Source organism: Microbacterium sp. (assembly GCF_044508325.1).
In the GTDB taxonomy this organism is placed as follows: Bacteria; Actinomycetota; Actinomycetes; order Actinomycetales; family Microbacteriaceae; genus Microbacterium.
Genome location: NZ_JBIQHX010000002.1, coordinates 75827 through 133208 on the forward strand (window position 1 = coordinate 75827; position 57382 = coordinate 133208).

The window sequence follows — 57382 nt, forward strand, 5'->3', positions numbered from 1 at the left end:
CTCCGGAGTCGGTCAGCGTGTCGTTCGGCACGCGTGCAATTTCATGTTAGTAACATATACATGAAAACACGCAGCTACACCAGCCCCCTGCGTGCCCGGGCCGCCGAGCGCACTCGGCAGCGCATCCTCCAGGCGGCGTACGAGCGGATCTCACGCGAGTACTACGAGGACGTGACGCTCGACGCGATCGCGGAGGACGCCGAGGTCACGGTGCAGACGGTGCTGCGGCGCTTCGGCACCAAGACGGGGCTCGTGAGCGCCATCGTCGAAGACCGGACCCCGGGGGTCACCGCCCAGCGCGACGAGGCGCCCGTCGGCGACATTCCGGGCGCGATCGCGAACCTCTTCGACCACTACGAAGACATCGGCGACCTCGTGATGCTCCTGCTGCGGCAGGAGGAGCGGGTCGCGCCCTTCGCCGAGGTCACGGCGTTCGGCAGGGCGTATCACAATGCGTGGATCGATCGCGTGTTCGCGCCCTGGCTCGCGCAGCGCACCGGCACCGGCCGACGGATCCTGCACGACCAGCTCGTGGCGCTGTGCGACACCTACTTCTGGTACCTGCTGCGCCGGCAGCAGCGACTGCCGCGACCCCAGGCCGAGCGCGCGGTCGTGGAACTGGTGCAGCGCCTGCTCGCCTGACGCTAGTCGGCGTCGACGTCGCGCGGCTTCACGTAAGGGTCGGCGTCGCCGGCGTGGGTCGCCGTCGCGGCGAGTCCCGCCACGGCCTGGTCGCGCTCGCGCGCCTCGCGCAGCAGCTCCTCGATGTGGCCCGCGTTCTCGGGGATCGCGTCCGCGATGAACTCCAGCGTCGGGGTCAGCCGGACCCCGAGCCTGCGCCCCACTTCGGAGCGGAGCATCCCGGTCGCGGCCTTCAGAGCCGCGGCCGTGTCGGCGCGCTCCTTCTCGTCGCCGAGCACCGTGTAGAACACCGAGGCGTGCTGGAGGTCGCCGGTGACGCGGACGTCCGTGATGGTCACGAACCCCAGCCGCGGGTCGCGCAGCCCCTTCTCGAGGCGCTCGGCGATGAGCACGCGGATGCGGTCGGCCAGCCTGGCCTGTCGTTCACTGGACATTGGCTCTCCCTCTGGACAGGGACCGGGGCGCCCGGCGGGGCGCCCCGGCACCCGGATTCAGCCGCGAGGCTTCTCGACGAGCTCCGTGGTCTCGATCTCGTCACCGACCTGGATGTCGTTGTGCCTGCCCAGACCGATACCGCACTCGAAGCCCTCCCGGACCTCGGTGACATCGTCCTTGAAACGGCGCAGCGACTCGATCGCGAGACCGTCGGCGACCACCACGCCATCCCGGATGACCCGGGCCTTGGCGTTGCGGGTGATCGTCCCGGTGCGCACGATGACGCCCGCGATGTTGCCGAACTTCGAAGAGCGGAACACCTCGCGGATCTCGGCCACGCCGGACTGGACCTCTTCGTACTCCGGCTTGAGCATGCCCTTGAGGGACTGCTCGACATCCTCCAGAGCCGAGTAGATGACCGAGTAGAAGCGGATGTCGACGCCCTCGCGCGCAGCGCGCTCGCGCGCCTTCGCGTCCGGCCGGACATTGAACCCGATCACGATCGCATCGTCGATGGTGGCGAGGTTCACATCCGACTCGGTGATCGCGCCGACGCCGCGGTGGATGATGCGCAGCTGCACCGACTCGTCCACCTCGATCTTCATGAGGGACTCCTCCAGCGCCTCGACGGCACCGGACACGTCGCCCTTGATGATGAGGTTGAGCGATTCGACCTTGCCCTCCTCCAGCGCACGCGTGAAGTCCTCGAGCGAGATGCGCTTCCGGGCCTTGGCCAGCTGCGCGTTGCGCTCCGCCGCCTCGCGCTTCTCGGCGATCTGGCGGGCCGTGCGGTCCTCGTCGGTCACGATGAACGTGTCGCCGGCGCGCGGGACGGAGTTCAGACCCTGCACCTGGACCGGACGGGACGGAGCGGCCTCCTCGACGGCGTCGCCGTTCTCGTCGACCATCGCGCGGACGCGGCCGTAGGCCGTGCCCGCCACGATCGCGTCGCCGACGCGCAGCGTTCCCGACTGGATGAGGACGGTGGCCACCGAACCGCGGCCCTTGTCGAGCTTGGCCTCGATGGCGACGCCGCGCGCGGGCTTGTTCGGATTGGCCGTGAGGTCGAGCCCCGCGTCCGCGGTCAGCAGGACCGCGTCCAGGAGCTCCTGGATGCCGGTGCCGTTGCGGGCCGAGACATCCACGAACATCACGTCACCGCCATACTCCTCGGCGACCAGGCCGTACTCGGTCAGCTGCTGACGCACCTTCGCGGGATTGGCCTCGGGCTTGTCGATCTTGTTCACGGCGACCACGATCGGCACGTTCGCCGCCTGCGCGTGGTTCAGCGCCTCCACCGTCTGCGGCATGATGCCGTCATCGGCTGCGACCACGAGGATCGCGATGTCGGTCACCTGCGCGCCACGGGCTCGCATGGCCGTGAAGGCCTCGTGACCCGGCGTGTCGATGAAGGTGAGCGCACGCTCGATGCCCTCGTGCTCGGTCCACACCTGGTACGCGCCGATGTGCTGCGTGATGCCGCCGGCCTCGCCCTCGGTGACGTTCGTCTCGCGGATCGCATCGAGCAGGCGCGTCTTGCCGTGGTCGACGTGACCCATCACGGTCACCACCGGAGGACGGATCTCGAGGTCTGCCTCGTCCTCTTCCTCCAGCTCCTTCTCGAGGTCGAGCCCGAAGCCCTCCAGGAGCTCCTTGTCCTCGTCCTCGGGCGAGACCATCTGGATCTTGTAGCCGAGCTCGGCACCGAGCACCTCGAAGGTCGCCTCGTCGAGCGACTCGGTCGCCGTGGCCATCTCACCGAGGTTGAACAGGATCGTCACCAGGGTGCCCGGCTGCACGGTGTAGCCGCGCAGCGCCTCGATCTTGTCGGCGAGGTCGGAGATCGATGCGCCGCGACGGAGGCGGATGATCTCGCCGCTGCCCTTCTGGACGTTGACGCCGCCGACGACCGGGGCATCCCGCATCTCGAATTCCTGGCGCTTGGCGCGACGCGACTTGCGCTGCTTCGACTTGCCGCCGCCCTTGCCGAAGGCACCCGCCGTGCCCCCACCGGGGCCGCGACCGCGTCCCCCGCCGCCGGGACGGCCGGCGAAGCCGCCGGGACCGCCGGGGCGACCCGCGAAGCCGCCGCCGGCGCCCGGACGACCGGGACCACCGGAGCGCTGCTGGAACGGCGCCCCCGGGCGACCCGTGCGGGCGCCTCCGGGGCGCGGCGCACCGGGACGCGGCGCACCGGGGCGCGGCGCCTGCGGACGCGGGATGTTGCCGGGGTTCGGCCGCTGGCCCATCCCCTGCTGCGAGGAGAACGGGTTGTTGCCCGGACGCGGGCCGGCGGGACGCTGGCCCATCCCCTGCTGCGAGGAGAACGGGTTGTTGCCGGGACGGGGCGCACCGGGACGCGGGGCCGGCGCGGCCGGCTTCGCGGGGCCGGGGGTCGGCGCCGCGGGAGCGGCATCCGCCTGTGCAGCCGCCGGGGCGGCCGACGCCGGAGCCTCGTCGAGGGCGGGCGCAGGCTCGGCGGCCGGCTTCGCGGCAGCGGCCGGCGCGGCGGTCTCGGCCGCGGGCGCGCTGGGCTTGGCGGCGCGCTTGGCACCCGTGGCGGCCGGCTTGGCCTCAGTCTCGGTCTTCTTGCCGGCGCCGGCCGCCTCCAGGGCGGCGCGGAGCCGTCGAGCCACCGGGGGCTCGATGGTCGATGAGGGGCTCTTGACGTACTCGCCGAGCTCCTTCAGCTTCTCGAGGGCGACTTTGCTGTCGACGCCGAGCTCGGAAGCGATCTCGTGCACGCGTGGTTTTGCCACAGTTCTCCTGTCTGGGGTCCGTCCCGGGACAGGAGCGGACCATCAATTGCGGACGGGTCTCATTTCGAGCCGTTCACTTTGTGTCCATAGCCGTTTCAGCCTTTTCGCTGCAGATGCTCTTCGATGGCCTGCGTGTCCAGAGGTCCTGACGCACGCAGTGCACGGGTGAAAGCGCGGCGCCGCAGAGCGGCCTCCATGCATTCCGGCGTGTCGTGCAGCCACGCGCCCCTGCCCGGGAGTCGAGCATGCTCGTCGATGACGACTGCCGAATCCACGGCGACCACCCTCAGGAGAGCGGATCGGGGGGCACGCACGCGGCATCCGACGCACGTCCGTACGGGAACCATCCTACACCCCGCGGCGATCAGGCCTCTTCGAGGACGCTGTCAGGCTGGATGTCGATCTTCGCCCCGGTCAGCTTCGCGGCCAGGCGTGCGTTCTGGCCCTCCTTGCCGATCGCGAGCGAGAGCTGGTAGTCGGGCACGAGCGCCCGGACGGCCTTCGTGTTCGCGTCGAGGACGAACGCCGAGGTGACCTTCGCCGGCGACAGCGCATTGGCGACGAACGTCGCCAGGTCCTCGTCGTAGTCGACGATGTCGATCTTCTCCCCGCCGAGCTCCTCGGTGACCGCGCGCACGCGACGGCCGAGCTCGCCGATGCAGGCGCCCTTCGCGTTGATCGAGGGGTCGTTCGCGCGCACTGCGATCTTGCTGCGATGCCCGGCCTCCCGCGCCAGCGAGACGATCTCGACGAGGCCGCCGGCGATCTCGGGGACCTCCAGCGCGAAGAGCTTGCGGACCAGTCCCGGATGCGTGCGCGACACCGTGATCGACGGGCCCTTGGCGCCCTTGGCGACGGCGGTCACGTAGACCCGCAGCCGGGAGCCGTGCGGGTACTCCTCCCCCGGCACCTGCTCCTCGGGCGGCAGGATCGCCTCCACCGAACCCAGGTCCACGTGCACCATGCGGGGATTCGGGCCCTGCTGCACGACACCGGCGACGATGTCGCCCTCCTTGCCGCGGAACTCGCCGAGCACGGCGTCGTCGGCGATGTCGCGCAGGCGCTGGCTGATCACCTGCTTGGCCGCGAACGCGCCGATGCGCCCGAAGTCCTCGGGCAGCGCCTCCTCCTCGCCGATGACCGCGCCCTCCTCGTCCAGGAGCGGCACGAAGATCGAGACGTGCCCGGTCTTGCGGTCCAGTTCGACGCGCGCGCCCTCGGGCAGCGTGCCGGTCGGGGAGCTGTGCTTGGCGTAGGCGGTGAGGATGGCCTGCTCGATGATCCGCACCAGCTCATCGAACGGGATCTCCTTCTCGCGCTCGATGGAGCGCAGCAGCGTCAGATCGATATCCACAGCGGCCTCCGTTTTCAGCTTTCATCCGGAGCGCAGCGCGCACCGGCATCCCTACAACGCTACCCGATGCCCGTATGCTCACCGCTGTGGGATCCGATGGGGACGGCAGGGCAGAAGGCGTGAAGGATGCGGCCCGCGCCGCAGAGTCGAACACACTGCTGCGCGTGCTCGCCCGCTGCGGGTTCGCGGCCAACGGCATCGTGCACATCGCGGTCGGCGCGATCGCGCTGGCGATCGCATTCGGCGGGGACGGCGACGCCGATCAGACCGGGGCGCTCAAGGCGCTCGCCGCGGCGCCGCTCGGCTTCGCCCTGCTCTGGGTGCTCGCGGTCGCGCTGTGGGCGCTGGCCGCGTGGCATCTGGTCGAGGGGATCCTCGCCCGAGCGTCCGGCACGGTGCAGCACTGGCGCGTGCGCCTGTCGGAGTGGGGACAGACGGTGGTGTTCGCCGCGCTCGGCGTGCTCGCGGCATCCGTCGCCCTGGGCGCCCGCCCCGACGCCGAGGAAGCCGCGGAGGAAGCGAGCCGCGGCGTGCTGTCGATCCCCGGAGGGCCGTTCGTGCTCGCCGCGGTGGGCGTCGCGATCGGGATCACGGGTGTCGTGTTCGTGGTGATGGGCATCCGTCGCAGCTTCGAGCAGAAGATCCGCGTCCCCCGGGGCGCCTGGGGCGCGGCGGTGAAGACGCTGGGGGTGGTGGGTTTCATCGCCAAGGGCGTGGCGCTGGCGATCGTCGCGGTGCTGCTGCTGATCGCGGCGGTGCGCGTCGACCCCGAAACGGCGGGCGGACTCGACGGCGCCATGACCGCGCTGCTCGCGCTGGCGTACGGACCGTGGATCGTCGGCGCTGTCGGCGTCGGCCTGATCGCCTACGGGCTCTTCTGCCTCACTCGTGCCCGGTACGAGCGACTGTGATCAGCGCGGCGCCGAGTCGAGGTCGCTGAGGGCGCGGATGAGGCGGAACAGCTCGCCCACCCGCGTCTGATCCATCCGCAGCGCGAGCCGCGGCATCCCCAGCCGGTCCTCGTCGTCGCGCTCGACGCGCATCGGATCGGTGCGTTCGATGCGCCCCGCCGCCAGCAGGTCGCCGAACCGCTCGTTGAGCACCTCGATCTCGGCATCCGTCGGGGCGGCGTTCAGGCGCAGCACCAGCATCCCGCCCACCCAACGCATCGAATCGAAATTGCGCCAGAAGCCGACGATGTCCTCCAGCGCGGCATCCACCGAGTCGGTGATCAGCACACGGTCGAGATCATGCGGCGAGATGACGCCGGACGGGATCAGCTGCTCGTCGACGAAGCGCTGCAGGCCGTGCCAGAAGGTCCCGCCGGGCTCATCGAGCAGCACGATCGGCACCGGCTCCGCCTTGCCGGTCTGCTGCAGGGTGAGCAGCTCGAACATCTCGTCCAGCGTGCCGAACCCACCGGGCACGCACACGAAGCCGCGGGACTCCTTGACCAGCATCAGCTTGCGGGTGAAGAAGTACTTCATCGCGACGTTGCGGGCGTTGCCCTCGACGATCGCGTTCGGCTTCTCCTCGAACGGGAGCCGGATCGACACGCCGAGCGAGTGGTCGGGACCGGCGCCCTCCGCGGCGGCCTGCATGATGCCCGGTCCTGCGCCGGTGACCACCATCCACCCCGCCCGCGCCAGCGCCGCGGCGATCTCGGACGCCTGCCGGTACAGCTTGTCGTGGGCGAGCGTGCGGGCGGAACCGAAGATCGTGACCTTCGGGACGTCCTCATAGGGCGCGAACAGCTGGAACGCCGAGCGCATCTCGCTCAGCGCCGCGGTGGTGATCTTGAGATTCAGCCGATCGGTGCCATCCATCCCGAGCCCGATGCCGGTGGCGAGGATCCGCGCGATGAGCTCGGCGTTCTCGGTGATCCCGGCCGTCGCGATGGCGGCGCGCAGTGCTTCGGTGACGGTGTGCGGGATCGGGTTGTCGGGCACGGTGCGCATGATGCCAGGATGCCACGGCCCGGGGACCGCACCGCTCGGCGACCGCTCAGCCGCGTGCCGCCCACACCGCGTCGGGAGTGCGCAGGGCGCTCGCCGTGAGCACGCAGAGACCGGCGACCTCGAGAGCCCCGCCGGCGACCGCGAACCACTCCCCGCCCCCGAGGATGTTGACGACGTGGCCGATCGTCCAGCACATGATGAGCACGCCGCTCCACCAGGGCAGTGTGGGCGACATCACGACCGCGAGCCCCAGCAGCAGCGTGCCCAGCAGATTCCCGATCACGAACAGGAGGAAGAACGGCAGTGCGGCGGGGTTCGCGGTCACGGCGTCGACGGCGGCACCGGCGTCCGGCGCCAGCTCCGCCAGTGCCAGCGAGTAGAAGTTCGTCATGTTGATGCCGAAGTACGCGACGTATCCCGCGATCATGAGCACCGCCGCAGACAGCGCCAGCGCCGGCCGGCCGACGCGCAGCACCCGCAGCGCTGCAAGCACCCCGGGAACGGCCAGCAGGCAGCCCACGAGCGCGAAGAGCGTCGCTGCGAGCATCGTGTCTGCGTGGGCGGCGAAGAATCGGAGCGACTCCTCCCCCGTCCCTTCGTCTCCGCCGGTTCTGGTCGCAGCGACGGCGTACAGGGTGTTGCACGCCAGCTGGAAGGCGAACGCCAGCGGCAGCGCGACAGCGCCCGAGATCCGTCGGAAGGCGACGGTGCGATCGGCGGTCCACAGTGCCGGTTCAGCGGTCAGTGTGTCGGTCATCTCTCCTCCTGTGCGCCGGCCCTTCCGGCTCTTCTCGACACTCGCGCGAGCAATGGGGTGGGCGCCATCGGGGCAGCACGGGATTCGGCTGCGTGCTGACACGGATGCCCGGTCCGGCGCCGCGCTCTATGGTGAAGTCGTGCGAGCCACGCGACGCTGGGGTCCATGGGCGATCGCCGCCGCCTGGACGGTCACGGCAGTGGCGGTGACCGCGGCGGCGACAATCGCCCCTGCACGCACCTTCGGCGATCCTGCCGTCATCACGGCGGTGCTCGTCGGCGTCGTGCCCCTCGCCCTGTCGGTCGTGCTCGCCCGGCGAGCAGCCGGCCACCCCGCCGGTCCCCTGCTGGCGGCAGCAGGTTCGGTGCTGATCGTCATGTCCCTTCCCCTCGGGGCCGATGCCGGCCCCTTCGCCGGCACCTGGACGCTGCTCTATCTGCCCTTCGCCGTGCTGCTCGTGCTGCTTCCGGACGGCCGGGCAGCCTCGCCGAGGTGGCGAGCGGTCGCCTGGGCGGTCACCGGGGTCGCCGTGGCGTTCGCCCTGGCCGCCGCGGCGGAGACGCTCTCCGTCCCGCGCACCCTCCTCGAGGTCGTGGCGATGGCCTTGCTGGTCGCATTCCTCGCGCTGCTGGTCGCCTGCGCGGCGGCGCCGATCGCCCGCTACGGGCGTTCGGACGAACGCGCGCGCATGCGGCTGCGGTGGATCTACGTCGTGGGCATGACGCTGCCCTTCACGCTGCTGCTGTGCTGGGCCAGCTACCTCGTCCTGGGCACTCCCGATCTGGTCGCACTGGGAATCGGCCTCATGTACCTGCTGCTGCCGGCCGGGGTCGCGGTGGCGATCGTGCGCCCGAACCTCTTCGACATCGACCGGGCCGCCGTGGCGGCAGTCACGGCGGCGTCTCTGGTCGTCGCGGCGCTCGTCGTCCTGTCGGCGGTCGCGGCGGTCGCGGGCGTGACGATGCTCGACTGGCCGGCGGCCACGGCGATCGGCGTCACCGCGATGCTCACGATGGCCGCCGCGATCGCCTACCCCTGGCTGCGCCGGGCGGTCGAGCGGATGCTGTACCCCGAGCGCGGACGCGCGCTGGCTGCGCTGGAGCAGCTCGCAGCGGGCGTGGATACCGGTGATGCGCAGCCTGAGGAGGTCGAGGCCGTGCTGCGTGCGACCCTGCGCGATCCCGGCCTGGTCGTAGGGATCCGTCCGCTCGGCGGGGGCCCGCTCGTCGGACTCGACGGTGAGCCGGTACCGGTCGCCGAGACCACGACGGATGTCACGGTACGCGGCGAGAGCATCGGCGCCATCGTGCCGTCGTCGGCGCGAGCCAAGCGCCCGGCGGTCGCGGTCGCCCGCGCCACCGCGCCGCTGGTCGACGCGGTGCGGCTGCAGGCCGCGCTGCGCCGTGCCACCGCCGAGGTCGAAGCGTCTCGCGCCCGCCTTCTCAGCGCGGGCCACGAAGAGCGCCGCCGCCTGGAGCGCGACCTGCACGACGGCGCGCAGCAGCGGCTCGTGGCCCTGGGGATGCGCCTGCGCGTCCTCCAGCGCACCTCCGCACCCGATGCGCAGACGGCGGCCGCCCTCGACGGCGCGGTGGCCGAGCTGGGCACCGCGGTCGCCGAGCTGCGCCGGCTCGCCCACGGCGTGCGACCGAGCCTGCTCGACGACGGTCTCGATGCGGCGCTGGCCGACATGACGCGTCGCGCTCCGTCCGCGATCGAGCTCGATGTCCGTGCCGCGGAGCTGCCCGACATCGTGGCGACCACCGCCTACTTCGTCGTGAGCGAGGCCGTCGCCAATGCGCTGCGGCACGCCGCGGCATCCCGCATCCGCGTGAGCGTGCGCGATGACGCCGGCGTCCTGCGTGTGCGGGTGGAGGACGACGGACGCGGCGGGGCCGCCCTCCGGCCGGAGGGCGGCCTCACCGGGCTCGCCGACCGTGTCGGCGCGCTCGGCGGGGAGTTCAGCGTGTCGTCGCGAAGGGGCGAGGGGACCACGGTGGAGGCGAGGATCCCATGCGCGTGGTCATAGGCGAGGATTCCGTCCTCTTCCGTGAGGGTCTGGCGGCCCTGCTGGCGACCGCCGGGCACGAGATCGTCGGTCGCGCGGATTCGGCCGCCACTGCGGTCGCCCAGGTGCGCGCACACGGCCCCGACATCGTCGTCCTCGACATCCGGATGCCGTCGCGCGATGAGGGCATCGCCGCGGCGCTCGAGATCCGGGCGTGGGATCGGCCCACCCCCGTGATGCTGCTGTCGCAGCACATCGAGACGCGACGCACGGTCGAGCTCGTCGCCGGCGGCGCGATCGGCTACCTGCTGAAGGACCGTGTGCTCGACGTCGACGATTTCCTCGCCGCGCTCGATCGCGTGGCCACCGGCGGCACGGCGCTGGACCCCGAGGTCGTGACCCGGCTGCTGGGAACCGCGCGGGCGTCTTCCGTGCTCGACGCACTCACGCCCCGTGAACTCGATGTGCTCGCGCTGATGGCCGAGGGCTGGTCGAACGCCGCCGTCGCGCAGCGACTCTTCCTGTCCGAGCGCACGATCGAGACGCACACCGGCAGCATCTTCGCCAAGCTGGCACTGCCCGAGTCCCCCGAGGAGAACCGCCGCGTGCGCGCGATCCTCACGTACCTGGACGCGCGGATCGACGGAGCGCGCGCTACCGGGTCGAGCTGAGGCGGGCGACGGCCGCGGCCGCCGGCACCACCTCGCGCTCGCCGGAGCGACGATCCCACAGCTCCACCTCACCGGCGGCGGCACCGCGCCCCACGATGACGATGCGCGGCACGCCGATGAGCTCGGCATCCGCGAACTTCACCCCGGGCGAGACCTTGGCGCGGTCGTCGTAGAGGACGTCGAGCCCGGCCGCCTCGAGGTCGTCGGACAGCTGCGCAGCCAGCTCGAACGCCACGGCGTCCTTGCCCGTGGCCACCACGTGCACGTCGAACGGCGCGACGGGCTCGGGCCAGATGAGCCCGCGGTCGTCGTTGTTGAGCTCGGCGATGATCGCGAGGATCCGGGTGACCCCGATGCCGTACGAGCCCATGGTCACGGTCACGAGCTTGCCGTTCGGGTCGAGCACCTGAAGGCCCAGCGTCTCGGCGAAGAAGCGGCCGAGCTGGAAGACATGCCCGATCTCCATGCCGCGGGCCAGGCTCACGGGGCCCGAGCCGTCCGGGGCGGGGTCCCCCTCGCGCACGTTCGCCACCTCGACGAACCCGTCGGCGGTGAAGTCGCGTCCGGCGACGAGCGAGTGCACATGCTTCTCGTCGATGTTCGCGCCGGTGATCCAGGAGGTGCCGTCGACCACGCGGGGGTCGAGGAGGTAGCGGATGCCGGTGGCCGACTCCTCGCCGAGGATCGGCCCGGTCTCGGACCACGGTCCGATGTACCCCCGCACCAGCAGCGGGTGCCGCTCGAAGTCCTCATCGGTGGCCGCCTCCACCTCAGCGGGCGCGAAGGCGACCTCGGCCCGCTTGTCGTCGATCTCGCGGTCGCCGGGGATGCCGACGACGACCAGCTCGCGCGTGCCGTCCAGGTGCGTGAGAGCCAGCACGACGTTCTTGAGCATGTCGGCGGCGGTGTACGAGCCGTCCAGCACCGCGTTCGAATGCGCCACGAGGGTCTCGATCGTGGGTGTGTCCGGCGAGTCGAAGATCACCGGCTCCGGGAGGCCGTCGAACGGGATCGGCTCGGGCGCGACCGTCGTGAACGCCTCGACGTTCGCGGCATAGCCTCCTGCCGACCGCACGAACGTGTCCTCCCCCACGGGCGTCGGGTGCAGGAACTCCTCGCTGCGGGCGCCGCCCATGAGGCCGTTGTCGGCCGCGACGATCACGTACTCCAGTCCCAGACGCCGGAAGATGCGCTCGTACGCGTCGCGCTGCGCCATGTACGAGGCATCCTGCCCCTCGTCGGTGTAGTCGAACGAGTAGGCGTCCTTCATCGTGAACTCGCGACCGCGCAGCAGGCCCGCACGCGGACGCGCCTCGTCACGGTACTTGTCCTGGATCTGGTAGATCATCAGCGGCAGGTCCTTGTACGACGAGTACAGGTCCTTCACCAGCAGCGTGAACATCTCCTCGTGGGTCGGCGCGAGCAGATAGTCGGCGCCGCGACGGTCCTTGAGGCGGAAGATGCCGTCGCCGTACGACGTCCATCGGCCGGACTGCTCGTACGGTTCGCGCGGCAGCAGCGCCGGGAAGTGCACCTCGTAGGCGCCCGCGTTCGCCATCTCCTCGCGGATGACCGCCTCGATCCTGGCCTTGACCTTCAGGCCCAGTGGCAGCCAGGTGAAGATGCCGGGTGCGGTGCGGCGGATGTAGCCGGCGCGCACCAGCAGCCGGTGACTGGCGACCTCGGCATCGGCCGGGTCTTCGCGGAGGGTACGGAGGAAGAAGTGCGAGAGACGGGTGACCACGAGGGTCAAGTCTAGGGAATGGGATGCGCCGACCCGGTGCCGTCCCGCCGTCGGCGGCCCCGCGTAGGGTACCCGCATGGCCATCCGACAGCACGTGCTCGACTGGCTGCTCGACTCCGACCCGGCGATCCGCTGGCAGGTCGAGCGCGACCTGGCGGGAGCCCCGCCGGACACGTGGGAGGCGACGCGCGCGCGGGTCGCGACGGAGGGATTCGGCGCCGCCCTGCTCGCCGAGCAGGACGAGGACGGCCAGTGGGCGGGCGGCTCCTTCTTCCCCGCGGGCTTCTTCGGCAGCCCGGAGAGCGAGGCGCCGGGCCAGCCCTGGGTGGCGACGACGTGGGCGCTCAAAGACCTGCGGGAGTGGGGCGTGGATGCCGCGGTGCTCGGCGACACCGCAGCGAAGCTCGACGCGAACAGCCGCTGGGACTATGAGGACCTGCCGTACTGGGGTGGCGAGGTCGACGTGTGCATCAACTCCTACACGCTCGCCAGCGGCGCATGGCTCGGCGCGGACGTGTCGCAGCTGGTCGCGTGGTTCCCGGCACACCGCCTCTCCGACGGCGGCTGGAACTGCGAGGCCGAGGAGGGCGACTCCGTGCGCTCCTCCTTCCACTCCACGCTGAACGCGGTGCGCGGCATCCTGCAGTATGAGCAGCTCACCGGCGATGCCTCGATGCGCGACGCCCGCCACGGCGGAGAGGAGTATCTGCTCAGCCGCCGCCTCATGTTCCGCGCATCGACGGGCGAGCAGGTGGGCGAGTTCGTCACCCGGTTCGTGTACCCGAACCGCCACCGGTACAGCGCCCTCGTCGCGCTCGACCACTTCCGCGACGTCTCGCTGTTCGTAGGAACGCCGCCGGACCCGCGCCTGGCGGATGCGGTCGAGGCCGTGCGCGCCGCCCGTCAGCCCGACGGCACCTGGCTGCAGACCACTCCCCTGCCGGGCCGCACCTGGTTCGATGTGGACGTGCCCGAAGGAGAGCCCTCCCGCTGGCTCACGCTGATGGGCACCCGCGTGCTCGAATGGTGGGACGCCGCGCACTGACCCGCGGAGCCGTCCGCCCACCGGGCGTGTCTACACTGACGGGGTGCCCGCCCGTCGACCTCGCATCACCTCGGTCGCTACCGACGTGCTCACCGCGACATTCGCCGAGCTCGCTCGCGAGCTCGACCTGCCGACCGGCTTTCCGACTCAGGTCCGCGCCGAGGCGGAGGCTGCCGCCCGCAGCGTGCCCGTCGATCCGGATGCGGCCGACCTGCACGACCTGCGCGGCATCCCGTTCGTCACGATCGATCCGCCGGGGTCGACCGACCTCGATCAGGCCCTGCACATCGAGCGCACGTCGGACGGCGCGGTGCTGCACTATGCGATCGCGGACATCGCGGCCTTCGTGACGCCCGGCGGCGCAGTGGATGCCGAGGCCCGTCGCCGCGGGCAGACGCTCTATGCGCCCGACCGGCGCTTCCCGCTGCACCCCGAGGTGCTCAGCGAGCAGGCGGCGTCCCTCCTCCCCGACGAAGATCGCCGTGCCTTCGTGTGGCGATTCGAGCTCGACGACGGCGCGCGGCCCGTCCGGACCACGCTGACACGCGCGGTCGTGCGCTCGCGCGCGCAGTGGAGCTACGCCGATGCCCAGCGGGCGATCGACAGCGGCCATCCCCCGGCGGCCCTGGCCGCCCTCCCGTGGTTCGGCGCGGAGCGCGCCGCCCGAGAGAGCGAGCGGGGCGGGGCGAGCCTGAACGTGCCCGAGGTGGAGATCGAGGCCGATGACGGCCGCTACCGGCTGCAGCTGCGGGCCGCGCGGCCGGTCGAGGAGTGGAACGCGCAGGTGTCGCTGCTGACCGGCATGGCAGCCGCCGACCTCATGCTCGCCGGAGGCGTCGGCATCCTGCGGACGATGCCGGCGGCCGAGGCGGCGGACGTGGCGGACTTCCGCACGCAGACCGTCGCGCTCGGGCTGCCCTGGCCCGAGGGGCAGACCTACGGCGACTATCTGCGGGGACTGCCCGACGGCGATCCGGCGGCGCTCGCGGTGCGGCATGCCGCGGCATCCTTCTTCCGCGGCGCCGGCTACGCGGCGTTCGACGGCGACCCGCCCGCCGACCCGCTGCAGTCGGCGGTTGCCGCACCGTACGCGCACACGACCGCGCCCATCCGCCGGCTCGTCGACCGCTGGTCGCTCGTGATCTGCGAGGCCCTCGCGGCCGGACGCGAAGTGCCCGGTTGGGCGCGCGAGAGTCTTCCGGAGCTGCCGGGGCTCATGGGCCGCAGTGAGCAGCTCGCCAACCGGCTCGAGAACGCGTCGGTGGATCGCGTCGAGGCCGCGGTGCTGCGCCCCTACGAGGGCGAGGTCTTCCGCGGGGTCCTGCTCGGCCGGCGCGGCGACGGCGCCCGCGTGCAGCTGAACAACCCGCCGGTGAGCGTGAACGTGCCCGACCTGCAGGCGGCCGCGGGATCGGTGGTGCGGCTGCGGCTGATGCGTGCCGATGTGGCGACCGGCGAGGTCGCGTTCGAACCGGTCGCCTGAGCGGGGATGCGGGACTGAGAGCCCCCTGAGTATTCCGTGGTGGACATGTCGCCCGGCGTAGGGTGAAGCAAGCGATCGGCATCCGCCTTTGGCTCCGCGGCCTCCGGGTCCCGATCGAAGAGCAGGTGCTCTCATCTCCATCGCAGTGACCGAGTCTCGACTCGGATCCGTTCGACAGACCTACGCCCGGACCGAGGATTTCCCTCCGCTCACGCACGCGTTCACGGATGTGGCCCGCGTCGTCCGCGAGACCGGGCTGCTCCGGCGCACGCCGTGGTTCTACGCCCTCGTCGGCGCCCTCATCGTCGCGGGATTCGGCGGCTGCATCGCGGGCTTCATCCTGCTGGGTCAGAGCTGGTATCAGCTGCTCATCGCGGGTGCCCTCGGCATCCTGTTCACGCAGGTCGCGTTCCTCGCGCACGAAGCGGCGCATCGCCAGATCCTGACCTCGGGGCCGGCGAACTTCCGGCTGGCGGCGGTGCTGGGCGGCATCGTCGGCATGAGCTATCACTGGTGGGACAGCAAGCACACGCGCCATCACGCGAATCCGAACCGGGTCGGCAAGGACCCCGACATCGAGATCGACACGATCTCGTTCCTCGAGACGGACGCGGCGAAGGCGCGCGGCCCGCTCCGCGCGATCACCCGCCACCAGGGCTGGCTGTTCTTCCCGCTGCTGACGCTCGAGGGCATCAACCTGCACTTCCTGGGGATCAAGCACCTGCTGACCGCGAAGAAGGTCAAGGGGCGCTGGCGCGAGCTGGCCGGCATCCTCGTGCGGCTCGCCGTCGTGATCGTCCCGGTCTTCCTGTTCCTGCCGCTGGGGATGGCGTTCGCCTTCATGGCTGTGCAGCTGGCCGTCTTCGGCGTGTACATGGGCGCCGCGTTCGCACCCAACCACAAGGGCATGCCGATCATCGCGCCGGACGCGAAGCTCGACTTCTTCAGCAAGCAGGTGCGCACCTCGCGCAACATCTCCGGCGGCTGGTGGGCGACGTGGCTCATGGGCGGACTGAACTACCAGGTCGAGCACCACCTGTTCCCGAACATGCCCCGACCCGCGCTGTCGAAGGCGCGCGAGATCGTCATCGATCAGTGCCGGGCGCTGAACGTGCCGTACACCGAGACGACGTTGTGGCGCTCGTACGCGATCGTCGTCGCCTACCTCAACCGCGTCGGGCTGGCCGCACGCGACCCGTTCGACTGCCCGGTCGTGTCGACGTACCGTCGCGCCTGAATCCCGCACGGTGGTGCGGCGCACATCATGAATGCGTCGGTGTCGGTGGACGAGTTCATCGCGGATGACGACGATGATCCGGGCGCGATGTCCACCCGGACCAGCGCACCGCTCGCTCACACATAGATACGAATGTCGCAGGGTCCTGCGAGTATGTGACCATGGCGATCTTCTCCGAACTCGAACAGCGCATGGCGGCGCTGCGAAGTGCTCGGCGAGGACGTGCACGACATGTCCGCCACGATTGCGCTGCTCAGCGACGACGACGTCGCGCGCCTGATCGAACAGGCGGGTGCCCTCGCTCGCAGTGCCAAGAAGATCGGAATCATCGCCTCCGGTGTCGCCGCACAGCGCTCCAACCGCGACGCGGGGCACGCGGGTCTCGCTCAGAAGCGCGGCTATCGCAACCCGGTGTCCCTCGTGCAGGATCTCACCGGATCGACGAGAGCGGATGCCGCCAGGGCGGTGCGCCTCGGCGAGTCGCTGCTCGACTCCACACCGCCGGCGTCCGCTCCGCCCGCGTCCTGCGACGAGCCGCCCACCGCGCCCGCGCTCGACCCATGGCACGCGCCGCTCGGCCGCGCGCTCATCACGGGCACCGTCTCGTCCGCGCAGCATGATGCGATCCTGCGCGGACTCGGCGAGCCCCCGGCGCTCGACCCGGAGGCCATCGTGTGCTCGTGCGCAACGGAGCCCTGCGTCTGCGTGGCGGCCGCGACGGCGACCGTGCACGAAGCGTGGTCGCTTGCCGCTGAGCAGCTCATCGACGAGTCGTTGCACCGCACCGTCGACGAACTGCGCCACACCGCGCGTGTCGTGCGCGACCAACTCGATCCGGAGGGAGCAGAGCAGCGGTATCTCGCGCGCTGGCAGGCTCGCTCCTTCCGAATCTGGACCGACCAGACCGGCACGCACCGCGGCTCGCTCGTCTTCGATGACGACGGTGCGGCCTGGATCCGTGCGATCACCGAGACGGCATTGCGACCGCGCCGCGGCGGGCCCCGCTTCGTCGACCCTGACGAGAAGAAGCGCGCGCAGCGGCTCGTCGATGACCCGCGTACAAATGACCAGCTCATGTACGACCTCATCATCGACGTGCTGCGATCCGGTTCGCTCGCCGACGCCGACAGCGTCTTCGGCACCCGGCAGGCAGGAGTGCGCGTCGTCACAGTCACCGCTGCGTCACCGGCCGACTCCGGGTCGACGGGCCGGGTCGCCATCACCGCGCACTTCGAAGACTCCGGCGCCGTCATGCCCGTCTGGGCTGCTGCGCAGCGCACCTGCACCACCGGCAGCATCGATGTCACCGTCGACCGCGACGGCAATCCTCTCTACCTCGGCCGCGAATCCCGGCTCTTCTCACCGAAGCAGCGCCTCGCGCTCGCGCTGCGCGACGGCGGCTGCCGCTGGACGGGATGCGACCGACCCGCACACTACTGCGAGAGCCAGCACATCGACCACTACGTCGAGGACGAGGGTCACACCGACATCGACCGGGGCATCCTGCTCTGTCGCTTCCACCACATGAACCTGCACCACGGCGGGTGGCGCATCACTCGGAGTGGGCTCGGAGACTTCCTGCTCCACGCACCGGATCGCACCGACCCGATCGTCTTGAGACCTCGACTGCACCTGAAGTATGCGTGGGAGCACATCGAGCCTCCCCCGAAGAGGTTCCGCGCCGCCGCGGCGTGACCTGCTCAGCCGGTGACGACCTGCGCGGTGCCCAGGGGCGCGTCCTGCCCCATCTCGGCGGCGATGCGATTCGCCTCCTCGATGAGGGTCGCGACGATCTCGGATTCCGGGACCGTCTTGATGACCTGGCCCTTCACGAAGATCTGACCCTTGCCGTTCCCGCTGGCGACGCCCAGATCGGCCTCGCGGGCCTCCCCCGGGCCGTTGACGACGCAGCCCATGACGGCCACGCGCAGGGGCACGGTGAGCTCCTTCAGCCCCTCGGTGACCGAGTCGGCGAGCGTGTAGACATCCACCTGCGCGCGCCCGCACGACGGGCAGGACACGATCTCGAGCTTGCGCTCGCGAAGATTCAGCGACTGCAGGATCTGGTGACCGACCTTGACCTCCTCGGCCGGCGGCGCCGACAGCGACACGCGGATGGTGTCGCCGATCCCCTCGGCGAGCAGGATGCCGAAGGCGGTCGCCGACTTGATCGTGCCCTGGAAGGCGGGGCCCGCCTCGGTCACGCCGAGGTGCAGCGGCCAGTCGCCGCGCTCGGCCAGCAGGCGGTACGCCTTGACCATGACGATCGGGTCGCTGTGCTTGACCGAGATCTTGAAGTCGTGGAAGTCGTGCTCCTCGAACAGCGATGCCTCCCATACCGCGCTCTCGCAGAGCGCTTCGGGTGTGGCCTTTCCGTACTTCTCGAGCAGCCGCGGGTCGAGCGAGCCCGCGTTCACGCCGATCCGCAGCGACACCCCGGCGGCCTTGGCGGCGGCGGCGATCGCGCCGACCTGGTCGTCGAACTTGCGGATGTTGCCGGGGTTGACCCGCACCGCTGCGCATCCGGCGTCGATGGCCTGGAATACGTACTTCGGCTGGAAGTGGATGTCAGCGATCACGGGGATCTGGCTCTTGCCCGCGATGATGTGCAGCACGTCGGCGTCATCCTGCGAGGGCACCGCCACCCGCACGATCTCGCAGCCGGATGCCGTCAGCTCGGCGATCTGCTGCAGCGTCGCGTTGATGTTGGTCGTCGGGGTCGTCGTCATCGACTGGACGCTGATCGGCGCGTCGCCGCCGACGAGCACCTTCCCCACCCGGATCTGACGGCTCTTGCGCCGAGGGGACAGCACTTCCGGCACACGCGGCATCCCGAGATTCACTGCTGGCACGCCGTCCAGCCTACGCCGCGCGGATGGGAGACGGCCGGGTGCGCTCAGCCGCCCAGCTTGCGCATCTCGGCCTGGATCTGTGATTCGTTCGGGCCGCGGCGGCCGGGGCCGTAGGTGCCGATCGCGCTGAACACGACGGCGATCCCGAGTCCGAACATGGGCCACATCGGCCAGAAGTAGCCCATCCCGGTCAGTGCCCAGACCCCGACCATCAGCGCCGAGATCACGACGGCCACGATGAGGAAGTTCCAGAAGCCGCGCTTGGCCTTCAGGGAGCTGATCGCCTGGTCGCGAAGGTTCGATGAATCGCTCATGGCGCACACGATACTGACGGCGGCCCGCATGCGTAAGGGATCTTCGGCCCGTCTGCTAGCCTGACGCCATGCTCGCGAACCGCATCTGGTGGCCCACCCGCTGACGGCGGTGTGTTCGCGATCCTCTGAACCAGACCGCCCATGAGGCGGTCTTTCTGCGTGCGGACCGCCCGAACCGAAAGGCCGGCGATGACCTCAAGCGCCCTCCCCTCCCCTGAAGAGCCGTTCGCGCTGCTCGCCCGCGACGGCCGCACGGTCGAGGTGCTGCGCGGCGAGGTGATCGATGTCGAGCGGCTCGCCGACATCCCGCTGCGTCCGGACGAAGAGGTCCTCGCTCTCGTGCCCTTCCGGCAGGTGCGCGAGCGCGGCTTCGAGTGCCACGACGACGGCGTACCGCTGCGCTGCCTCGTCGTCTCCTCGCACACGTCGATCCCCATCGCGCAGGCCGTGGCCGCGCTGCCGGCCGGGCCGGTCCCTCTGCGCGAGGCCGGCTTCGACATCCCGGACGAGGAGTACGCCGACATCGTGCGGCGCGTCATCGCCGACGAGATCGGACGCGGCGAGGGCGCGAACTTCGTCATCCGCCGCGACTTCACCGCCCGCGTCGACTCCGATCCCGTCACCGCCGCCCTGACGTGGTTCCGGGCGCTCCTCGAGCATGAGCGGGGCGCTTACTGGACGTTCCTCGTCTCGACGCCGGGTCACATCGCCGTCGGCGCGAGCCCTGAGGCGCATGTCAGCGCGATCGACGGCGTGGTGACCATGAACCCCATCTCGGGCACCTTCCGCCATCCCGACGGCGGCGCGTCGGTGGCCGCGCTCACCGAGTTCCTGCAGTCGACGAAGGAGACCGAGGAGCTGTTCATGGTCGTCGACGAGGAGCTCAAGATGATGAGCGCCGTGTGCTCCGACGGGGGCCGCATCACCGGTCCGCACCTCAAGGAGATGTCACGGCTGACCCACACCGAGTATGTGCTGCGCGGGCGCAGCCGGATGGATCCGCGCGACATCCTCCGCGAGACGATGTTCGCGCCCACCGTCACCGGCTCGCCGATGCAGAACGCGTGCACCGTCATCACCCGCCACGAGGACACGCCGCGCGGCTACTACTCGGGCGTCGCGGCCCTGTTCACCCCCCGGGTCACCCTCACCGCGGACGAACCCACCCACGACCTCGACGCGCCGATCCTGATCCGCACCGCCTACCTGCAGGACGGCGCCCTCCGCGTCCCTGTCGGCGCGACCCTCGTGCGCCACTCCGACCCCGACGGCGAGGTCAGCGAGACGCACGGGAAGGCCGCGGGCGTGCTCGGCGCGATCGGAGCGGTGCCGCGCGGCCCCGTCGCGGTGGCCGAGGTCGTCGATGAGGACGCGCCGGCGGCCGAGCCGCGCCGCCTCGCCGACGACCCGGGGGTCGCGCGGCTGCTCGCGTCGCGCAATGCGCGGCTCGCGTCGTTCTGGCTGGAGCCGCAGGGCTCGGACCCCGGTCCCTTCGCCGGCCGCTCGGCGCTGGTGGTGGATGCCGAGGACCGCTTCACCACGATGCTCGCCCACCAGCTGCGCCATCTGGGCCTCGCGGTGGAGATCGCGCCGTGGGACGCCGTCACCGACGAGCAGGTCGATGCCGCCGAGCTGCTCGTCGCCGGCCCGGGGCCCGGTGACCCGCGCGACCGGGACAGCCCGCGGATGCGCCGCATGCGCGAGATCGTCGCGCGGCGCCGCGCGTCCGGCGAGCCCCTGCTGGCCGTGTGCCTGAGCCACCAGATCCTCGCGCACACGCTGGGCATCTCCCTGGCGCCGCTGGAGCACCCGCACCAGGGCCTGCAGAGGACAGTCGACGTGTTCGGCGAGCCCGCCTCGATCGGCTTCTACAACACCTTCACCGCACGGGTCGCCCCCGGCACGCAGCAGGTCGGGGGCGCCGAGGTCGCCACCGGCCCCGGCGGCGATGTGCATGCCCTGCGCGGCCCCGGGTTCGCCTCGGTGCAGGGGCACCTGGAGTCGATCCTGTCGCGGGACGGCATGACGACGCTCCGGCGCCTGGTCTCCCACGCGCTGGCCGGTCGGTGAGCCGCAGCCCTACCCCCCGAGGATCGAGATCGGGTTGAGGAGGTCGGCGAGGATCAGCACGGCGCCCATCGCGATCAGCAGCACCACCACGACGAACGTGACGGGCACGAGCTTGGTGGCATCCACCGGCTTCGGAGGGGCGCGCCCGGTGAGCTTCGACCACGCGCGCTTGAGGCCGTCCCACAGCGCGACGACGATGTGGCCGCCGTCCAGCGGCAGCAGCGGGATGAGGTTGAAGACGAACAGCGCGATGTTCAGCGACGCCACCAGGCTCAGGGTGGCACTGACGCGGTTCAGGACCGGCGCGTCGGCGGCGGCCACCTCGCCGGCGATGCCGGCCACCCCGACCACGCTGAGCGGCCCGTTCGGGTCGCGCTCCTGACCGGTGACCAGCGAGACCGCCGTGTCCCAGACCATGACCGGCAGCTTCACGATGATCTCGGCGACCTGCCCGGTGTTCTGCAGGGCCATCGCCGCGCCCGCCCAGACCGGCTGACGCTGGAACTCGGCCGTGGGGCTGATGCCGAGGAAGCCGATACGCCCCGCGTCGGTCTCGACGATCGCAGGGGTCACCGCGATCGTCTGCGGTGCGCCGCCCCGGTCCACGACGACCGAGAGCGGGATGCCGGGCGAGGCCCGCACGATGTCGGAGACCTCGGCGAACGTCGACACCGGGGTGCCGTCGATGGAGACGATCGTGTCGCCCGGCTCGAACCCGGCCACCTGGGCGGGAGGTGCCGGATCGGTCGGGGCGCAGGCGCTGGAACCGGACGCCGGAACGCACTCCGACAGCGCCGAGACGGTCGTGGTGGCCGTCTGCACGCCGATCCCGCTGAAGACGATCGTGAACAGCACGATCGCCAGGAGCAGGTTCATCGTCGGGCCGCCGAGCATCACGATCACGCGCTTGTAGACGGGCAGCCGGTAGAACACATGCGGGTCGTCGTCGCCCTGCAGCGTCTCGGCGTTGGCCGCGCGGGCGTCCTGCACCATGGTCGCGAAGAATCCGCCGCCGGCGCGGCCCGTCGCACTCACGCGCTCGCTGCGAGCCTGTCGGGGAGGCGGCGGGTACATGCCCGCCATGGAGATGTAGCCGCCGAGGGGCAGCAGCTTGAACCCGTACTCGGTCTCGCCGATCCGCCGCGACCAGAGGGTCGGTCCGAAGCCGATCATGTACTGTCCGACGCGCACGCCGAACCGCTTCGCCGGCCACAGGTGCCCGAGCTCGTGCAGCGCGATCGACACCGCGAGGCCGACGACCATCACGATGATGCCCACGACGAACAGGAGCACGGTCACGTCACCACGGTACCCGCCGCAGCCGTGCCGATCCTCGGAGCGTCCCGTGGACGGGCCGTGAGACGATGGACTGTCGGCGACGGGTCCCGTCGCACATCCCGCGAGAGGTCTCATGAAGGTCAACAACGCTCCGGTGCTGCGCCCCGAGAATCCCGAGCCGCGGCCGCTCACCGACTTCGCCACCCGCTTCCCGGTCACCACGATCGGAGACATCGCCGGGCTGACCGCGAACGGCGCGACCGTCTCGAGCGTCGACGTGCGACCGGGCGAGCTGTTCATCGCCCTGCACGGCGTGCCGCGGCAGGGACCGCAGTTCGGCGCACGCCGCCACGGCGCCGAGTTCGCGGCGCAGGCCGTCGCCAACGGCGCGGTGGCGATCGTCACCGACACGATGGGCCTGGCGCTCGCGCGGGACTGCGGCCTGCCGATCTTCGTCATGGACGACCCCCGCCCGCACGTGTCGGAGCTCGCGTCGTGGGCGTTCGGCAACGACGGCCGGATGCCGATCATGCTCGGTGTGACGGGCACGAACGGCAAGACCTCGACGGTGCACCTGCAGCATGAGATCCTCACCGCGCTCGGTCGCACCAATGCGCTGTCCTCGTCGGCGCGTCGCATCGTCGCCGACACCGAGGTGACCGCCAAGCTGTCGACCCCCGAGGCCAGCGAGCTGCACGCGATCGTCGCGTACGGCCGCGAGCGCGATGTCGAGGTGATGTGCCTCGAGGTGAGCGTGCAGGCGATCATCCACGGCCGCAGCGCGGGCATCGTCTTCGACGTCGCAGGGTTCACGAACCTCCAGCTGGACCACCGCGAGGACTTCGCGAACATGGACGACTACCTCGCCGCCAAGGCGACGATGTTCCAGGGCGGCACGGCTCGAAAGGCCGTGGTCTCGCTCGACACCGTCGCCGGTCGCACGGTCGCGCAGAGTGCGGACTGCCCCGTGACGACGGTGGCGACACCCGAGATCGCCGAAGACCGCGAGCTCGCCGGGTCGGCCCAGTGGATCGCGCGCATGACGGCCGAGCGGGTCAATGCGACGGCGTTCACCCTCGACGGTCCCGACGGGCAGCACGTCGCCACGACCGTGCCCGCGCTGGGCGCGCACATGGTGGCCAACGCGGCGATGGCCATCGTGATGCTGGTGGAAGCCGGCATCCCGTGGGACGACATCGCCCGCGTCATCGACGGCCGCATCCCCGGGTTCCTGCCCGGGCGCACCCAGCCGGTCACCACCGGTCGCGGCCCGGTCGTCTACATCGACTTCGCGCACACGCCCGACGCGATCGAGGTGACCGCCGCCGCAGTGCGGCGCGTGACGCCGGGGAAGGTGATCGTCATCTTCGGCGCAGACGGCTCGCGGGACGGCACCAAGCGACCCATCATGGGGCGCGCGGCATCCCGCAACTCGGACGTCGCGATCGTGAGCGACTACAACCCGCGCTGGGAGGACCCCGACGTCATCCGCGCCCAGCTCTACGAGGGCGCCATCGAGCAGCCGCCCCCGGGCGGCGTGTTCAACATCGCCGACCCGGAGGAGGCGCTCGACAAGGCGATGTCCCTCGCCGGGGACGGCGACGCGATCCTGTGGTGCGGGCCCGGGCACCAGGACTTCCTGGACGTGCGTGGTCAGCGCGTCGCGTACGACTTCCCGCAGATCTCGCTGGACGCGCTGCGTCGCTACGGCTGGGGCTGAGCGGCGATCGCGCGGTCGGCCGCATCCCGCGCCCACGCCTCGGCGGCGGCGAGGGTCTCGCGGGTGAGCTCGTCGGGTGCCTCGTGCGCCTCGACGACGCGCTCCACGGTGCCCACGATCTGCGGGAACGACAGCCGGCCGTCATGGAAGGCATCCACGGCCTGCTCGTTGGCGGCGTTGAACACCGCCGGGTAGGTGCGGCCCGCGGTGCCCACGCGCTTGGCCAGCGCGACGGCGGGGAACGCGTCCTCGTCGAGGGGTTCGAAGCTCCAGGATGTCGCGGCGCGCCAGTCCAGCGGACGCCCGACGCCGCCGACCCGATGCGGCCAGTCCAGGCCCAGCGAGATCGGCAGGCGCATGTCGGGCGGAGAGGCCTGGGCGATCGTCGAGCCGTCGATGAACTCCACCATCGAGTGGACGATCGACTGCGGGTGCACGACGACCTCGATGTCGTCGTAGGGCACCCCGAACAGCAGGTGGGCCTCGATCACCTCGAGACCCTTGTTGACGAGGGTCGCCGAGTTGGTCGTGACCACCCGACCCATGTCCCACGTCGGATGCGCCAGCGCCTCGGCGGGGGTGACCGCCGCCAGCGAATCGCGCGATCGACCGCGGAACGGACCCCCGGACGCGGTGAGCACGAGGCGCCGCACCTCGGTCCGGTCTCCTGCCCGCAGCGCCTGGGCGATCGCAGAGTGCTCGGAGTCGACCGGCACGATCTGGCCGGGGGCGGCGAGAGCTGTGACGAGGTCGCCGCCGACGATGAGCGACTCCTTGTTCGCAAGCGCCAGGGTGCGGCCCGCTTCCAGCGCCGCAAGGGTCGGGCCGAGTCCGACCGACCCGGTGATGCCGTTGAGGACGACATCGGCGTCGACGTCGCGGACGAGCTGCTCGGCCTCGTCGGCGCCCAGGGCGGTGTGCTCCACCCCGAAGTCGGATGCCTGTCGCTCCAGTCCCTCGCGGTCGCTGCCCGCCGCCAGGCCCACCACCTCGAATCGGCGATGGTGGGCGCGGATCACCTCCAGCGCCTGGGTTCCGATGGACCCGGTCGAGCCGAGAACGATGACACGCCGCATCCGACCAGCCTAACGACGTGCCGGCCGGACGCCCCTCGACCGCGATAATGGTCTGCGCAGGAGGTGCGATGAGCGAACCCGACGCTCCGGCGGTCTGCGTCGTCGTGCCCGTGTACACGACCGGCCCCTACATCCGTCCGCTGCTGGACTCGCTCGATGCGCAGGAGCCGCCGCCGGGCGGCTTCGAGGTCATCTTCGCCGACGACGGCAGTCGCGACGCCACGCCGGATCTGCTGGAGGCCTGGGCGCGCACGCGCCCCTGGGCGCGAGTCCTCCGCCTCCCCAACTCGGGCTGGCCCAGCCACCCGCGCAACGTCGGCATCGAGAGCACGCACGCGGAGTTCGTGTTCTTCGTCGACCACGACGACTGGCTCGCCCCGGACGCGCTGAAGCGGATGACCGAGTTCGCCCGCTCCAGCGGGGCGGATGTCGTCATCGGGCGCATGGTCGGACTCGGTCGTGCAGTGCCGGCGCGGCTGTTCGCCCGCAACGTCGCCGACGCGCGACCGCCGCAGGTTCCGCTGCAGGACAGCATGACCGTCCACATCATGTTCCGCGCGTCCTTCCTGCGCGAGACGGAGCTGCGCTTCGACGAGTCGCTGCGCCGCCTCGAAGATCACGTGTTCATGGCCACCGCGTACACGCGCGCCTCGCGGATCGCGGTGCTCGCCGACGGCGACGTGTACATCCACGCGTCACGCCACGACGGAGGCAACGCCGGCCACCAGCCGTACGGCGCCGCGGAGTACTACGCCGCGCTGCGCACGGCGATCGGGATCGTGCGGGGATCCGACCTCCCCGAGGACGAGCGTGACGCGTATCTCGGCCGGTGGCTGCGACGGGAGATGCTCGAGCGTCTGCGCTCGGACGTCGTGCGGAGCCTTCCCGCGGCCGAGCGCTCCGCGTTCTTCGCGGAGGTGCAGGGACTGCTGCGCACCGTGATCCCGGTCACGGCGATCCGCCGCCTCTCGCCCGACCACCGCTGGTGGGCGGCGCTCGCGAGGGAGGGGGATGCCGAGGAGTTCTGGCGCGCGGTCGACGCCGTGGGCCTGTCGACCCGCAGCGCGCTCTCAGGCCGACCCGCCGGCGAGGTGCTCGCCGGCGTGGTGTCGGCGGGGACGATCGAGGCCGCGCAGCGCCTCGTCGGCGCGGACGACGAGCTCGCCGGCCGGGCCGCCGGCTCGACGCGCGGGGTGCTCATGCGCCGTGCGCGTCGCACCGCCACCCGGGCGATCAGCGCCGTCGCGAACCGACGCGCCCACCGCGCACTGGCGTCGTGGGCGCGCGAGCCCGAGACGCTGCTGCGCGGCGCGGCATCGGTCGCGGGCTTCGCCGCCGCGGGCGTCGCCGTCGTGCTCGCGGCGCTGTCGGTCGCGGCCCCCCTGGCGCTGGCCCTCGCGGTGCTCGCGCTGACCGCGGCAGCCTGGCTCGCGAACCACTCGACCGGCGGCACCCTCACCGCCGTGCGGCAGCTGGTCGCACTCGCCCCGGCGGCGGACGTCGCCGTCACCGGCCGCGACGCCGGCCTCGCGCTCGCGGTCGCCGGGGGCCTCGCCGCGATCATCGCGGCGCTCGCGCTGGATCGTCGCCTGCGCCGCACCGACGTCCGTGCCTACCCCGGCCGGCGCGCGCCGCGCATCGGCTGGATCGGCGTGGGCGCGATCGTCGTGGGCGTCGGCATCGCCGTCATCGACGCCTGGGCGCTGCTGCGCCCCTGACGATCACTCGGTCGCCGCGCGCTCCACGCCCAGGATGTCGACGACGAAGACCAATGTCTCGCCGGTCAGGTCGCTGTCGTTGATCTCGCCCTCGCCGTACCCGAACGCCGGTGGGATCACCACGAGCACCTGGGAGCCGACGGTCTGCCCCTCCAGCGCCTGCTGGAATCCCTCGACGACGCCGGTCGTCGCGAACGCCGACGGGTATCCCCGATCCCAGCTCGAGTCGAACACGCTGCCGTCGGACCACTTCACCCCGGTGTACTGCACGAAGACGGTGTCGCCGGATTCCACGACGGGGCCGTCGCCGAGCTTGAGATCCGTCAGCTCCACATCGGCCGGCGGCTCACCGCCGAGCAGGGTGATGGTGGGTGCTCCGTCGTCGGCCAGCTCGACAGTCGGCATGCCGTCCGCCGGCTGCTGCTGTGCGCCGTCGGCCCGCGTGCCCAGCTCCTCGGTCGACGAGGCGACCACGACGATGGGCGTCCCGCCCTCGCCGAACGCGGAGCCCGGGATGGTCATCGCGACGGTCGAGCCCAGGGGCAGGCACTCCAGGGCCGCGACGAAGATCGAGTAGCTGTTGGGGTCGAGGACCATCGGAACGAAGCCGGAGTCGTCGGCCGAAAGCGTCGACGACGCGACCAGCACGTCGCCGGAGGTCGCGTCGACCACCGTGTAGGCGCCGGAGACGAAGTCGCCCGTGGCCAGCTCGCGTCCGCTGCCCTCGCTCACGACGGTGCGCTGGATGTCGTCGAAGGCGAGGCCCTCGGGGACGGTGACCGTGAACTCGGGCGCGTCGCCGGACACCCCGATCGCGTCGGAGTCGGCGCCGGACGGCGCGTCCAGGACGCAGTCGGCGCCGGGCGCGCTCGTGCTGGTGCCGGTGGCATCCGGCTCGTCGGGGCCCCCCGTGCAGCCCGCGAGCAGCAGGCCGGTCACGGCGACGGCGGACAGGGCGATGAGGGGACGGATGCGCACGGAGGAACCTCGCTGGGTGTCAGGGATACCCCATCCTGACGCACCTTCCCTTTGACCCGGCTGTGTATCGGCGACATTCCGCGCGGGGCATGGGCTCGGGAGTAGCCTCGTCGAGTGACTTCCGCGGATCACCCCGAGCCCGTCGAAGCCGAGCCGGCACCCATCCGCGAGGTGGGAGCGACCTATGCGCTCGGCCGCTTCGTCGTCGCACCTCTGGCGCGCATGGTGTACCGGCCCCGCGTGGAGGGCCGCGAGAACGTGCCGCGCACCGGACCGGTGATCTTCGCGAGCAACCACCTGTCGTTCATCGACTCGGTCGCGATCCCTGTGGCAGCCCCGCGTCCCGTGCACTTCCTGGCGAAGTCGAGCTACTTCGAGGGCAAAGGCCTCGGCGGATGGCTCACCCGCGAGTTCTTCCTCGCGATCGGCGCCTCGCCGGTCCGGCGCGGAGCAGGCCAGGCGGCGCTGGACGCGCTCGATCAGCAGCGCCGGATCCTGGACGAGGGGCTGGCCGTCGCGCTCTACCCCGAGGGCACCCGGTCTCTGGACGGGCGGCTCTACAAGGGCCGCACCGGCGTCGCCTTCCTCGCGCTGCAGACCGGCGCCCCCGTCGTGCCGGTGGGCCTCGTCGGCACCGACAAGGTCATGCCGGTGGGCGCGAAGTTCCCGTCCCTGCGCGAGCGGGTGACCGTGCGGTTCGGGATGCCGCTGGAGCTCTCCCACCATGGTCCGGCGAACTCGGGGCGCGCGCGGCGCCTCGCGACGGACGACATCATGCGTGCGATCCACGACCTGTCCGGCCAAGAGCTCGCCAACGTCTACAACGAGACGCCCGCACAAGGCGCCGTGGAGCGGATCAGGCAGGTGCTGCCGCACGAGCGGCGCTGACGATCACGCGACCTCGACGACCGCCTCGTGCCGGACGGGGAAGCTGACCGAGTTCGCGATGAAGCACCACTCATGTGCCCGCTCGTGCGCGGCCATCGCCGCATCGACCATGGACGCGTCCGCGACCGTCACCCGGGGGTGGAGCACGACCTCCACGAACGCGCCTCCGTCGGCCTGCTGCCGCATCAGGCCGGTCGCGGCGTCCGTGTAGCCGACGACGACCACTCCCGCGGCGACGCACGCGTGCAGATAGCTCAGCAGATGGCACTGCGACAGGGCCGCCACCAGCATGTCCTCCGGGTTCCAGCGCGCCGGGTCGCCACGGAACGGTCGGTCCGCGGAGGCGAGGAGGTCGGGCTTGCCCTCCACGGAGAGCGTGACGGATCGGTCGTAGTCGCGGTAGCCGCTGGTTCCGGTGCCGCGGTCGCCCGTCCACAACGCCGTGACGCGATAGCGGTGTTCGCCCAACATGCGGTCAGTCTCGCACAGGCCGTAGGCTCGGATCGTGCCCGGAATCGTCTCGCTCGCCGGAGTCGTCGAGCTCGCCGTCGTCGAGCGCAGCGGCTTCATCGAATCCCGCCATGCCGGCATCGCCATCGTGCTCGGGCCGGACGGCTCCGAGATCGCCCGTCACGGCGACGCCTCGAGTCTGGTCCTGCCCCGCTCCAGTCTGAAGCCCTTGCAGGCCCTTGGGAGCCTCACCGCCGGTGCAGAGCTTGAGGGCGAGCAGCTCGGCCTTGCCACGGCCAGTCACTCCGGCACCGACCGGCATGTCGCAGTGGTCGGCGACATCCTCGACTCCGCGGGTCTGACCGAGGAGGACCTCGGCTGCCCTGCGGCGTGGCCGAGCGACACCGCGGCTCGGGACGAGCTGGTGCGCGTGCATGCCGAGCCGAGCCGGCTGCGCATGAACTGCTCCGGAAAGCACGCCGCCATGCTCCTGGCCTGCCGCGCCTCGGGCTGGCCCGTCGACGGCTACCTCGACCCTCGGCATCCGCTGCAGACCCATCTGCGCGAGGTGGTCGAGCGGATGACGGGCGAGAAGCCGGCGGCGACCGCCGTGGACGGATGCGGCGCGCCCGTGTACGCGATGTCAGTGGCTGCGCTGGCCCGCGGCATCCATCGTCTCGGGACCGCGTCGGAGCGCTCGCCGTTCGCCCTGCACCGCAGTGCCGCAGCGATCGTGCGCGCCGTGCGCGAGCACCCGTGGACCATCGCCGGTCCCGGCCAGCACGACACGATCGTCGCCGAGCGGCTCGGCGTGTTCGCCAAGGGCGGGGCCGAGGGCGTCATGGTCATGGTGGCCCCGGACGGCACGACCGTGGCGCTGAAGATGCTCGACGGCTCGGGCCGGGCAGCCTCGATCGTCGCCCTGCAGCTGCTCGCCGATGCCGGAGCGCTCACCGCCGGTCAGGTGGCCGACGCCGCATCCGCACTCCCGCTCGCCGTGCACGGCGGCGGTCGTGACGTCGGGGTCATCCGCCCCGTCTTCGGAACCCGAGAGTAAGGAACGCGCATGAGGATCGGCGTGCCCACCGAGGTCAAGAACAACGAGTACCGCGTCGCCCTGACACCCGCCGGCGTGCACGACCTCGTCGCCCAGGGCCATGAGGTGTTCGTCCAGCGCGGGGCGGGCGAAGGATCGTCGATGACCGACGAGGAGTACGCCGACGCGGGCGGCACCCTGCTCGACGACGCCGCCGGGGTCTGGGAGCGAGCCGAGCTCCTGCTCAAGGTCAAGGAGCCCATCAGCACCGAGTACGGGTACTTCCGCGACGACCTCGTGCTTTTCACCTACCTGCACCTGGCCGCCGACCGCCCGCTCACCGACGCGCTCGTGGCCAGCGGCATCACCGCGATCGCCTATGAGACGGTGCAGCTGCCCGGCGGCGGATTGCCGCTGCTGGCTCCGATGAGCGAGGTCGCCGGTCGCCTCGCGCCGATCGTGGGGGCGACGACGCTCATGCGCTCCTACGGGGGCCTGGGTCTGCTGATGTCGGGCGTCCCCGGCACGCGCCCGGCACGCGTCACGGTCATCGGCGGCGGCGTGGCAGGTGCCAACTCCGCCTACATCGCGGCGGGACTGGGCGCCGACGTGACGATCTTCGACACCAACATCCAGCGGCTGCGCTTCCTCGACGACCACTTCCAGGGGCGCGTGAAGACCGCGGCCTCCAACCCGTTCGACCTGGATCGCGCCGTGGTCGCCTCGGACCTCGTGGTCGGATCGGTGCTGATCCCCGGCGCCAAGGCGCCCAAGCTCGTCACCAACGACATGGTCGCGCGGATGCGCCCCGGTTCGGTCCTCGTGGACATCGCGGTCGACCAGGGCGGATGCTTCGAGGACACCCACGCGACGACGCACGACGACCCCACCTTCCCGGTGCACGGCTCAATGTTCTACTGCGTCGCGAACATGCCGGGGGCTGTGCCCAACACCTCGACCTCGGCGCTGACGAACGCCACCATGCCGTATGTCCGGCAGATCGCACGCCGGGGCTTCCGGGAGGCGATGCGCGCCGACGCCGCCCTTGCAGCGGGCCTCAACGTCGCCGCCGGCGCGGTGGTCAATGCCGGCGTGGCCGCCGCGCACGGTCTCGAGGCCCTGCCGCTGGAGGACGCGCTGGCCTGAGCGGGCGTCAGCGTGCCGGCGCCCGGGAGGCGCCGGGCAGGAGCACGCGGGTCACTTCCCCGGACGGCGGGACGAGCCATGCGCGGTCGGGCTCGGGAGCGGTGTACGGCGGCAGCTCACGACGCCCCGTGAGCGCCCGGAAGTCCGCTCCGCTGCCGGTCGAGACGACGATGTCGTGCTCAGCGCGCACACGGGCGAGCAGGTTCCAGTGCCGCTGCCAGCCGTCCGCATCACCGACGACGATCGTTCGCGAGCCGAACAGCTCCTCGGGTTGGATGCCCGGGACGAGCTCGTCGAGTGTGAGGACCCGCCCTGCGGCCGAGCCTTCCCGGAACGCCGCAGCCCGCGCCGCCGGCTGACGCGTCACGACCGCCGTGAACTGCCCTGCCGGTGTGAATCGGGCCGGCGGCGCCGCCCGTGGCGCCGGCACGTGCCGGGCCGGCTGAGGAGGAAGGGCGAATTGGACGACACGGCCGGCGAGGACGGCGCGGCCGGCGGGAGCCGCCGGATCGTGACCGCCCGGCTCACCGCCCGCGGCCACGTGGTCGATCCGCGACGGCGTCGGAAGGATCGCCCGCAGGGGAAGCAGCTCGGCGATGCGCGCGACGGGTCCGGCCAGCCGCTGGGCTGTCACCACGACCGTCGAGCCGTCGGCGCCCGCGGCCCGGGCGATCCGCTCCAGGCGCTCGAGGAAGGCAGCCGAGTACTCCGGTGGAAACACCGCGGCGAGCGCATCCATATCATCCACGAGCACGAGCCGCCCCGGCAGGCCCTCCTGCTCGAGAGCCTTCGCGGCATCCCAGGCCGTCTCCGGGTCGGACGTGATCCGCGCCGCTTCGGGCGCCTGTGCGGAGAGCAGGTCGATGAGGGTGGACTTCCCGCTGCCGGCCCCGCCGATGGCGACCAGACCCCGATCCCGGCCGATCACCAGCTGCACGACCGGCTGACGCTGTCGCTCGGGCTCGTCGGCGACCCCGAGGACGATCCCGCCGTCCGCGCCGGCGAGCAGCCGGTCCAGCGGGATGCGCGCGGGCAGCGCGGGCAGCCAGGGTGCGCGCGGCGCCTGCGCGGCGTCTGTGCGCCCGGCGATCTCCGCCGCATCCTGAGGGGTCGAGAGCGCGATCCTCACCAGGCGCGGGGAGGCGTCGGCGGCGCGACGCACATAGGCGAGCCCGCGCGCGGCCGCGGTGCCCGGAAGACGCGCGGCGACGTCGCTGCCGATGACCGCGCGGCTGTCGGCGGGGTCGGTCACCCGCAGACTGATCCGCAGCGGGCAGTTCGCCAGCAGCGCGTCGCGGACCACCCCGGTGATCCGCTGGGTGCCCAGGATCAGATGCATGCCCAGTGCCCGGCCGCGGGCGGCCACATCGGTGAACACGGCGTGCAGCTCGGGGTGCTCGGTGAGCAGGGCGGCGAACTCGTCGACGACGATGACCAGCCGGGGCAGCTCCACGCCGCCGTCACGGATGTCGCGCGCACCGGCGCGGACCAGCTCTGCCTCGCGCCGGCGCAGTTCGGCGCGCAGGCTCTCCATGGCTCGGCGCGCGCCGGAGCCGTCCAGGTCGGTGAGCACACCGGTGACATGCGGAAGCGTCGCGAGGACATCGAAGGCGGTGCCGCCCTTGAAGTCCGCCAGCAGGAAGCAGACCTCCGACGGTGGACGGGCAGCGCACAGCGCGAGGATCCAGGTGATCAGCAGCTCGCTCTTGCCGCTGCCGGTCACCCCGGCCACGACCGCGTGCGGACCGTCCTCGACCAGGTCCACGGTCGCCTCGCCGTCGCGCTCCCGGCCGATGCACGCCACGAGCGCGTCGCGGGCGGCGGGAGGTGCCGACGGCTGCGCGAGCCGGCCGAACCGGACCGGCGGCGGCCCCTCCGCCGTGACGGCCGGCGCCCGGACGGCGAGCGTGGCGGCGACCTCCTCGGCCTGCGGGCGCGAGACGGACTCCACCGCGAGGATGCGTCGCTGCGCATCGTGCTCGAGGCGCCCGCGGTCGACGGCCGTCACAGCCAGCACGGCCCCGCAGCGCAGCGGAACAGGGGCGCCGACTGCCGCCACCGCGATGACCGCGTCGGCGTCGTCCGGCACGAGCTGGCCGGGACCGGTGAAGGCCAGGCGCACGGCATCCGGACCCGGGGCGCGATGCGGGAGCGCGTGCACCCAGTCCTCGCCCGGCGGCGCGCTGACCACGCCCAGTCGGTCCGGGGCGTGTGCGAGACACAGCTGCAGCACCAGCGCACGTGCCACCGCCGTCGCGATGACCCGCGCCCCCACCACGCAGATCCCCATGCGCATCGCGACACCGACGGGCACGCCCTGCAGCGTTCCGGCCCTGGCGCGCAGCGCCGCGGCATCCTCATCGTCCCCGCCGCCGACGATGCGCGCCGCGCTCGCCCCGTCGCCGGCTCCGACGACCAGGGCGTCACCGCGCTGGGGAGCCGGCCGCCAGATGTCGGCGGGGCGCTGCAGGAGGCGCCCGGCGTCGGGATGCACCGCCCACAGCGCGGCCCGTTCATCGTCGTGCCGGGCACGCAGCTCGTGCTCGGCACGCTCCGAAGCAGCTGCGGCTTCGGCCTCCGACCGGCGACGCTCCCGCCGCCGAGTGCGCGCACCGTCGAGGGCGGTCGCGATCGCGACGAGCGGGCCGAGCGCGGCGAACAGCAGCATGAGCGCCGAGCCGGTCACCAGCCACATGACGACGGCTGCACCGATCGGGACGACGGCGGCCACGACCGGCAGCGAGGGACGGCGGGCCGGCGGGGGCGGCGTGGGAAGGACGATCGGCTCGACCGGCGGCGCGACCGCACGAGCCGAGGCTGCGAAGTCCGGGATCACCCGCACAGTCAACGCCGGCAGACGGCGCACGACCGGCCGGCACCGGCGATCGGTGGATCAGCCGTCGTCGTCGTCCGCTGTGGAGACGTCCGCGGTGGAGGCGTCCGCGGCGGAGGCGTCCGCGTTCGACGGCTCCGTGCCGCGCGACACGTTCAGCACGATGATCGAGATGTTGTCGCGGCCGCCGTTCTCGAGCGCGGCGTCGAGCATGGCGCGCACCGCGTCGGCCGGGTCGGGATGCTCGCCGAGGAAGTGCTGGATGCCGTAGTCGGTCAGTTCCTTGGTCAGCCCGTCGGAGCAGATGACGAACCGGTCGCCGTCGACGAGGTCGAGGCGCACGTAGTCGGGCGTCACGCTGTCACTGGGCCCGACCGCCCGCGTGATGACGTTGCCGTAGGGATGGTTCTCGGCCTCCTCCGGGCTGAGGCGGCCGGATGCGACGAGCTCCTGGACGACGGAGTGGTCGGTGGTGATCTGCACGAGAGTCTCATCGCGCAGGAGGTACACGCGGGAATCTCCGATGTTCAGGGTCACCCACGTCGCCTCGGCACTCGCGGTGTCCAGGAACACGCCGGTGAGCGTGGTGCCCGTCCCCTCGTCGGTCGTCTCCGGGTGCGACGTGATGTCCTTCACCGCCCGGCTCAGCGCCTTCTCGATCGTCTTGGGGGTGATGGTGCCGGCCTCCACGACGGCGCCCAGACGCCCGATCGTGCTCGCGCTGGCGATCTCTCCGCCCACGTGACCGCCCATGCCGTCCGCGACGACGAAGAGCGGGAACTCGGCGAGCAGCGCGTCCTGGTTGACCTCGCGCCTGCGGCCGCGATGGGTCACCGCGGCCCAGTCGAGCCGGACCTGCTCCCCGTCCTCAAGCGCGAACGAGCGCGTGTGGCCCGAGACATCGTCCACGAATCTCGTCCCTTCGTCCGCGACAGGCACCCGCGCCCGGCTCCGGTCGCGCGGCGTCCTCATCCTACTGGACGGCTCCGTCGCTCGACCGGCGCAGCCGCTTCCGACCCGCCTACGCGGCCGGGTCGACCGGCAGCGGGAAGATCGCGTCGATCTCGGCGAGATCCGCCGGCGTCGGGGTCCACGCCGTCGCGGCGGCGGCGTTGGCGGCGCCCTGCTCGGGCGTCGTCGCGCCGGCGATGACGCTGCTCAGGCCGGGCTGCGCGAGCAGCCAGCCGAACGTCGCCTCGAGCATCGTGATGCCCCGCTCGTCGCAGAACCGCCGGTAGGCGTCCAGCGCGTCCCACGGTGCGTTCTCGTAGATGTGCGGGCGCTGACGCATGATGCGACTGTCGGCCGGTGCGCTCTCACGCGTGAACTTGCCGGTGAGCAGGCCGTTGTGCAGCGGGAAGTACGGGAGGAATCCGACTCCGAACCGCTGTGCCGCCGGCAGCACCTCGCGCTCGGCGCCCCGGGCGAGCAGACTGTAGTGGTTCTGCGCCGACACGAACGGCACCGTGCGGCGCGCGTCGGCCACCAGCGCCGCCTCGGCGAGCTGCCAGCCGGTGAAGTTCGAGTGCCCGAGGTAGCGCACCTTCCCCTCTCGCACGAGATCCGAGAGGGCGTCGAGCGTCTCGGCGATCGGCGTGTCAGGGTCGGGCGTATGCACCTGGTAGAGGTCGATCCAGTCCGTCTGCAGGCGGACGAGGGATGCCTCCACCGACTGCCGCACCGCAGCGCGCGACGCCTTGGCTCCGAGGAACCCGCGGCGGCGCGGCGTGCTGCGGTGGCCGAACTTGGTGGCCAGCACCACCCGGTCCCGCTTCCCCTTGAGCGCCTCGCCCATGAGCGTCTCGCTCAGGCCGGGCTCACTGCCGTACGACTCGGCGGTGTCGAGCAGCGTGATGCCGGCATCGATCGCGGCGTCCAGCACGGCACGGGTTCCCGCCAGGTCCTCGGTGCGTGCCCCGGCTCGTCCGAAGTTGTTGCAGCCCAGGCCGGCGGTGGACACGAGCAGTCCGGAGGCGCCCAGGCGGCGCTGATCGTCGGTCATGATGTCCACGCTACCGGCATGCGAGGAGCCTCCCGCCGCCGGCGGGAGGCTCCTCTTGCGCAGTCGGTCCTGTCAGCGCGGGCGGCCCAGCGCAGCCGGTTCAGACCTTCGGCTCCGCCGGAGGCTCAGGCGCGGCGGGCGGCTCGGCCGACGGCGGCTCCGGAGCTGCCGGGGGCGCGGTGGGCGGCTGGGGCGCGGCCGGCGGCGCAGCGGGCGGCTGGGGCGCAGCCGGAGGCGGTGCGACCGGCGGCTCGGACGCCGCAGGCGGTGGCGTGTACGCGGGCGGAGCGGGCGGCTGAGCACCGCCCTGCGGGGCGTAGCCCTGCGGCGGCGCGTAGCCCTGCTGCGGCTGGTTCACCGGGTTGGCCGGATAGCCTCCGGCCGGCACCTGACTGGGGATGCCCTCCCACACGGTCCGGTCCGACAGGAAGCTGTTGCTCGCCCAGGGTGCGGCCGGGATGGCCGTGTTCCAGCGCGACTTGTCGAAGGCGTTGATGCCCAGCCACACGAGAGCCAGGAAGAAGTACAGGATGAGCCAGACGGCCTCCTTCTGCAGCTTCAGGCCGACGCGCCACGCGGCCATGAGCGACAGCAGGAACGCCGCCACCCAGATGAGCCAGCCGAGCACCGGCACCCACCCCAGCACGATCCCCGCACCCATCAGGATCAGGATCAGCCAGGGGCTCAGATCGCCGAGCTTGAAGAAGATCATCGAGTTGTAGATCGGAACCCAGGCGCGCCACTTGCCCTGCACGCCGGCCTTCTCGAAGACCTTCATCATGAACCAGGCTCCGACCACGTACGCGGCGATCCCGAAGATCAGCCAGAAGACGATCAGGCCCGCGTACAGGGCGAAGAGACCCGCACCGTAGTACGGATCAGATATGAGGAATGCCATTGACGTCCTCCTGGGTTTCTGTCTCGGCAGGGTGAGCGGCCGAAGATGCCGCAGACGTCACAATACCCATACGGACACGATCCTGAAAGGAACCTGAACGCGCGCCTCGGAATCAGTCGACGACCAGCTGCCACTCCCCCGCTGAGCCGTCCCGCAGGGTCACTCCCGCCGCTTCCGCCCAACGACGCAGCCCCGCGAGGGAGCCGACCCGCGGACCCGCCTGTGCCAGCGCCCGGACGAAGGTGCCTTTCGCGTGCTTGTTGAAGTGGTTGAGCGCGCGCGTGACCCCGTCTGCGCCCTCCGTCACCACCCGCAGGTAGGCGGCCGGGAGCGACGGCGGCAGCGGCCCGAGGGCGACGTACGCCTCCGAGCGCAGGTCCACGATGAAGCGCGCGCTGCACCCGTCCAGCGCGGTGGTCACGGCATCCGCCCACACGCGTCGCAGCGGCGGGATGCCGGGAAGCGACACGCCGGCGCCCAGACGGTACGCGGGGATCGGGTCGAGCGCGCCCACCGGCCCGAGGGGGGCGGAGTGGATCATGACGTGCCGCCCGAGCCAGCGGCGGGCGGCCGGGTCGAGGGATGCCGCATCCAGCGCGTCGTAGAGGACCCCGGTGTACCGGTCGACGGCGGCCATCGTCGGAGACGTCCGCACCCGGGCGTTCGCCTCGATCTCGTCGCGCCGACGGGCGCCGAGCTTGAGCACCCGCGCCGCCGCCACGGCATCCCGCGACAGCTCCTCCAGCGCAGTCAGCACCGCCTCGCGCTGCGTCCGCAGGGACGGCAGCGCGAGGCGGTCGTGGTCGAGCGGTGCCTGGTCGCCGCCGGAGCGCTTGGTCTCCGACGGCGGCAGCAGGATCAGCACCCGCTATGAGATGAGCTGGGCGTGGCCGGCGACAATGGTGACGACGTCGCCCTCCATGGAGAGGAAGCCGTCACGGGCGTCGGCCAGCACGCGCTCGCCGTCGGTGCCGGTGATGCGGACCTCGCCCTCGGCGAGGATGCCCAGCACCGGCTCGTGACCGGCCATGATGCCGATCTCGCCGATGACGGTCTTCGCGACGACGAGCGATGCCTCTCCGGACCAGACCTCCGCGTCGGCGGACACGAGGCTGACGTTCAGCGGCACGTCGACTCACTCCGTTCGCTCAGCACAGGCATGTCAGCCGTTCTCCTTCTGGATCTGCGCCCACCGCTCCTCGACGTCGGAGATGCCGCCGACGTTGAAGAACGCCTGCTCGGCGACGTGGTCGAAGTCGCCGCGGACGATCGCGTCGAACGACTCGATGGTCTCCTTGATCGGGACGGTCGAGCCCTCGACGCCGGTGAACTTCTTCGCCATGTAGGTGTTCTGCGACAGGAACTGCTGGATGCGCCGCGCACGGGCGACGACGACCTTGTCCTCTTCGGAGAGCTCGTCGACACCGAGGATCGCGATGATCTCCTGCAGCTCCTTGTTCTTCTGCAGGATCTGCTTCACGGCGGTGGCCACGCGGTAGTGGTCCTCGCCGATGTAGCGCGGGTCGAGGATGCGGCTCGTCGAGGTGAGCGGGTCCACGGCCGGGTACAGGCCCTTGGACGCGATCTCACGGCTGAGCTCGGTGGTGGCGTCCAGGTGCGCGAACGTCGTCGCCGGGGCGGGGTCGGTGTAGTCGTCGGCCGGCACGTAGATCGCCTGCAGCGAGGTGATCGAGTGGCCGCGCGTGGAGGTGATGCGCTCCTGCAGGACGCCCATCTCGTCGGCGAGGTTCGGCTGGTAGCCCACCGCGGAGGGCATGCGGCCCAGCAGCGTCGACACCTCGGAGCCGGCCTGCGTGAACCGGAAGATGTTGTCGATGAACAGCAGCACGTCCTGCTTCTGCACGTCGCGGAAGTACTCCGCCATCGTCAGGGCCGACAGGGCGACGCGCAGACGCGTCCCCGGCGGCTCGTCCATCTGCCCGAACACCAGGGCGGTCTTGTCGAAGACGCCCGCCTCCTCCATCTCGTGGATGAGGTCGTTGCCCTCACGGGTGCGCTCGCCGACGCCGGCGAACACCGACACGCCGCCGTGGTCCTGGGCGACGCGCTGGATCATCTCCTGGATGAGGACGGTCTTGCCCACGCCGGCCCCGCCGAACAGGCCGATCTTTCCGCCCAGCACATAGGGGGTGAGCAGGTCGATGACCTTGATGCCGGTCTCGAACATCTGGGTCTTGGACTCGAGCTGGTCGAAGCTGGGCGCCTGGCGGTGGATGCCCCAGCGCTCGGTGATCTCGATCTGCTCGCCCGGCTCGGCGTTGAGCACGTCGCCGGTCACGTTGAACACGCGGCCCTTGGTGACGTCGCCGACGGGGACGCTGATGGGACCGCCGGTGTCGCGCACCTCCTGCCCGCGGACGAGGCCGTCCGTCGGCTTGAGCGCGATGGCGCGCACCAGGTCGTCGCCGAGGTGCTGCGCGACCTCGAGGGTCAGCTCGGTGGACTCCTCGCCGATCGTGATGGTCGTCTTCAGCGCGTTGTAGATCTCGGGGATCGAGTCGTGCGGGAACTCGATGTCGACGACCGGGCCGGTGACGCGCGCGATGCGGCCGACGACCTCGGTCTCGGTCTTCTCAGCGGTGAGGCTCATGGCTTCTTCTCTTTCGTGGGGTCGTTGCTTGCGCAGAGTCGATTACTTGCCGGATGCCAGGGCATCCGCGCCGCCGACGATCTCGGCGATCTGCTGGGTGATCTCTGCCTGGCGTGCGTTGTTGCGCAGGCGCGTGTAGTCGGTGATGAGCTTGTCGGCGTTGTCGCTGGCCGACTTCATCGCCTTCTGGGTCGCGGCGTGCTTGGCGGCCGACGACTGCAGCATCGCGTTGAACACGCGGCTCTGCACGTACACGGGCAGGAGCGCGTCCAGCACGGTGGCCGGGTCGGGCTCGAACTCGTACAGCGGGTAGGCGATCGGGCCCTCCTGCTCCGTGGTGGCGGCTTCGGAGGCCTCCACGACCTGCAGCGGAAGCAGGCGCACCCGCTCGGGCGACTGCGTCATCATGCTGACGAAGCGGTTGTAGACGAGGTGGATCTCGTCCACGCCGCCCGCATCGCCCCCGCGGATGAAGTCGTCGATGAGGCGCGCGGCGATCTCCTCCGCCGTGTGGAAGTGCGGCGTGTCGGTGTCGCCGGTCCACTGCTCGGCGGGGTCCATCTTCCGGAACTGGAAGTAGCCCACCGCCTTCCGGCCCACCAGGTAGTACACCGGCTCCTTGCCCTCGGACTGCACGAGCTCGGACAGCTCGAGCCCCTCGCGGATGATCTGCGAGTTGAATGCGCCCGCGAGGCCGCGGTCCGAGGTGAAGATCACGATCGCGGAGCGACGGATCGTCTCGGGCTCGCGGGTCAGCGGGTGGTCGATGTTCGAGTGCGTCGCCACGGCGGACACGGCGCGCGTCACAGCACGCGCGAAGGGCGCGGCGGCGCGCACGCGCGCCATCGCCTTCTGGATGCGCGAAGCCGCGATGAGCTCCATCGCCTTCGTGATCTTCTTGGTCGTCTGAGCAGAGGCGATCTTCTGCTTGTAGACCCTGAGTTGTGCGCCCATGTCCTGTATCTGTCCGGCGTCAGGCCCGGCGGCCCTTGACGATCTTCTCCTGGTTGACGTCCTCGACGTCCGTGGCCTCGAACTCCTCGTGGCCGGCGGCGATGCCCTGGCCGGTTCCCGCCTGGAACTCGAGGATGAACTTGTCCACCTCGGTCTCCAGCTCGGCCTCGGTGTCGTCGTCCAGCACGTTGGTGTCCCGCAGCGTGTCGAGGATCTTCGTGTTGCGACGGAGGTGGTCCAGGAGTTCGCGCTCGAACCGCAGGACGTCCTCGACCGCGACGGTGTCGAGCTTGCCTTTGGTGCCGGCCCAGATCGAGACGACCTGCTCCTCCACCGGGTACGGGTCGTACTGCGGCTGCTTGAGCAGCTCGGTCAGACGCGCGCCGCGCTCCAGCTGGCGGCGGGACGCGGCATCCAGGTCGCTCGCGAACATCGCGAACGCCTCCAGTGCGCGGTACTGCGCCAGCTCGAGCTTGAGCGTGCCCGAGACCTTCTTGATCGACTTGACCTGGGCGTCACCGCCGACGCGGGACACCGAGATGCCGACGTCCACCGCGGGCCGCTGGTTCGCGTTGAACAGGTCGGACTGCAGGAAGATCTGGCCGTCGGTGATCGAGATCACGTTGGTCGGGATGTAGGCCGAGACGTCGTTCGCCTTGGTCTCGATGATCGGCAGGCCCGTCATCGATCCGGCGCCGAGGTCGTCCGACAGCTTCGCGCAGCGCTCGAGCAGACGCGAGTGCAGGTAGAAGACGTCACCCGGGTAGGCCTCGCGCCCCGGCGGGCGGCGCAGCAGCAGCGAGACGGCGCGGTAGGCCTCGGCCTGCTTCGACAGGTCGTCGAAGATGATGAGGACGTGCTTGCCGTCGTACATCCAGTGCTGGCCGATGGCCGAGCCGGTGTACGGCGCGAGGTACTTGAAGCCCGCGGGGTCGGAGGCCGGAGCGGCGACGATCGTCGTGTACGCCATCGCACCGGCGTCCTCGAGGGCGCCCTTCACCGAGGCGATGGTCGAGCCCTTCTGGCCGATCGCCACGTAGATGCAGCGCACCTGCTTGTCGGGGTCGCCTGTCTCCCAGTTCGACTTCTGGTTGATGATCGTGTCGATGGCGATCGCGGTCTTGCCGGTCTGGCGGTCGCCGATGATGAGCTGACGCTGGCCGCGGCCGACGGGGATCATCGCGTCGATCGCCTTGATGCCGGTCTGCAGGGGCTCGTGCACGCTCTTGCGCTGCATGACGCCCGGCGCCTGCAGCTCGAGGGCGCGACGGCCTTCGGACGCGATGGCGCCCTGGCCGTCGATGGGGTTGCCGAGCGGGTCGACCACGCGGCCCAGGTAGCCGTCGCCCACGGGGACCGAGAGCACCTCGCCCGTGCGACGGACCTCCTTGCCCGCCTCGATGCCGGCGAAGTCGCCGAGCACCACGACGCCGATCTCGTGCTCGTCCAGGTTCAGTGCCAGACCCTGCGTGCCGTCCGCGAAGGTGAGGAGCTCGTTGGCCATCGCGCCGGGGAGACCCTCGACGTGAGCGATGCCGTCCGCCGCATCCACGACGGTGCCGACCTCGGTCGCCGCGGCGCCGGTGGGCTCGTAGGCGGCGACGAAGTCCCGAAGCGCGTCACGGATGACGTCGGGGCTGATCGAAAGTTCTGCCATTGTCTTCCCTTTGTTGAGAGCTGTGTCGCGGGGCTTCCCGCTCCGCCCGGAGGCGGTTCTGTGTCAGCCGGCGAGGCGCTGGCGCAGGTCCGCCAGGCGTCCGGAGATGCTGCCGTCGATCACGTCGTCGCCGATCTGCACGCGCAGACCGCCGACCAGATCGGGATCGATCACGGAGTTGAGCGAGACATCCCGCCCGTACTTGGTGGCCAGCGCGGCGGCGAGCCGCTCGGACTGGGCCTGGGTCAGTGGAGCCGCCGAGTGGACGGTGGCGACGGTCTTTCCGCGCTGGTCGCTGACCGTGCGCATCGCGGATGCGAGCAGCCGGCGCACTCGGCGCTCTCCGGGCTGCTGGACCAGCGACGAGACGATGAGCGTCGTGGCCGCACTCGCGCGCCCGCCCAGCACCTTCTCGACGAGATCGCCCTTGGCCGCGGTCGCGCCCAGGCGGGAGCCGAGGGCGAGCTCGAGCTGCGGGTTCGCCGCGACGAGCTCGGCGACAGCGAACAGCTCGCCTTCCACATCGTCGTCGGGCGCCGCCGCTGCGGCGGTGCGCACCGCAAGGGTCTCGATGCCGTCGACGAGATCCTGCGCATGCGACCAGCGCTGATCGGCAGCGCTGGTCAGCAGTGCGACGGCGGTCGGCGAGAGCCGGCCGCCGAACACGTCGGCGACGACGCGCCGGCGCGCCTCGGCATGCGCGGTGGGGTCGGCCAGCGCGCCGCTCAGCTGCGGCGATTCGGCCACGATCCGCGCCGCGGCGAACAGCTCGCGGGCGGTGTCGAGGTCGACGCCCGAAGCGGCGTCCAGCGCCGCCTTCGTCGCCGCGAGGGCCTGAGTGGTCGCGCTGCCCATTACTTCGCCGCCTTCTGGGATTCGGAGGCCTCGAGGTCGGCGAGGAAGCGGTCGACCACGGCCTGGGCGCGCTCGTCGTCGGAGAGGGTCTCTCCCACCACGCCGCCGGCGAGGTCCAGGGCGAGGGTGCCCACCTCGTTGCGCAGCGAGACGAACGTCGACTGGCGCTCCGCCTCGATCTGCGCCTGAGCGTTGGCGGCGATGCGAGCGGCCTCGGCCTGCGCGGCCTCCTTGGCCTCGGCGATGATCTTCGAGCCGTCAGCACGGGCGGCGTCGCGGATGCCCGCGGCCTCGCCGCGTGCATCGGCGAGCTTGGCGGTGTACTCCTCGAGGGCGGCGGCGGCCTTGGCCTGAGCCTCCTCGGCGCGCTTGATGCCGCCTTCGATGGCCTCCTTGCGGGCGTCGAGCACCGCATTGAGGCTCGGGATCACCTTCCAGATGAAGAACACCAGGACGATGACGAAGCAGATCGTGCCCCACACGAGGTCGGGGAGCGCCGGGAGCACCGGGCTGTGCGCGACCTCGGCGTCCACGACGGTGACTGATGCGAGCAGCATCCAGACTCCTTCGCTGTGGATCCGCGATTACGGCGCGGGGAACGGGATGAACGCGACGGCGATCGCGATGAAGCAGAGGGCCTCGGTGAGCGCGACGCCGAGGAACATGAGGCTGCTCAGGCGGCCCTGCAGCTCGGGCTGACGCGCGACCGACTCGATCGTCTTGCCGATGACGTAGCCCACGCCGATACCGGAGCCGATGACGGCGAGACCGAAGGCGAGCGGTGCGAGTTGTCCGACGATGTTCACGGGGTGTTTCCTTTCGAAGGGGTTCTGATGATCGGTGAGCGGCGAGCGATCAGTGCTCTTCGGCCACCGAGAGCTGGATGTAGATGGCGGTCAGGATGGCGAAGACGTAGGCCTGCAGCGCGGCGACGAACAGCTCGAGCACCGTGAAGGCGATGCCGAAGGCGAACGTGCCGATCCCGAGCAGGCCGAGCAGGTTGCCCTGGGCCAGGACGGTGAAGAAGAAGAAGTTCGTTGCGGTGAAGCAGAGCACGAGCAGCATGTGCCCGGCGATCATGTTCATCGTCAGTCGCAGCGTCAGGGTTACGGGGCGGACGATGAACGTCGACAGGAACTCGAGCGGCGTCAGCAGCGGGTAGAGGAACCACGGCACGCCGGGAAGGAACAGCGAGTCCTTCCAGAACCGCCAGCCCTTCTCGCGCATGCCCGCGTAGATGAAGGTGAACCACGAGATGATCGCGAGCACGAGCGGCAGGCCGATGGCGGCGGTGCCGGCGAGCTGGATGCCTGGTATCACGCCGGTGAGGTTCATCCCCAGGATGAGGAAGAACATCGACATGATGATCGGCTCGTAACGGCGCCCGAGGCGCTCGCCGAGGGTGTCGTAGACCATGCCCTTGCGCACGAACATGAGCATGGCTTCCATGGCTGCCTGCCCGCGCGACGGGACGATCTTCATGCGCCGCGTGGCCAGCCAGAACAGGACGACCAGGACGACGACCACGAGGATGCGGATCAGCATCAGACGGTTCAGCTCGAACGGCGTGCCCTCGAAAAGCAGGACCGGCGGGAAGAACTCATCGATCGACGGGCCGTGGAACCCGCCGTCATCGCTTGCAGCGGCGTTGACGATCTGTGACGCGACGTGAGTAAACAGCGTGAGCTCCGGCTTCGGGTCGCCGACTGATATCGGCGCGACGATGGGTCATGAGCGTCGACCGGCGGGATGCGATCCTCCGAGCGTGGAGGATCCGCGCCGCACTCCCGGCGACTGCTCCACCCTACCAATATTTCCCGGCGGTCACGAACCGCCGGACCCGCTCCCGGTGCCGTCGGAGGACTCGGGCAGAGACACGTCGACGTAGGGCGCGCGCACCTTGGCCATCACCACGAGATCGATGATCAGCGACGCGAGGACGCTCGCCACGACCGCGAAGACGAACACGCGCCCGTCGACCCACGGCTGACCACGCAGAAGCAGCAGCACCGCGACGAACACGATGAGCTTGACGAGCAGTCCCCCGATGATCAGGCCGAAGAACAGATGCAGCTTCTCGGGGCCCTGGAACCGCTGGGCGAACAGGATCAGCCCGGCGGTCAGACCCAGGAACAGCGCGGCGAGCACGACGCCCACGAGGGCGCTCCACAGACCGTCGACGCCACCGACGAGATAGCCGAGGACGGCGCCGACCACCGCGAGGACGCCGGTGATCACCGCACACCAGATCAGGGTTGCGCGCAGGATGATCGAGGCCGAGGTGCGGGGCGGTTTCATCGGTGGGTCTCCAGGGAGGGGGCGCTCGCGACGGGTGCGCGGCGACGTCGGACGGTGGGAAGGAGGGTCACGGCGAGGCAGGCGAGGATGCCGATGCCGCCGAACACGACGGCGGGCCAGTAGTCGCCGGGCGTGATGTACACGGAGAACACGTACAGCAGCAGCATCGAGAAGCCGACGACGGCGGTCCACGCGTAGAACACGAGCACGGCGCCGCGGTCGGTGTGCCCCATGTCGAGCATGCGGTGGTGGAGGTGCTTGCGGTCGGGCGAGAACGGCGACTTGCCGGCGCCCATCCGGCGGACCACGGCGAGCCCGAAGTCCAGCAGCGGCAGCAGCACGATCACGATCGGCAGGAGGATCGGGACGAAGGCGGACAGGAGCTGCGAGCGGCCCAGCCGGTCGGGCTGGTCGATGACGGCGGGATCGATCTGGCCGGTGATCGCGATGGCGGACGTGGCCATCAGCAGCCCGAGCAGCAGTGCGCCGGAATCGCCCATGAACAGCTTCGCGGGGCTCCAGTTCAGCGGGAGGAAGCCCAGGCACGCCCCGATGAGGACCGCTGCGATGAAGGAGGCGAGATTGAAGTACGACGAGGCCCCGGTGTCGCGCACCAGCAGATACGAGTAGACGAAGAAGATCCCGTTCGCGATCAGGCACACCCCGGCGACCAGGCCGTCGAGGCCGTCGATGAAGTTCACCGCGTTCATGACCACGACGATCGCGAACAGCGTCAGGGTGAGGCTCAGCCAGCTCGAGACGACGGTCATGCCGCCGATCGGGAGCGAGAGGATCTGAAGGCCCCCGAACCAGGCGATGATCCCGGCCGCCGCGAACTGCGCGCCGAGCTTGATCATCCAGTCGAGGTCCCACACGTCGTCGGCGATCCCGACCAGCACGATCAGCGTCATCGCGCCGATGATCGAGAACATCGTCACCGGGTCGTCCCAGATGATCGCGAAGTAGGGCATCGCCGCCGAGACGGCGAACGCCGCCAGGATGGCGAGGTACATCGCCACTCCCCCCAGGCGCGGCGTGGGCGTCTTGTGGACGTCCCGCTCGCGGATGCCCGGATAGAGCCGATACCTCAGACTGAGCCGCCACACCGCCCACGACAGCACCAGCGAGATGGTCGCCGTGAGGAGGATCGTGAAGACGTACTGTCTCACTCTGCGGGCTCCTGGGGGGCATGCTCCGGCGGGTCGGGTTCGAGCAGATCCCCCAGCACCTCGCGCAGGCTCTCGCGCGAGACCGCGCCATGACGCAGGACCCTCACGACCGGCTCGTCTCCGGTCACCAGGCTGGTCGCGTCGATGATCGTGGAGGCGAGACCGGTCTCGGGAGGTCCGTCGTCGAGGTACACCGAGACGCTGTCGCCGAGCATGTCCCGCGCGGCGTCCGCGGTCAGCGCGGCGGCCTGACCCGTGAGGTTGGCGCTGGAGACGGCGAGGGGGCCGGTCTCCTCGAGCAGCGCGAGGGCGAGACGATGCGCCGGCATCCGCACCGCCACGGTGCCGCGGGTCTCCCCCAGATCCCACGCCAGCGAGGGCTGGGCGGGCAGGACGATCGTCAGTCCCCCGGGCCAGAGCGCCTCGACGAGGTCGCGCACCGCCGGGGGCACCGTCTCCACGAGAGCCTCCAGGGTGGTCAGCCCGGGCACGAGCACCGGCGGCGGCGACTGACGGCTGCGGCCCTTCGCGTCGAGCAGGCGCTGGACGGCCGCCGGGGTGAAGGCGTCGGCGGCGACGCCGTAGACGGTGTCGGTGGGCAGCACGACGAGCTCGCCGCGCGCGATGGCCTGCCGTGCCTGCCGCATGCCCGAGAGCAGCTGCGCCTCGTCACGGCAGTCGAAGAGGGGGGACATATCCGCACCAGTCTACGCGGGAGGGGGTGGGAACCCGCCGCGGTCAGAGCCGGACGGCGGTGGTGGCGCGGTCGCGCATCGTGAGGTCGGGATGCGTCGCGGCGGCGCGCCATCCGTCCTCCGCCAGCAGCGTCCGGACGGCCTCGCCCTGCCACTCGCCGTGCTCGAGCACGAGCGTGCCGCCCGGCCGCAGCAGCCGCTGCGCGGTGCGGCTGAGCACGCGGACGACATCGAGACCGTCCGGGCCGGCGTACAGCGCGGCAGGCGGGTCGTAGCCGCGGACCTCGGGGTCGCGCGGGATCGCCCCGTCCGGCACGTACGGGGGGTTGGAGGCGACGACGCTCACCGTGCCGTCCAGCTCGACGAAGGCATCGGCGAGGTCTGCCAGGTGCACGCTCGCGTTGGCGGCGCCGATCGCGGCGAAGTTCTCTCGCGCCCAGGCGAATGCGGCGTCGGACTTCTCGGCCGCATAGACGCGCGCGTGCGGGACCTCGGTCGCCAGGGCCAGCGCGAGCGCGCCGCTTCCGGTGCCCAGGTCCACGGCGATCGGGCGATCGGACGCTGCGGCCATGAGCGCGTCGATCGCCAGCTGAGCGACGATCTCGGTCTCCGGGCGGGGGACGAACACACCCGGCCCCACGCGCAGCACGAGGTGGCGGAACGGCGCGGTGCCGGTGATGTGCTGCAGCGGCTCGCGGGTCGCCCGGCGCCGCACGAACTCGGCCAGGGTCTCCGCATCCTGCCCGGCGAGGTCGTCGCCGCGCAGAGCGGCCGCCTGCACCTCTCCGCGTCCCAGCCCCAGGGCGTGACCGGCCAGCAGTTCGGCGTCGACGACCGGATCGGGCACGCCGGCGGCGGCGAGGCGGTCGGCCGCGTGCGCGAGCGCCGCCTGGAGGGGAACGGGTTCAGCCATGGGCGCCGTCCAGCCTAGGGCACCGTGCCCTGCGGACTCCGTCACAATCGGTCACGGGAATGCCCGCTCGCATAGGCTTGTTCGGCGTTGCAGAGCATCCACCCGAAAGGCGGCCCATGTCCGGCATCCACTCCGATATCACCACGGCATTCGGTGACACCCCCCTCGTCCGGCTCAATCGGGTGACCGAGGGCATCGACGCCACGGTGCTCGCCAAGCTGGAGTACTACAACCCCGCCTCCAGCGTGAAGGACCGTCTCGGGATCGCCCTCGTCGACGCCGCGGAGGCGGCCGGCGACCTCGCGCCGGGCGGAACCATCGTGGAGTCCACGAGCGGCAACACCGGCATCGCCCTCGCCATGGTCGGCGCGGCGCGCGGCTACCGCGTGATCCTCACGATGCCCGCGTCGATGTCGAAGGAGCGCCGCGTGCTGCTGAAGGCCTTCGGCGCGGAGATCGTGCTCACCGATCCCACCAAGGGCATGAGCGAGGCCGTCGAGGTCGCCAAGCAGATCGTCGCCGACACGCCCGGTGCCGTGTGGGTGCGGCAGTTCGAGAACGAGGCGAACCCCGCGATCCACCGCCGCACGACCGCCGAGGAGATCCTGCGCGACACCGACGGCGACATCGACATCTTCGTCGCCGGCATCGGCACCGGCGGCACCATCACCGGCGTCGGCCAGGTGCTCAAGGAGAAGATCCCCGGCGTCCGCGTGGTCGCGGTGGAGCCGAAGGACTCGCCCGTCCTCAGCGAAGGGCGCCCGGGCCCGCACAAGATCCAGGGCATCGGCCCGAACTTCGTCCCCGAAGTGCTCGACCGCAGCGTCCTCGACGAGGTGGTCCCGGTCGAGTTCGACGACGCCCTGCGCGTGGCGCGCGAGCTCGCCGCCAAGGAGGGCCTGCTGGTCGGGATGTCGTCCGGCGCAGCCGTGTGGGCTGCGCTCGAGGTCGCCAGGCGGCCCGAGAACGCCGGCAAGCGGATCGTCGTGATCGTGCCCGACACCGGCGAGCGCTACCTCACCACGGCCCTGTTCGAAGACCTGCGCGAGGACTGACATGACGTTCTGGCGGCGGGTGCGCGAGGACATCGCGGCGGCGAAGCTGCGCGATCCTGCCGCGCGCGGCAGCCTCGAGATCGCGCTGCTCTACCCCGGCCTGCACGCGATCTGGGCGCACCGGCTCTGGCACGCCCTGTGGCGCCGGCGGGTGCGCTTCGTCGCGCGCGCGGGCTCGCAGGTGACGCGCTGGCTGACCGGCATCGAGATCCATCCGGGCGCGACGATCGGGCGCCGGTTCTTCATCGACCATGGCATGGGCGTCGTCATCGGCGAGACCGCGGAGATCGGCGATGACGTGATGCTGTACCACGGGGTGACGCTGGGCGGCCGGATGCTGGACGGCGGGAAGCGGCATCCCACCCTCGAGGACGGGGTGGCCGTCGGCGCCGGGGCCAAGATCCTCGGGCCGGTCGTGATCGGCGCGCGGACCGCGGTCGGCGCCAACGCCGTGGTCACCAAGGGCTGCGAGCCCGACTCGGTGCTCGTGGGCGTGCCCGCCAAGCCCCGCGCAAAGCGTCCCGGAGAGGACACCCGGGCCCTTCTCACGGCCCCCGAGTACCAGATTTGATGCAAGCCGCATCAATGCGCGCAGCGCGTTGATGCGGCTTGCATCAAGGTTGAGCGAGGCCGCGAAGCGCCCGAGCCGAAACCTCCGGGCATCACCCGCCCGTCCCGCGGAGTCGGAGCGACGTCAGGATCTCGGACACGTCCTGCCTGTAGCGGTCGACCGCATCGGATGACACGGTCACCGTGAGGACGGTCACCGTGCCGTCGCGCACTCCGAACATCTGGTACTGCACCTGATCATCGGCGCTCCCGTCGCCGTCTGAATCCCAGCTGAACACGAGTACCTCGGCATCCTCGGCCCCGGGAACCTCGACCTGGGCGCGCTCGAAGAGTTCGAAGCCCGGGAACTCCTCGGGGTCTGCATACTGCGCGAGGGTGCCGTCCACGTACTGGCGCAGGCCATCCCCGGCCTCCTCCTGGCTCAGCAGCAGGTTCGCCTCCCAGGTGCTGCAGTCCTTGGCCGAGAAGAGGCTTCCGCCGGCGCCCGGCGGTCGCAGGGCCGCATCCCAGCCGACCGGAACCACGATGGCGAACGTGTCCGCCACGATGCGGCCGCGAATGGGCTCGACGCGCGGGGCGGGTCGCGTGATCGCGAGCTCGGTGAGAAGGCCCAGGTCTTCGGGGTCCACGCCTTCTCCGCCCATGCCTGCGGCGAACAGCGCCGCGCCGCAGCCGGTTCCGTCCACGTAGCCGCGGAGCCCGGCGATACCCTTCGCGCGCGACGAACCGTCCGGCATCGCGTATTCGACCGTCACGGTGTTCTGCAGCTCGCGGAACCACTGACCGTGGGCACGGTCCGGCGTCCCCTCGATGCGAAATGCGGACAGGGCCTGCTCGAGCTCGTCCGCGACGAACCCGTCGACGTCTTCCGGAGTATCCACGTGCTCGACCCTCCGCACGACGAGCCCGCTGTCCCCGGTCGGACCCAGATGCCAGACGACGCCGTCGTCCTGCCACTCGTACCAGTCCGCCGGGACCACGACGCTGATGCCGAGGCGCCGGGACTCGTAGCGCGCCAGGTCTTCGCGGGCCTCGTGGCGTTCCGCGAGATGGACCTCCGTCCGCACGCCGTTCGCGTAGACATCCGCCCGATACAGTCCTGAGGGCAGCAGCATGTCCGCCACCACGACGTGCTGGAGGTGCGGACCGACCCCGATCGTCGCCGCAGTGGGTGCGGCGATGACCGCCCATCTCCCGTCCTCGTCGGCACGGTGGTACCAGACCACGGCGGCACTGCCGGTCACCGCCGGCTGATCTCCGTGGGCGGCGACCTGGAGCTCCTGCGGATACACGTCCAGGACAGCGCCTTCCAGCCCGAAGACCGTCGAGTACGGCGCGCCGATCACGCTCCACCGGTACTCGTCGAGTCGCTCCTCCGCGATCTCCCCGGCGAGCAGTTCGAGATCGGCGAGGCCCCAGGACCTCACGTCCGTCAGCACCGCCGGGTCGCTGAGCGCTTGGGCCGAACACATCTCCCGTGCGCCGGTCAGGCAGTCCCCAGCCTCCGCATAGGCGTCGGCAGCCTCGGCGTGCAGCCCGAGGGCGGCGAGTCCGAGCGCCCGGTTCAACCGGGTGCTGTGGAGCGCGACTCCGCCGGCGCCGGACTCGCGCTCCAGCAGGGCGAGGGCGCGCTCGGTGCGCTCGAGGCCTGCGCGCACCAGCAGGGGCTCGTCGCGCACGATCCCGAGGCTGATCTGGGCGAAGCCGAGGTTTCCCTGCAGCCGCGCGGTGTCGCCGCCGAGCTCGTGCGCCCGCACCAGCTCGTCGACCGCGTCCGAGAGCAGTTCCTCGTCCATCTCGGCGCTGAGGATCGTCCATCCGTCGGTGACCTCGGCGGCGCACCACAGCGCGTACCCGAGCCATTCGTGCGCCGGTCCGAAGTGATCGTAGGCCTCGAGGGCACGGATGAGCGGCGCAGGATCGGCGGTGCAGTCGGTCTGGGCCGTGGCGACGGCCTGCGCGAGAGCGTCGACCTCCTCGGCCGACGCGATGTTCTGCCGCCATGCGGCGTCGGGGATGGTGGTCATGGTCAAGCCGGCGCCGGTGATGATCCCCGCCGTCCCGACCACCAGCAGGATCACGGACGACCGTCGTGTACGGCTTCGGCCGGAGGCGAGGCCCAGCATGAAGCCGGAGAGACCGAGCACGACCAGGGCCACGGTGAGCAGGGACTTGTGCTCGCTCCACACGGTCATCTCCTGGCGCGTCAGCTCGGCTGCTGTGTCGCATGCCCGCGCCGTCCACTGCGAGCGGGAGACGTACCACGGTATGTAGGCCTGGTCCGACAGCTCGTAATAGAGCTCGGACGGTCGCCCCGAGGTCTCCAGCTCCGCGGGCGGGATGAAGGAGCACAGCTCCGCTCCGTCGCCGTGACCGTCCTCGAACTGCTCGCGCAGGCCGTCCTCCAGCACGGTGAGCCGGTTGTCCACCTCTTCCCGATACGCCGCGGCCGCGGCGGGATCGATCTCGGAGTCGGGGCTGATGACCGCCAGCTGGGCCGCTGCGACGGCGGCGGCCTCCGCCTCGGCATACGAGGTGAGTGACGAGAGCCCGCGCGCGATCCGCTGGATCCCGTCCTCCTGCAGGCGCTCCGCCTCGGCGAGGAGCGCGTCGGCGCGGGCCGTGGCGTCCCGGTCGTTGACCGACACGACCGAGAGGGCGACGGCCGCCGATGCGAACGCGACGACGGCGACCGCACCGAGGATCTCCGCCCACCAGCGAGGTCTCTCCGTGCGGCCCGGCAGCGCGTGGCGGCTTCTCGCCCACAGCCACAGCGACAGCGCCGCCGCACCCAGGGCGACGACCACAGCCGCCGTGACGATCCGGTCGACGGCGGCGATCAGCAGCACCACGGTGGCGCCGACCACGACGACCGCGCACGATATGACCGCGCCTGCCCGCCATGCGACGACGGAGGATCCGCCGACTCTCGACGGCCGCCCGCGGCGGTCGGCGAGCTGATCGACGACGATGAGTCCGGCCAGCACCCCGATGAAGACCAGGCCGAGGGTGATCAGCACCTGCTCCTGCGCGCCGAGGGCACTCGCTTCGCTGCGCAGCTGAGCCGCACGGGCGGTCAATGCCGACAGGCTCGTCTGGTTCTCGAGGCCGGCGAGCGCTTGGCCGACGCGGTACGGGGCGGCAGCGCCCGCGGTGCCCACGCAGCCGGCCAGGCGGTCGCCGCGCACGAGCGGGCGCAGCGCATCGAGCTCGATCGTCGAGGTGACGAGGGTCTCGATGTCCGGACTGCGCGAGAGCAGGCTCGCCCGGGCGGCGTCGCGCTCGACGCTTCCCGAGCACAGCTGCGCGAGCACGGCGCTGTCGTTGGCGATCAGAGTCTGCAGCTCGCCGCTGAGCCGGGTCACCTGCGCCTCCGACGCGCGTGCCTGCGTGAGCGCTGCATCGGCGGCGTCTGCCGCGCGGGTTGCCTGATAGACGGCGAACGCACTGAGCGTCATCGCGATCGCCATCATCGCCACCACCGCCAGGTCACGGCGGAGGAGGATGTGGACACGTGCTCGCAGCCGGCTGAGCCGGCGCCGGGACCGCGACATCGGCGTCAGACCGGGCGCAGGACTTCTGACCGCGCGGCGACCACCGCCTGCAGGAACGCGGGCTCGTCCACGGTGCTTGCGAGGGTGTCTCGACCGCTGATGGCGCGTTCGCGCGCGTAGGCCAGCCCTGTGGCGGCCGTGATCAGCTTGCGCATCTCGGGGCGCCGGTCGCCCGGCTGGGTCGCGGCCCAGCGCAGCGCCTCACGCCTGCCCTTGGGCGTGGAGAGCATGATCACCTCGGCGGGGGTGAACCAGCCGACGTTCGCGTATTCGGTCAGCCGCGCCGCGGTCAGCTTCTGCTCCTTGCGCAGCAGGTACACGACGCCCCACACGAACAGGGCGAACAGCGGCACCTGGATGAGCGGATACCCGACTTCGAATGGCATGGTGACCATCGTGAAGTTCCACAGGCCGTGGAACGCGATGGCCGCTGCGAGCCCGCCCAGTCCCCACGCGAGGCAACCACCCCGCGACAGCCCTCGCCGCGCCGCAAGTCCCAGCGCGAGGCCCGTGAGGCCCGTGGCGATCACGTGCACGAACGGAGACAGCAGTCCACGCAGGAAGAGCGACTCGCCGAGAGCGTCGAACCCGCCCGCGGCCAGGGCCTGGCCGAAGTACTGGATGTTCTCGGTGAACGCGAATCCGGCGCCCACGAGACCTCCGTAGACGAGCCCGTCGACCGGACCGTCGAAGAAGCGACGGGCGAACAGGAACAGGAGCAGGACGCCGATGCCCTTGGTGATCTCCTCGAGTATCGGCGCCTGGATGACGATGCTCGCGAACACATCGGCCGTTCCGAACAGCATCAGATAGAGCTCCGTGAGCGCGATCGACCCGATCGCGCCCCACAGGCCCGCGAACCACAGCAGCCGATGCGGCTCCGGCTCCCAGCGGTCCACGCGCACCACGACGGCCACGACGATCGCCAACGGCACGAGCGCCGCGAACGCGGCGATGATCGCGATGATGTTGCCCAGCAGCATCCCGTACAGGACGGCGAGGTAGAACGCGAGCAGCAGCGCCAGCAGCACGATGCCGGTGATCCAGCCGGCACGGCGGGCCGCGGTGACCGGCACGGGTATCGGCGCCACCGGAGCGGCCGGCGCGGCCGGCGCGAGCGCGACAGGCGAAGATGTAGCAGTCATGGCCGGCTCCCCTATCCGACAGATCCCCGGGTCACGGCGCCCTTGCCGTGCCCCGCGCCGCGGAGAATCCCCCTCCGTGCGCTGGCCAAACCATAGCGTCGTACCCGGCCTCAGGTAAAGCGCTGCAGACGAACTCCGGTCACCGGCGTCGCTCCTGCACCTGCTTGCGGAGGAAGAGCCCCGGCAGAAGCCATGTCGCCACGGCGGTCACGAGCCACACGATCAGCGTTCCGACGATCCAGGCGATGGGCCCGTCGATGCCGATTCCCGCTGCCGGGATGAGCACGGCGACCAGCAGCGCGACGAACGTCGAAACCAGGCCGATGCCCCCGATGAGCGCGCGGGCGTGCCTGCGTGTGATGTTCAGCAGCCAGGGCGCCAGCACGCTCTGCAGCACGGCGAAGATCACCACAGCCAGGACGATCCCCCACGCCGACTCCCAGTGCAGGGAGAAGCCCGGCAGCAGGAGGGCGGCCGCGACGAGCCCGAGGAACGCCGCCACCAGCCAGATGAGGGCGCGAATGAGGATCCGGAACATGCCACGAGCGTAGTTCCCGCGTCCTTCAGGCCGCGTGTCCGGCACGCTACACTGACGCCCAGCGTCTGCTGGGGAGGGGGCGACATGGCAGTCGGCCGATGTGCCTTGGCGGCGATCCTGCTCGCACTCGTGCTCACAGGATGCTTCCCGATCACGATCACGACAGGCAGCGGACCGGGAGCGACCGCGGCCCCGACGGTCCCCGCGGCACCGGACGAGCTGACGCCCGAGGAGCGGGCGCTGATCTCGCACCTGCGCGCCACCGAAGGGCCGCGCGAGGACCTGGCCGAGGCGACCGATGACGACCTGCTGCTCATGGCGCAGAGCATCTGCCGGACCGTCACGGAAGGCGGGAGCCTGGATTCCATCATCCGCGGTCTGGACGAGGCGTTCGCGCTGTCGGACTCCACCATCGTCGCGCTCGCCGGAGGGGCGCAGGTGACGTACTGTCCTGACGCCTACGACACCCTCGAATGGGCGAAGGAGTCCGAGTTCTTCAAGGAGCGGCTCTTCCTCCGGAACATCCGCGAAGGCGCGGGCGCCTTCGGCCGGTTCGCCGACCGGGATGCGATCGGATACGCGAAGGGCACCTGCAGCATCCTGCAGGAGGGCGGCTCGATCAGTGAGGCGACCACGCTCCTGCACGGCATGCTGCCGACCGGCACGGCTCCTGATCCGGACGGCGCGATCGCCTTCATCTCGGCGGCGATCACGATCTACTGCCCCGACGTCACGCCGACGAGTTGATCAGGCCGAGTCGGGGCCCAGCGCGGCCAGCCTCGCCTCCTCGTCGGCGGCGATCGCCGACTCGATGATCGGGTCCAGCGCGCCGTCCATCACCTGGTCGAGGTTGTATGCCTTGTAGCCGGTGCGGTGATCGGCGATGCGGTTCTCCGGGAAGTTGTAGGTGCGGATGCGCTCGGACCGGTCCATGCCGCGGATCTGCGAGCGACGGGCATCGGATGCCGCGGCATCCCGCTCCTCCTGCTGCCGGGCGAGCAGCCGGGCCCGCAGCACCCGGAGGCCCGCCTCGCGGTTCTGCAGCTGGGACTTCTCGTTCTGCATCGACACGACGATGCCGGTCGGCAGGTGGGTGATCCGCACCGCGGAGTCGGTCGTGTTGACCGACTGCCCGCCAGGGCCCGAGGAGCGGAACACGTCGATCTTGAGGTCGTTCGGGCTGATCTCGATCTCGTCGGGCGCATCGACCTCGGGGAAGACGAGCACCCCTGTCGTGGAGGTGTGGATCCGGCCCTGCGACTCGGTCGCGGGCACCCGCTGGACGCGGTGCACGCCGCCCTCGTACTTCAGGTGCGCCCACACGCCCTGCGCAGGATCGCTGCTGGAGCCCTTGATCGCCACCTGGACGTCCTTGTAGCCGCCGAGGTCGGACTCGTTGCGCTCCAGCAGCTCGGTCCGCCATCCCTTCGACGCCGCGTACTGCAGGTACATCCGCAGCAGGTCGGCGGCGAACAGCGCCGACTCGGCGCCGCCCTCACCCTGCTTGATCTCCATGATGACGTCGCGGGCGTCGTCGGGGTCGCGCGGGATCAGCAGGCGCCGCAGCCGTTCCTGCGCCTGGGCCAGCCGCTCCTCGAGCTCGGGGATCTCCGCGGCGAACGCCTCGTCCTCGCGGGCGAGCTCACGCGCAGCCTCGAGGTCTTCGGATGCGGCGGTCCACGCGTCGTGGGCGGCGACGATCTTCGACAGCTCGGCGTAGCGCCGGTTGACCCGCTTCGCCCGCGCCGGGTCGGCGTGCACCGCCGGATCGGACAGCTCGGCCTGGACGGCCTGGTGCTCCTCGATCAGCGCCTTGACCGACTCGAACATCGGTCAGCGGATGCTGTTGTCGTGCCCGTGCGAGTGGCCGCCGGCGGCGGGCGTCGGGATCGACTTCTGCATCTGCACGAGGAACTCGACGTTCGACTGCGTCTCCTTGAGCTTGCCGAGCACGACCTCGAGGGCCTGCTGCGGGTCGAGGCCGGCGAGCGCGCGACGCAGCTTCCAGGTGATCTT

Annotated in this window: 52 protein-coding genes (1 of these 52 only partly in view); 17 read left to right on the forward strand and 35 right to left on the reverse strand. The window is 71.0% G+C overall.

Annotated features, from left to right (window positions below; translation table 11 throughout):
* Nucleotides 1–60: 60 nt before the first annotated feature.
* Nucleotides 61–642 carry a TetR/AcrR family transcriptional regulator gene (locus tag ACIWQI_RS01870; protein ID WP_396655373.1) on the forward strand — a complete coding sequence of 194 codons (582 nt, stop codon included), beginning with the start codon at nt 61–63 and terminating at the stop codon, nt 640–642.
* A 2-nt stretch (nt 643–644) separates the two neighbouring features.
* Here ACIWQI_RS01870 and rbfA read toward each other — a convergent pair whose 3' ends face one another.
* From rbfA to nusA, 4 genes are all read right to left on the reverse strand, one after another.
* Nucleotides 645–1076, reverse strand: coding sequence for a 30S ribosome-binding factor RbfA (gene rbfA / locus ACIWQI_RS01875; RefSeq protein WP_396655374.1), 432 nt, complete (start codon nt 1074–1076; stop codon nt 645–647).
* Nucleotides 1077–1133: 57 nt separating this feature from the next.
* Nucleotides 1134–3836: a translation initiation factor IF-2 gene (infB, locus tag ACIWQI_RS01880; RefSeq protein WP_396655375.1), complete on the reverse strand. Its 2703-nt coding sequence runs from the start codon at nt 3834–3836 to the stop codon at nt 1134–1136.
* A 95-nt stretch (nt 3837–3931) separates the two neighbouring features.
* Nucleotides 3932–4183 (reverse strand): YlxR family protein, encoded by a 252-nt coding sequence (locus tag ACIWQI_RS01885; RefSeq protein ID WP_396655376.1) that lies wholly within the window; start codon nt 4181–4183, stop codon nt 3932–3934.
* 17 nt (nt 4184–4200) lie between these two features.
* On the reverse strand, nt 4201–5190 hold the full coding sequence (gene nusA, locus ACIWQI_RS01890) for a transcription termination factor NusA (RefSeq protein ID WP_396655378.1): 990 nt from the start codon (nt 5188–5190) through the stop codon (nt 4201–4203).
* Nucleotides 5191–5276: 86 nt separating this feature from the next.
* On the opposite strand from nusA, the gene ACIWQI_RS01895 reads away from it, so the two are divergent.
* Nucleotides 5277–6101, forward strand: a complete 825-nt coding sequence (locus ACIWQI_RS01895) for a DUF1206 domain-containing protein (protein WP_396655379.1) — start codon at nt 5277–5279, stop codon at nt 6099–6101.
* Here ACIWQI_RS01895 and ACIWQI_RS01900 read toward each other — a convergent pair whose 3' ends face one another.
* Nucleotides 6102–7148 (reverse strand): TIGR00730 family Rossman fold protein, encoded by a 1047-nt coding sequence (locus ACIWQI_RS01900; protein WP_396655380.1) that lies wholly within the window; start codon nt 7146–7148, stop codon nt 6102–6104.
* Nucleotides 7149–7194: 46 nt separating this feature from the next.
* Nucleotides 7195–7905, reverse strand: coding sequence for a hypothetical protein (locus ACIWQI_RS01905; RefSeq protein WP_396655382.1), 711 nt, complete (start codon nt 7903–7905; stop codon nt 7195–7197).
* A 139-nt stretch (nt 7906–8044) separates the two neighbouring features.
* Between ACIWQI_RS01905 and ACIWQI_RS01910 the strand changes: the two genes are divergently transcribed.
* Entirely contained in the window at nt 8045–9934 is a 1890-nt protein-coding gene (locus ACIWQI_RS01910; protein WP_396655383.1) for a histidine kinase, read from the forward strand.
* Nucleotides 9919–10584, forward strand: a complete 666-nt coding sequence (locus tag ACIWQI_RS01915) for a response regulator transcription factor (RefSeq protein ID WP_396655384.1) — start codon at nt 9919–9921, stop codon at nt 10582–10584. The genes ACIWQI_RS01910 and ACIWQI_RS01915 overlap by 16 nt, the downstream gene beginning before the upstream one ends.
* On the opposite strand, the gene ACIWQI_RS01920 is transcribed toward ACIWQI_RS01915, so the two are convergent.
* Nucleotides 10568–12328, reverse strand: coding sequence for a proline--tRNA ligase (locus tag ACIWQI_RS01920; protein WP_396655385.1), 1761 nt, complete (start codon nt 12326–12328; stop codon nt 10568–10570). The two genes, ACIWQI_RS01915 and ACIWQI_RS01920, sit on opposite strands and share 17 nt — an antisense overlap.
* 76 nt (nt 12329–12404) lie before the next feature.
* Between ACIWQI_RS01920 and ACIWQI_RS01925 the strand changes: the two genes are divergently transcribed.
* The 4 genes from ACIWQI_RS01925 to ACIWQI_RS01940 all read left to right on the forward strand — a co-directional run bounded on the left by ACIWQI_RS01925 (nt 12405) and on the right by ACIWQI_RS01940 (nt 17788).
* On the forward strand, nt 12405–13373 hold the full coding sequence (locus tag ACIWQI_RS01925; protein ID WP_396655386.1) for a squalene cyclase: 969 nt from the start codon (nt 12405–12407) through the stop codon (nt 13371–13373).
* A 43-nt stretch (nt 13374–13416) separates the two neighbouring features.
* Entirely contained in the window at nt 13417–14856 is a 1440-nt protein-coding gene (locus ACIWQI_RS01930; protein WP_396655387.1) for an RNB domain-containing ribonuclease, read from the forward strand.
* A gap of 145 nt (nt 14857–15001) precedes the next feature.
* Nucleotides 15002–16093, forward strand: coding sequence for a fatty acid desaturase family protein (locus ACIWQI_RS01935; protein ID WP_396655388.1), 1092 nt, complete (start codon nt 15002–15004; stop codon nt 16091–16093).
* 231 nt (nt 16094–16324) lie between these two features.
* A complete protein-coding gene (locus ACIWQI_RS01940) occupies nt 16325–17788 on the forward strand; it encodes an HNH endonuclease signature motif containing protein (RefSeq protein WP_396655389.1) in 1464 nt (487 codons plus the stop codon).
* Between the two features lie 5 nt (nt 17789–17793).
* On the opposite strand, the gene ispG is transcribed toward ACIWQI_RS01940, so the two are convergent.
* On the reverse strand, nt 17794–18945 hold the full coding sequence (gene ispG / locus ACIWQI_RS01945) for a flavodoxin-dependent (E)-4-hydroxy-3-methylbut-2-enyl-diphosphate synthase (protein WP_396655390.1): 1152 nt from the start codon (nt 18943–18945) through the stop codon (nt 17794–17796).
* A 44-nt stretch (nt 18946–18989) separates the two neighbouring features.
* A complete protein-coding gene (locus ACIWQI_RS01950) occupies nt 18990–19259 on the reverse strand; it encodes a 2TM domain-containing protein (protein ID WP_396655391.1) in 270 nt (89 codons plus the stop codon).
* Between the two features lie 189 nt (nt 19260–19448).
* Here ACIWQI_RS01950 and ACIWQI_RS01955 point away from each other — a divergent pair, with 189 nt between their 5' ends.
* Nucleotides 19449–21329: an anthranilate synthase family protein gene (locus tag ACIWQI_RS01955; RefSeq protein ID WP_396655392.1), complete on the forward strand. Its 1881-nt coding sequence runs from the start codon at nt 19449–19451 to the stop codon at nt 21327–21329.
* 9 nt (nt 21330–21338) lie between these two features.
* Here the strand turns inward: ACIWQI_RS01955 and ACIWQI_RS01960 are convergent, their stop codons facing one another.
* The gene (locus tag ACIWQI_RS01960) at nt 21339–22628 is read right to left on the reverse strand and encodes a M50 family metallopeptidase (RefSeq protein ID WP_396655393.1); all 1290 of its coding nucleotides are present in this window, start codon (nt 22626–22628) and stop codon (nt 21339–21341) included.
* 112 nt (nt 22629–22740) lie between these two features.
* On the opposite strand from ACIWQI_RS01960, the gene ACIWQI_RS01965 reads away from it, so the two are divergent.
* On the forward strand, nt 22741–24327 hold the full coding sequence (locus ACIWQI_RS01965; protein ID WP_396655394.1) for a Mur ligase family protein: 1587 nt from the start codon (nt 22741–22743) through the stop codon (nt 24325–24327).
* Here the strand turns inward: ACIWQI_RS01965 and dxr are convergent.
* Entirely contained in the window at nt 24312–25403 is a 1092-nt protein-coding gene (gene dxr / locus ACIWQI_RS01970; RefSeq protein ID WP_396655395.1) for a 1-deoxy-D-xylulose-5-phosphate reductoisomerase, read from the reverse strand. The two genes, ACIWQI_RS01965 and dxr, sit on opposite strands and share 16 nt — an antisense overlap.
* A gap of 68 nt (nt 25404–25471) precedes the next feature.
* On the opposite strand from dxr, the gene ACIWQI_RS01975 reads away from it, so the two are divergent.
* Nucleotides 25472–27121, forward strand: a complete 1650-nt coding sequence (locus ACIWQI_RS01975; RefSeq protein ID WP_396655396.1) for a glycosyltransferase family 2 protein — start codon at nt 25472–25474, stop codon at nt 27119–27121.
* 3 nt (nt 27122–27124) lie between these two features.
* On the opposite strand, the gene ACIWQI_RS01980 is transcribed toward ACIWQI_RS01975, so the two are convergent.
* Nucleotides 27125–28099, reverse strand: coding sequence for an FKBP-type peptidyl-prolyl cis-trans isomerase (locus ACIWQI_RS01980; RefSeq protein WP_396655397.1), 975 nt, complete (start codon nt 28097–28099; stop codon nt 27125–27127).
* 114 nt (nt 28100–28213) lie between these two features.
* Between ACIWQI_RS01980 and ACIWQI_RS01985 the strand changes: the two genes are divergently transcribed.
* Nucleotides 28214–28987 carry a lysophospholipid acyltransferase family protein gene (locus tag ACIWQI_RS01985; protein WP_396655398.1) on the forward strand — a complete coding sequence of 258 codons (774 nt, stop codon included), beginning with the start codon at nt 28214–28216 and terminating at the stop codon, nt 28985–28987.
* 3 nt (nt 28988–28990) lie between these two features.
* Here ACIWQI_RS01985 and ACIWQI_RS01990 read toward each other — a convergent pair whose 3' ends face one another.
* The gene (locus ACIWQI_RS01990; RefSeq protein ID WP_396655400.1) at nt 28991–29458 is read right to left on the reverse strand and encodes an OsmC family protein; all 468 of its coding nucleotides are present in this window, start codon (nt 29456–29458) and stop codon (nt 28991–28993) included.
* Between the two features lie 34 nt (nt 29459–29492).
* Here ACIWQI_RS01990 and ACIWQI_RS01995 point away from each other — a divergent pair, with 34 nt between their 5' ends.
* Both ACIWQI_RS01995 and ald read left to right on the forward strand, forming a co-directional pair.
* Nucleotides 29493–30494: an asparaginase gene (locus ACIWQI_RS01995; protein ID WP_396655401.1), complete on the forward strand. Its 1002-nt coding sequence runs from the start codon at nt 29493–29495 to the stop codon at nt 30492–30494.
* A 9-nt stretch (nt 30495–30503) separates the two neighbouring features.
* Nucleotides 30504–31619, forward strand: a complete 1116-nt coding sequence (gene ald / locus ACIWQI_RS02000) for an alanine dehydrogenase (protein WP_396655402.1) — start codon at nt 30504–30506, stop codon at nt 31617–31619.
* Between the two features lie 7 nt (nt 31620–31626).
* Here the strand turns inward: ald and ACIWQI_RS02005 are convergent, their stop codons facing one another.
* The 17 genes from ACIWQI_RS02005 to prmC all read right to left on the reverse strand — a co-directional run bounded on the left by ACIWQI_RS02005 (nt 31627) and on the right by prmC (nt 48504).
* Nucleotides 31627–34455: an FtsK/SpoIIIE domain-containing protein gene (locus ACIWQI_RS02005; RefSeq protein ID WP_396655403.1), complete on the reverse strand. Its 2829-nt coding sequence runs from the start codon at nt 34453–34455 to the stop codon at nt 31627–31629.
* A 57-nt stretch (nt 34456–34512) separates the two neighbouring features.
* The gene (locus ACIWQI_RS02010) at nt 34513–35361 is read right to left on the reverse strand and encodes a PP2C family protein-serine/threonine phosphatase (protein ID WP_396655404.1); all 849 of its coding nucleotides are present in this window, start codon (nt 35359–35361) and stop codon (nt 34513–34515) included.
* Between the two features lie 112 nt (nt 35362–35473).
* Nucleotides 35474–36454: an aldo/keto reductase gene (locus ACIWQI_RS02015; protein WP_396655405.1), complete on the reverse strand. Its 981-nt coding sequence runs from the start codon at nt 36452–36454 to the stop codon at nt 35474–35476.
* A 100-nt stretch (nt 36455–36554) separates the two neighbouring features.
* Nucleotides 36555–37352 (reverse strand): large exoprotein, encoded by a 798-nt coding sequence (locus ACIWQI_RS02020; RefSeq protein ID WP_396655406.1) that lies wholly within the window; start codon nt 37350–37352, stop codon nt 36555–36557.
* A gap of 112 nt (nt 37353–37464) precedes the next feature.
* Nucleotides 37465–38217: a YaaA family protein gene (locus ACIWQI_RS02025; protein WP_396655407.1), complete on the reverse strand. Its 753-nt coding sequence runs from the start codon at nt 38215–38217 to the stop codon at nt 37465–37467.
* 3 nt (nt 38218–38220) lie between these two features.
* Nucleotides 38221–38481: a F0F1 ATP synthase subunit epsilon gene (locus tag ACIWQI_RS02030; RefSeq protein WP_396655408.1), complete on the reverse strand. Its 261-nt coding sequence runs from the start codon at nt 38479–38481 to the stop codon at nt 38221–38223.
* A 33-nt stretch (nt 38482–38514) separates the two neighbouring features.
* Complete coding sequence (atpD, locus tag ACIWQI_RS02035; protein ID WP_396655409.1) at nt 38515–39963, reverse strand: F0F1 ATP synthase subunit beta; 1449 nt, start codon at nt 39961–39963, stop codon at nt 38515–38517.
* A 42-nt stretch (nt 39964–40005) separates the two neighbouring features.
* On the reverse strand, nt 40006–40917 hold the full coding sequence (locus ACIWQI_RS02040; RefSeq protein ID WP_396655410.1) for a F0F1 ATP synthase subunit gamma: 912 nt from the start codon (nt 40915–40917) through the stop codon (nt 40006–40008).
* A 19-nt stretch (nt 40918–40936) separates the two neighbouring features.
* Nucleotides 40937–42574, reverse strand: coding sequence for a F0F1 ATP synthase subunit alpha (gene atpA / locus ACIWQI_RS02045; protein ID WP_396655411.1), 1638 nt, complete (start codon nt 42572–42574; stop codon nt 40937–40939).
* Nucleotides 42575–42637: 63 nt separating this feature from the next.
* Entirely contained in the window at nt 42638–43429 is a 792-nt protein-coding gene (locus ACIWQI_RS02050) for a F0F1 ATP synthase subunit delta (RefSeq protein WP_396655412.1), read from the reverse strand.
* The gene (locus ACIWQI_RS02055; RefSeq protein WP_396655413.1) at nt 43429–43986 is read right to left on the reverse strand and encodes a F0F1 ATP synthase subunit B; all 558 of its coding nucleotides are present in this window, start codon (nt 43984–43986) and stop codon (nt 43429–43431) included. Before ACIWQI_RS02055 ends, ACIWQI_RS02050 begins: the two co-directional genes overlap by 1 nt.
* A 27-nt stretch (nt 43987–44013) precedes the next feature.
* Nucleotides 44014–44235: an ATP synthase F0 subunit C gene (gene atpE, locus ACIWQI_RS02060; protein WP_396655414.1), complete on the reverse strand. Its 222-nt coding sequence runs from the start codon at nt 44233–44235 to the stop codon at nt 44014–44016.
* 49 nt (nt 44236–44284) lie between these two features.
* Entirely contained in the window at nt 44285–45154 is an 870-nt protein-coding gene (gene atpB, locus ACIWQI_RS02065) for a F0F1 ATP synthase subunit A (RefSeq protein ID WP_396655594.1), read from the reverse strand.
* Nucleotides 45155–45253: 99 nt separating this feature from the next.
* A complete protein-coding gene (locus ACIWQI_RS02070) occupies nt 45254–45727 on the reverse strand; it encodes a hypothetical protein (protein WP_396655415.1) in 474 nt (157 codons plus the stop codon).
* Nucleotides 45724–46896 (reverse strand): MraY family glycosyltransferase, encoded by a 1173-nt coding sequence (locus ACIWQI_RS02075; RefSeq protein ID WP_396655416.1) that lies wholly within the window; start codon nt 46894–46896, stop codon nt 45724–45726. The genes ACIWQI_RS02070 and ACIWQI_RS02075 overlap by 4 nt, the downstream gene beginning before the upstream one ends.
* Nucleotides 46893–47591, reverse strand: a complete 699-nt coding sequence (locus tag ACIWQI_RS02080) for an L-threonylcarbamoyladenylate synthase (RefSeq protein ID WP_396655417.1) — start codon at nt 47589–47591, stop codon at nt 46893–46895. Before ACIWQI_RS02080 ends, ACIWQI_RS02075 begins: the two co-directional genes overlap by 4 nt.
* Before the next feature lie 43 nt (nt 47592–47634).
* The gene (gene prmC / locus ACIWQI_RS02085; RefSeq protein WP_396655418.1) at nt 47635–48504 is read right to left on the reverse strand and encodes a peptide chain release factor N(5)-glutamine methyltransferase; all 870 of its coding nucleotides are present in this window, start codon (nt 48502–48504) and stop codon (nt 47635–47637) included.
* A 116-nt stretch (nt 48505–48620) separates the two neighbouring features.
* On the opposite strand from prmC, the gene cysK reads away from it, so the two are divergent.
* Together cysK and epsC are read left to right on the forward strand one after the other, a co-directional pair.
* Complete coding sequence (cysK, locus tag ACIWQI_RS02090) at nt 48621–49559, forward strand: cysteine synthase A (protein ID WP_396655419.1); 939 nt, start codon at nt 48621–48623, stop codon at nt 49557–49559.
* Nucleotide 49560: 1 nt separating this feature from the next.
* Entirely contained in the window at nt 49561–50130 is a 570-nt protein-coding gene (epsC, locus tag ACIWQI_RS02095) for a serine O-acetyltransferase EpsC (protein ID WP_396655420.1), read from the forward strand.
* A gap of 91 nt (nt 50131–50221) precedes the next feature.
* On the opposite strand, the gene ACIWQI_RS02100 is transcribed toward epsC, so the two are convergent.
* The 3 genes from ACIWQI_RS02100 to ACIWQI_RS02110 form a co-directional block, all read right to left on the reverse strand.
* Entirely contained in the window at nt 50222–53683 is a 3462-nt protein-coding gene (locus tag ACIWQI_RS02100; RefSeq protein WP_396655421.1) for a hypothetical protein, read from the reverse strand.
* 5 nt (nt 53684–53688) lie between these two features.
* The gene (locus tag ACIWQI_RS02105) at nt 53689–54828 is read right to left on the reverse strand and encodes a PrsW family intramembrane metalloprotease (protein WP_396655422.1); all 1140 of its coding nucleotides are present in this window, start codon (nt 54826–54828) and stop codon (nt 53689–53691) included.
* 139 nt (nt 54829–54967) lie between these two features.
* Nucleotides 54968–55366 (reverse strand): hypothetical protein, encoded by a 399-nt coding sequence (locus tag ACIWQI_RS02110; RefSeq protein ID WP_396655423.1) that lies wholly within the window; start codon nt 55364–55366, stop codon nt 54968–54970.
* Between the two features lie 84 nt (nt 55367–55450).
* On the opposite strand from ACIWQI_RS02110, the gene ACIWQI_RS02115 reads away from it, so the two are divergent.
* Nucleotides 55451–56113: a DUF732 domain-containing protein gene (locus ACIWQI_RS02115; protein WP_396655424.1), complete on the forward strand. Its 663-nt coding sequence runs from the start codon at nt 55451–55453 to the stop codon at nt 56111–56113.
* Here ACIWQI_RS02115 and prfA read toward each other — a convergent pair whose 3' ends face one another.
* Together prfA and rho are read right to left on the reverse strand one after the other, a co-directional pair.
* Nucleotides 56114–57196 carry a peptide chain release factor 1 gene (prfA, locus tag ACIWQI_RS02120; protein WP_396655425.1) on the reverse strand — a complete coding sequence of 361 codons (1083 nt, stop codon included), beginning with the start codon at nt 57194–57196 and terminating at the stop codon, nt 56114–56116. It abuts the gene before it with no gap.
* A gap of 3 nt (nt 57197–57199) precedes the next feature.
* Nucleotides 57200–57382, reverse strand: the 3' portion of a protein-coding gene (gene rho, locus ACIWQI_RS02125) for a transcription termination factor Rho (RefSeq protein ID WP_396655426.1). The gene runs 1917 nt beyond the window's last position; 183 of the gene's 2100 nt are visible here — the last part of the coding sequence; its start codon lies beyond the right edge, outside the window; the stop codon is at nt 57200–57202.

Coding starts and splice junctions, on each gene's coding strand:
- ACIWQI_RS01870 (WP_396655373.1), top strand. CDS start 61: ATGAAAACACGCAGCTACACCAGCCCCCTGCGTGCCCGGGCCGCCGAG.
- rbfA (WP_396655374.1), bottom strand. CDS start 1,076: ATGTCCAGTGAACGACAGGCCAGGCTGGCCGACCGCATCCGCGTGCTC.
- ACIWQI_RS01885 (WP_396655376.1), bottom strand. CDS start 4,183: ATGGTTCCCGTACGGACGTGCGTCGGATGCCGCGTGCGTGCCCCCCGA.
- ACIWQI_RS01900 (WP_396655380.1), bottom strand. CDS start 7,148: ATGCGCACCGTGCCCGACAACCCGATCCCGCACACCGTCACCGAAGCA.
- ACIWQI_RS01905 (WP_396655382.1), bottom strand. CDS start 7,905: ATGACCGACACACTGACCGCTGAACCGGCACTGTGGACCGCCGATCGC.
- ACIWQI_RS01915 (WP_396655384.1), top strand. CDS start 9,919: ATGCGCGTGGTCATAGGCGAGGATTCCGTCCTCTTCCGTGAGGGTCTG.
- ACIWQI_RS01925 (WP_396655386.1), top strand. CDS start 12,405: ATGGCCATCCGACAGCACGTGCTCGACTGGCTGCTCGACTCCGACCCG.
- ACIWQI_RS01940 (WP_396655389.1), top strand. CDS start 16,325: ATGTCCGCCACGATTGCGCTGCTCAGCGACGACGACGTCGCGCGCCTG.
- ACIWQI_RS01950 (WP_396655391.1), bottom strand. CDS start 19,259: ATGAGCGATTCATCGAACCTTCGCGACCAGGCGATCAGCTCCCTGAAG.
- ACIWQI_RS01955 (WP_396655392.1), top strand. CDS start 19,449: ATGACCTCAAGCGCCCTCCCCTCCCCTGAAGAGCCGTTCGCGCTGCTC.
- ACIWQI_RS01965 (WP_396655394.1), top strand. CDS start 22,741: ATGAAGGTCAACAACGCTCCGGTGCTGCGCCCCGAGAATCCCGAGCCG.
- dxr (WP_396655395.1), bottom strand. CDS start 25,403: ATGCGGCGTGTCATCGTTCTCGGCTCGACCGGGTCCATCGGAACCCAG.
- ACIWQI_RS01975 (WP_396655396.1), top strand. CDS start 25,472: ATGAGCGAACCCGACGCTCCGGCGGTCTGCGTCGTCGTGCCCGTGTAC.
- ACIWQI_RS01990 (WP_396655400.1), bottom strand. CDS start 29,458: ATGTTGGGCGAACACCGCTATCGCGTCACGGCGTTGTGGACGGGCGAC.
- ald (WP_396655402.1), top strand. CDS start 30,504: ATGAGGATCGGCGTGCCCACCGAGGTCAAGAACAACGAGTACCGCGTC.
- ACIWQI_RS02015 (WP_396655405.1), bottom strand. CDS start 36,454: ATGACCGACGATCAGCGCCGCCTGGGCGCCTCCGGACTGCTCGTGTCC.
- ACIWQI_RS02020 (WP_396655406.1), bottom strand. CDS start 37,352: ATGGCATTCCTCATATCTGATCCGTACTACGGTGCGGGTCTCTTCGCC.
- atpD (WP_396655409.1), bottom strand. CDS start 39,963: ATGAGCCTCACCGCTGAGAAGACCGAGACCGAGGTCGTCGGCCGCATC.
- ACIWQI_RS02040 (WP_396655410.1), bottom strand. CDS start 40,917: ATGGGCGCACAACTCAGGGTCTACAAGCAGAAGATCGCCTCTGCTCAG.
- atpA (WP_396655411.1), bottom strand. CDS start 42,574: ATGGCAGAACTTTCGATCAGCCCCGACGTCATCCGTGACGCGCTTCGG.
- ACIWQI_RS02050 (WP_396655412.1), bottom strand. CDS start 43,429: ATGGGCAGCGCGACCACTCAGGCCCTCGCGGCGACGAAGGCGGCGCTG.
- ACIWQI_RS02055 (WP_396655413.1), bottom strand. CDS start 43,986: ATGCTGCTCGCATCAGTCACCGTCGTGGACGCCGAGGTCGCGCACAGC.
- ACIWQI_RS02070 (WP_396655415.1), bottom strand. CDS start 45,727: ATGAAACCGCCCCGCACCTCGGCCTCGATCATCCTGCGCGCAACCCTG.
- ACIWQI_RS02080 (WP_396655417.1), bottom strand. CDS start 47,591: ATGTCCCCCCTCTTCGACTGCCGTGACGAGGCGCAGCTGCTCTCGGGC.
- prmC (WP_396655418.1), bottom strand. CDS start 48,504: ATGGCTGAACCCGTTCCCCTCCAGGCGGCGCTCGCGCACGCGGCCGAC.
- cysK (WP_396655419.1), top strand. CDS start 48,621: ATGTCCGGCATCCACTCCGATATCACCACGGCATTCGGTGACACCCCC.
- epsC (WP_396655420.1), top strand. CDS start 49,561: ATGACGTTCTGGCGGCGGGTGCGCGAGGACATCGCGGCGGCGAAGCTG.
- ACIWQI_RS02100 (WP_396655421.1), bottom strand. CDS start 53,683: ATGTCGCGGTCCCGGCGCCGGCTCAGCCGGCTGCGAGCACGTGTCCAC.
- ACIWQI_RS02105 (WP_396655422.1), bottom strand. CDS start 54,828: ATGACTGCTACATCTTCGCCTGTCGCGCTCGCGCCGGCCGCGCCGGCC.
- ACIWQI_RS02110 (WP_396655423.1), bottom strand. CDS start 55,366: ATGTTCCGGATCCTCATTCGCGCCCTCATCTGGCTGGTGGCGGCGTTC.
- ACIWQI_RS02115 (WP_396655424.1), top strand. CDS start 55,451: ATGGCAGTCGGCCGATGTGCCTTGGCGGCGATCCTGCTCGCACTCGTG.
- prfA (WP_396655425.1), bottom strand. CDS start 57,196: ATGTTCGAGTCGGTCAAGGCGCTGATCGAGGAGCACCAGGCCGTCCAG.